The sequence below is a fragment of the Saccharothrix coeruleofusca genome (genome assembly GCF_017876325.1).
Classification (GTDB): Bacteria; Actinomycetota; Actinomycetes; order Mycobacteriales; family Pseudonocardiaceae; genus Actinosynnema; species Actinosynnema coeruleofuscum.
This window is the reverse complement of record NZ_JAGINV010000001.1, coordinates 6,430,996-6,485,814: the sequence shown is the minus strand read 5'-3', so window position 1 is coordinate 6,485,814 and position 54,819 is coordinate 6,430,996. Positions and strand designations below refer to the sequence as shown.

Genomic DNA, 54,819 nt, shown 5'->3' with positions numbered 1-54,819 from the left:
GACGTCACAGCGGAGCTGAGCACGAACACCGTCCGCATCGCCCTGGCCGTGGACGCGCGGACCGATCGCGACGCCCTCGACCGCGCCCTCGTGATCACCCGTTCGGCACTCCGCAAGCCCTCCGATCAGGAGGCGTCAAACGGCGGGCTCGTCGTCCTCGACGGCTTCGACGCGCGCGTTCGACCTGCGGAAGCCCTCGGCTCCCGCTGATCGGTCAGCCCGCCTGCACAGGCCAGAGCGCGGCGATCAGCCCCGGCACCGCCGCGTACACCGGGGCGGCCAAGACAGCGATGACCGCCGCCAGCGGAGCCGAGACCAGCAAGTGGGACATTCGGCGGGTGAGCGCGGCGAGTGCCACGAGGGTGAGCACGAGTCCGATCACGAGCACTTCGCGGCTGGTCGAGCCGAACCCCCACAGCAGCGCCGTGATCCCACCGAGCAGGCCGGCCGCGAGCCCGGTCCACACGCCCGCCCAGCGGTGGTGCTGCCCGGCCATGCCCGTCGCGAAGGCCCCGGCCACGCCGACCGCGCCGTGCGCGATGGCCACGAGCGTGACCTGCGGGAGGTAGAGGAGGTAGCTGCGCCCCAGCGCGAGCAGCACCGCGAAGAACGTCCCGCCAACCCCGGTGGCCACCCCGCAGACGATTGCCACGGCGACGCGCGGCGACCGGCTGAACCGCCCGATGAGCAGAGCGGCGAACACCGTCCACAACCCGCTCACCGCGGCGAGCACCGCGACGTGCTTGAGGATCAGCGCCAACGGCACCTGTCCGAGCGCGAGCCCCACCCCGCCGAGCAGCCCACGGCTGAAGTCCCCCCACCGCTTCACAACCACCCCCGGTCCTACCTGTGGCGGAGACGTGCCGGAGTTGATCGAGTTCCGGTCGCAGGGCCTGTCAACAGCAGGATCGCCACCACGTCACGCTTGTCCACAACCCGATGATCCCTGTGACGGCCTTCTGTCGGTGCCCCGTCGCTTGAGTCATGGCCGGTGAGCGCGCCACAGATCGGTGAACGATCAGTCGGTCTCGGTCCAGCTCAAGCCGTCGGGTCGGTCCCCGCGACTGGCCAGCAGTCCCCAAAGGGCCTCGCGGACGAGGGTCAGCGGTACCTCGGCATCCACCGGGAACTCGGCGGCCGTGCCGAAGTAGCCGAAGGAGACGCCCTCCGGGTTCGCCCGCTCGCCTCGGAGGTAGTACGTACCTCCTTCACCGCTGTACCGCACGGCACCGAGGCCGGTCCGCGTGCTGACACCGATGAGCAGCTCATGGCCAGGAAGCTCGTCGCTGTTCTCTTTGACGGCGTAAGCCGTGGCGGCGCTGTACGCCGGGCCGAGCGTCGCCAGCTCGTCAACGAAGGCGTCGACGTCTTCGCGCGTGCGGAGGTGCTTCGGCTCCTGGTCGTGCCGGTAAGCCACATCGAGCACGTACCCCACTGCCTACCGCTCCTTCCCGGTGTAGGTCTTCACGCCACCCGGCCAGTGGACCGTCAGGCTTTGCCCTGGCCGAAGCACCCTCGGCACGATGCGGACACAGGACAACGGGCCGACATCACACGGCCGGTTGTTCACGGCCAACGTAGCGTCAGCCCCCGGCGGCCTCTCGAACCTGAACAGCGACTTGAACCTCGACGTGGTCGGCCACGGTGAGGGTTCCACGCGCGGGAGCAAGGCCGAGACGACGCAGCCCTTCCACGGTTCGCTCGCGCAGTTCACCTCAGCCGCTCGTAACCGGCCCGCGCACCTGGCCGGTGTGGTCAACCCAGTAGCCCGAGGTCTTGCCGCCGGGATCGTCGCGCACGGGCAGCGCCGCGAGCAGCTCGTCCACACGCTTGGGCGTTGGGACAGCCGCAGGCGGCTTGGGCGTTGCGAGCTGCCTCGCGCCATCTGGTGCTTCCCGCGACGTGGTCTGTAGCGCGTGCTGCCCTTCAAGCCGGTTGGCCAGTGCTGTGGCGGACTGCCGGATGCGGGTCAGCTTCTGCTGAAGCTTACCGATGCCGTCGGCTACCTCCTGGAATCGCGCAACGACCTGGCGGAACTCGTCGTCACCACTGCCTGCGGCGGCAAGCTCGATCAGCGCTTTCGCGTCCTCGATCAGGCCGGTCGCGTCAGCCAGCGGCGTGAACGGGAGCTCTTTGACCACTTGGCGCAGCGCTGCCACGACTTCGCCGATACCGGCCAACCCCGCCCCCGTCGCCAAGTCGACCCTGATCCTGGCACGGCTTAGCGATCGTCAGCCGGGAATTCCACCTATCAGGTGATGGAATCGAACCACCTCCACAGCTTGGAAGCTCGATTCGTCAGTGCCTTGGTCGGCGCGAGCCGATGAGATCGGCGGGGTCGAACGTGACGGTCCCACCACCGGGGACGTCGACGGTGCCAGGGGCACCGGCTTGGAGCGTCACGACCTCCACGTACACACCCTGGTCCAACCGGTAGCAGTAGATGACCGGCCCGCCTTCGCGGCCGACCTCCACTCGCCAGAAGGCAGGCACCCCGGCCGCGGCGAAAGCGGCGGGCTTCTCCAACCGATCGCGCCGAGCCGTGGACGGGCTGACCACCTCGACCGCGAGTGCGACCAGCTCGACCTCGATGGTGGTGGTCTCCACCAACTCCGTGCACACCACCACATCGGGGATGTAGCCCAGCCCAGGTGCGACACGCACGCCGACCGCCGTCACGGCTTCCATGCCGCCGTCGGCGACCGCGTCATCGAGCAACCGGCACAGGCGGTCCGCGACGCGCTGGTGCGCGACAGCAGGGGCAGCGCTCACCACGAACCGCCCGTCGACCAGTTCGACGCGGTGGCCTTCGGCAGGCTCAAGGCGCTCCCAATCCTCCAACGTGTAGCCGTCCAAGCGGCGTGCACTGGTCATGGCGTGCCTCCGAGGCGCTGCTGTGGCGAGCACACCCTCAGGCGCGCGAGGAAGATCCGTTGACCTGTGTCCGGGGAGCGTACCGAGCAGGCCCCCGCTCGCGCGGGGAGGGCGCGTCCCGGTCGTGCCGGACATCAGGAGCGGATCACCCCCGCTCGCGCGGGGAGTACACGGACAACCATATGACAGGTAGCGGGCGTGAGTCGCCCCGTACACGTGGGGCCGGTGCGTCGCCGGGGGCGGTTCGGGCTCGAACACGACGAAGGTCCTGGTCGGTGTGACCAGGGCCTTCGCGCTACGAGCGGGTGACGGGAATCGAACCCGCCTCCACAGCTTGGGAACCCGTTCGGCCTGTGCTGGTAGATGCCCTGACCAGGGTCGGGAAGCCGTCGCGGGCAGCCACTGCTGACCGGTGTTGACCTGGGCTTATCGCACGTGTGTTGCACGCCTGGTCGTTGATGGTCCTTGCGCAGGATCTTGCCTGCACCACCGCATCAAGCCTCTGACCTGCGGTTCGCCTGCCTTCACGCCTGGAACGTCGCATCCTGTTCCGTGCAGGTTCCGTGCTGCGACCTGTCCTCTTCGTCTTGAATTACCGGCGGGAAGGTCATCGGCGGTCTCTGTCGAGGTGGGAAGGCCAGTGGCGGTCATGCACGGCTGGTCCGGGTTGCGGCAGTTGCTGTGCTTCGCTGCTGTACTCCAGCTCTCTGACCGAGCGCCGAGTGATTGCCGTATGACCGTCGCCTCGGTCAGGGCCGTTGGCAAGCGCCACGGCGAGAGGTTCCACGCCTCACGACCCTGCTCTGCAGCTCGCGGTGACGCCAGAGCGGGTACGCGTGTGCTTGTCGATGATCCTCACAAGTCGGGCCGGGTCGGATCACCAGGCGCTGTTTCCGCACTATTCGTGCTTGACCGAGGGGATCGGTATCGGTTCGCGTCAGCCCTGGGGGTGTCGTTGGAACGGGGGACGTGTTAGGGCCGATAGTGATGCCATGGCCTCGCGTCAGGTAAAGATCAACGCGGTGGTGGTCGTGCTGGTGGGTGCGGCTGTCGGCGTGGTCACCAACTATGCCTCCGACGAGATCCCCGAGTGGTTCAAGGACCAGACGCGGGTCTGGCTGGTCTTCGGTGTGCTGGTGCTGCTCGCTGTGGTCGTTCAACTCGTGGCATCCCGCGAAAGACCCGAGCGGTCAATGGCGATCGGAAGGGGCAACGGGCGGACCGAGGTGTGGAATGTCCCAGGTCGTAATCCGAACTTCACCGGCCGTGACAGTGACCTGCGGGAGTTGCGGCGGTTGCTCAGGGCGCGGTCGCGGGTGGCGGTGCATGCGGTGCGCGGGATGGGTGGTGTCGGCAAGACGCAGTTGGTGTTGGAGTACTGCCACCGCCACGGCACGCGCTTGGAGGTGGTGTGGTGGATCGCGGCCGAGGAACCGACGCTGATCCCGGAGCAGTTGCGCGGTCTGGGGCGTGCGCTGGACCTGGAGCTTCCCCAGGATGCCAACGACGCGGCACAGGTGGTGGTGTCGCACCTGCGGGGTCTGCGGCGGTGGCTGCTGGTGTTCGACAACGCGGAATCGGTTGCGGACCTGCACCCGTTCCTGCCTTCGGGTGCGGGGCGGGTGCTGGTCACGACGCGGCGTGCGGGGTTCGACACCATCGGCGGGGTGCTCGATCTGGACACGATGCCCCGCCGGGAGTCCCTGGCGCTGCTGGCCAGGCGCGCGCCGGGGTTGACCGGGGCACAGGCCGACGAGTTGGCTGACCTGCTGGGCGACCTGCCGCTGGGGTTGGAGCAGGCGGCCGCGTATCTGGCGAAGTCCCGGATGCCCGCGCACGAGTACCTGCACCTGCTGCGGACTACCCCGGACGGCTTGGCGGACAAGGGAGAGGACGGCCAACGCCGCACACCCGACCGGTCTCTGAACACCCTGTGGACCCTCAGCCTCCGGCGACTCGACCAGTACCACCCCGCGGCGGCGCAGCTGCTGGCGGTATGCGCCTACCTGGCCCCCGACGCCATCCCGTTGGACCTGTTCACCGCCAACAGCACCGCCCTGCCCGATCCCCTCAACGCCGAGGCCGCCACTCCTGAGGGGCTCAGCCACGTCATCGGCGTCCTCACCGACTACTCGCTGGTCAAACGGGACCATCAGACCATCACGGTCCATCGCTTGGTCCAACTTGCCGTACGACGGCACACCACCGCGACCAGCTCCAAAGGCGAGCATGAACAACATTCGCTGGCCTGGGTGATCACATTGCTGCACGCGGACTTGCCAGGGGATGTATATCGGAACCCTCAAGCGTGGCCACGGTGGAGACGCCTGCTGCCCCACGTGCTGGCAGCGTTGAACCACCATCCCGAAATCCCTGGCCCCGCCCCTGCCTCGGCCTCATGGCTATTGGATCGAACCGGTACCTACCTCCAATCAACAGGCCAGTTCAGCCAGGCGCGGCCGCTGTTGGAACGTGCCCTGGCCATCGGCGAAGCCGCTCACGGCCCCGACCACCCGGCCGTGGCCACCCGCCTGAGCAACCTCGCCTTGGTGCTGCGAGACCTCGGCCGCCCGGCCGAGGCGCGGCCGCTGTTGGAACGTGCCCTGGCCATCGACGAAGCCGTCCACGGCCCCGACCACCCCGATGTCGCCACCAGCTTGGGCAACCTCGCCTTGGTGCTGCGAGACCTCGGCCGCCCGGCCGAGGCGCGGCCGCTGTTGGAACGTGCCCTGGCCATCGACGAAGCCGTCCACGGCCCCGACCACCCGGCCGTGGCCACCCGCCTGAGCAACCTCGCCTTGGTGCTGCGAGACCTCGGCCGCCCGGCCGAGGCGCGGCCGCTGCTGGAACGTGCCCTGGCCATCGACGAAGCCGTCCACGGCCCCGACCACCCCGATGTCGCCACCAGCCTGAGCAACCTCGCCACGGTGCTGCGAAACCTCGGCCGCCCGGCCGAGGCGCGGCCGCTGCTGGAACGTGCCCTGGCCATCGACGAAGCCGTCCACGGCCCCGACCACCCGGCCGTCGCCACCAGCCTGAGCAACCTCGCCACGGTGCTGCGAAACCTCGGCCGCCCGGCCGAGGCGCGGCCGCTGCTGGAACGTGCCCTGGCCATCGACGAAGCCGTCCACGGCCCCGACCACCCCGATGTCGCCACCAGCCTGAGCAACCTCGCCACGGTGCTGCAAGACCTCGGCCGCCCGGCCGAGGCGCGGCCGCTGCTGGAACGTGCCCTGGCCATCGGCGAAGCCGTCCATGGCCCCGACCACCCGGCCGTGGCCATCCGCCTGGGCAACCTCGCCTTGGTGCTGCGAGACCTTGGCCGCTCGGCCGAGGCGCGGCCGCTGCTGGAACGTGCCCTGGCCATCGGCGAAGCCGTCCATGGCCCCGACCACCCCGATGTGGCCATCCGCCTGGGCAACCTCGCCTTGGTGCTGCGAGACCTCGGCCGCCCGGCCGAGGCACAACCACTGCTGGAACGCGCGGAGAAAATCCGTTCCTCTCGATAGGTCGATGCCTCAGCCGACCGATTCAACGCGTTCACCGTTAGCCGTGATGATTACACGGTGGCAAGCCTGTGGGCTGGTCGACGCCGCCGAGGCGGCGAGCTGTCCACAGGCGCGGCAGCCGAGCGCCATGACCCGCCCGATCAAGCGGACCACCCCGGCGCTCGCCCCAAGCCGAGCAACCGGTACGGCTGCCCGACTCGAAGTTGAGCGATTCCGCGGCCCCCGCAGGGGGCCGCCTTGATGAAGAAAAGAAACTCTGAACACGCCAGCAGGTCGTCTGGTGCATGCCAAGCCGGTGCCCGTTGCGCTAAGTGGAGGTGGATGCCGTAGGAGTAGGGCATGGTGACTGCGGTGGTGTTCGACGTGGGCGAGACGTTGCTGGACGACTCGCGTGAATGGGGTGCGTGGGCTGACTGGATTGGCGTGCCCCGTCATACCTTCTCGACCGTGCTTGGGGCTGTCACGGCGGCGGGGCGGGACAACGCTGAGACATTCCAGTACTTCCGGCTGGGGTTCGACGTGGCCCATGAGCGCCGGTTGCGTGAAGAGGCCGGGCTGGGCGAGCGCAGCGAGGACGGCGACCTGTACTCAGACGTACGGACCGGCTTGGCGCGGCTGCGCGAGCTGGGCTTGTGGGTGGGCATCGCGGGCAACCAGACCGCTCGTGCGGCGGAACTGCTGCGAGGGTTGGAGCTGCCGGTGGACGGGGTTGCCACGTCGGGTGAGTGGTGCGTGGCCAAGCCCGCTCTGGCGTTCTTCGAGCGGGTTGTGAAGATGACGCCTGCGGCTGCCGCTGGTGACGTGCTCTACGTCGGTGATCATCGGGACAACGATGTGGTGGCGGCCAAGGCGTTCGGGTTGCGGACGGCGTTGATCCGGCGCGGACCGTGGGGGCACCTGTGGGCCGATGACCCCTTGGTTCGTCGCGATGCCGACTGGGTGATCGACTCGCTGCACGACCTGCCCGAACTGCTGCCTGCGCTCTAGACGCGTGCGCTCGTCAGTGGCAGCAGTGCGCCTGAGAGGTCCAGGAAGTCACGGACTGCGGGCGAGTCGTGGTGGTCCCGCAGACGGGTGCGGAGGTCTCCGACCGCCTCTGTCGAACGTGAGGACTTGACCGTGGCCGCGAGCTTGGCGGCGGCCATGCCCGCCGAGGCCGCAGTCTCCAGGTCGTGGTTGTCCAGAGCGGCACGGGAGAGCGCGGCTTGCGCCATGGAGCCCCGGCGGGCGCGGTTCTGGCGCTCGGATTCCGTGATGGACACGCGGGCGAAGTGCGCGGCTTCCTCAGGGCGTTGCAGGTCGCGGAAGACGTGGGCGTACTCGCCGTTGAGGTAGGCCGAGTCGATGAAGCGCGCCCACTCGGGTTCATTGCCGTGGTCGACGCCGGCGAAGGCGGTTTCGGAGAGGTGCACGCTGCGGGTTGCGGCCTTGGCGTCACCCGTGGCCGCTTCGGCGCGGGCCTGGAGCGCCCAGAGGTCGGCCAGGCAGGCGTCGGAGTGACCTCGGGCGAGTCCGGCCCGACCGGCCTTGGCGAGCTGGACGGCGTGGTCGGGGTGGCCGGTGAGGGTGGCCTGGTCGGACAGGCCCGCCAGGACGTGGGCACCGAGTTCGGTGCTGCCTGCGGCCTGGGCCAAGCGCAGGGCCTGGAGGAGGTAGCGCTGGGCCAAGGCGTGTTCGCCGTTGTCGAAAGCCATCCAACCCAACAGGTAGAGCTGTTCGGCGGCTGCCTCGTAGAGGGCGCGGCCGGTGTCGTTGGTCGGGTCGTTGGACTTCAGCAGTGGGACGACCTGGGACGTCAGGTAGGCGGAGAGCTGCTGGCGGGCGTGTCCGCCGCCGCGCATGACGTCCAACTCCTGGAAGACGCCAAAGGTCCGGCGGATCGCCTCGACCTGCTGGCTGTTGATCTTTCCCCTGGCGGTCCCTGCCTCGTCGAGCGTCGCCACCAGCCAGTCACGGCTCGGTGCGACGGATGCGGCGACGCTGAACAGCGCGTTCGCCAGGAAGGTCCTGCGCTCCATGTCGTGCCTCCCGAGTTCGGCCACTGCCTCCACCGTAGAGGGCGGCGATGGGGGTACAGGGGGCCGAGGTTGCCCGTGATTGTGCTTGTGCCGCTTGGGTTTTCACGTCTTGAGGTTGGATGACTCGGCGGAGCGGGTCCACGCCCAGCTCGGCACGACCTTGGTGGCGCTGCGCGAGTCGGACGCGGAGCACGGCTAGGCGCAGGGGATGCCCGAGCACGACGAAGGCCCTGGTCGGTGTGACCAGGGCCTTCGCGCTACGAGCGGGTGACGGGAATCGAACCCGCCTCTCTACAGCTTGGGAACCCGTACGGCACACCCTGGCTGGTGTTCTGGCAGCACGAGGCGGCCGTCACGGGTGTCTGTCACTAACCCGTACTGACCAGGGCTTATCGTATGCGGATTGCACGCCGGGGTGTCGACGAAGATCTTTGCGCAGGATCTGACGGGAGCATCGCAGCAAGTCTCTGACCTGTGGTTCGCCTGCAGTCCCGCCTGGAACACCGCGTCCTGTTCCGTGCAGCGGCCTGACCTCTTCGTCTCGAACTACTGGCAGGGCGTTCGATCTTGGTATTGGCGATGTCAGACGGTTGATGTCGACTGTTCGCGGTCACCTCGGTGGGGCTTGCTTCGCTTTGCCCTACAGCAGCCCCGTGACCAGGTCTTATAGTCAGGAGTCGTTGAGGCGATACCGACCACGCCCATCTCGCACGAGGTCGGCGTAGCGCGTTGCATGATGAGCAGGCGCGTTAGCGCACATCCGTGACACCACGTGAGTCCGGATGGTGCTCTCCGCGTACCGGCTGCCTGCGCGGCGGAGCAGCCGAACAACATCGTCCGGCGTGAACGTCCCATCCGCACTTGCTGCTGAGAGTCGGCATGCAGCGTCCAGCACCTCACCCCGGCAGGACCTCTCAGCCACAGCATGAGAATACGCCGTTCTGCTCAATCGTCCGAGACCAAGCTGTGGCAACCACCTGGGCGAAGTGCGGTCATTGCGGGTTCATCCCCTGCTGGGTTGCCGCGGAGTGTAGCCATACGGTTACCGCATCGACCGGGGATCAGTGGCCGTGCCGATGCCGCTAACGGGTATTGGTATGGGATCGATCTTCCGCGTGCGTGAATCTAGTCGAGCAAGTTCGGGTGCATGCGGAGGTGGGGTCGATGGGGTTGCACGTGCTTCTCCAATCGGAGGAGGACGCGGAGGTGTTCGCCGACCGGTGTCAGGAGCCGACCCGGTTGGCGCCGCTGGACTTCGACGCCCTCACCGCCACGCTCGACACCTCGCCCGAAGAGGGCGCCAAGGCCACCGGTCGTCACGTGCTCAGTGAGCAGTGGCTGTCCGAGTAACCCGACAGGGCAAGGACATGCAAGGAATGAAGCGTGATCAGCACCTGTGAGGTCGACATCTCGACCTACGTCTGGTCCTCACCCGGAAGGCGGCGAAGCGGGTCCACGCCCAGCTCGGCACGACCTTGGCGGCGCTGCGCGAGTCGGACGCGGAGCACGGCTAGGCGCAGGGGACGCCCGAGCACGACGAAGGCCCTGGTCGAGGTGACCAGGGCCTTCGCGCTACGAGCGGGTGACGGGAATCGAACCCGCCTCTACAGCTTGGGAAGCTGTCGTTCTACCAATGAACTACACCCGCGTGGTACTGCGGCACCGATCATACACACACCCTGTCAACCGTGGGACTGGGAGACCCGCCTACCCTGTCCTCCGTGCTTCTCAGTGACCGCGACCTGCGCAAGGAAGTCGACTCCCAGCGCCTGGTGCTGGAGCCGTTCGACGACGCCATGGTGCAGCCGTCGAGCATCGACGTGCGCCTCGACCGGTTCTTCCGGGTGTTCAACAACACCCGCTACACCCACATCGACCCGTCGATCCAGCAGGACGACCTGACCTCGCTGGTCGAGCCGGTGGACGACGAGCCGTTCGTGCTGCACCCCGGTGAGTTCGTGCTGGGGTCGACGTTCGAGTCGGTGAGCCTGCCCGACGACCTGGCGGGGCGGCTGGAGGGCAAGTCGTCGCTGGGGCGGCTGGGGTTGCTGACGCACTCGACGGCGGGGTTCATCGACCCCGGTTTCACCGGGCACATCACGTTGGAGCTGTCCAACGTGGCGAACCTGCCGATCATGCTGTGGCCGGGGATGAAGATCGGGCAGCTGTGCCTGTTCCGGCTCAGCAGCTCGGCGGAGTTCCCCTACGGCTCGCGCGAGGCGGGCAGCCGGTACCAGGGGCAGCGGGGGCCGACGCCGTCACGGGCGCACCTCAACTTCCACCGGACTGATACCCGTCGCTGAGCAGCCTGCCGTAGCGGGCCAGGACGCGCTGGCGCAGCGCGGGGTCGGTGCGCGGCACGGGTTCGAGGAACACCTCGTCCAGGTCGGGGAAGCGCTGCCGCAGCTCTTCGTCGATCCGCACGCACGCCAGCTCCAGGTCGGCGGCTCCCAGGGCGTCGTCGAAGTCCAGCCTGGCGCACAGCAGGACGCGGTCGGTGCCCACGGCCATGGTCAGCAGGTCCACCACCTGGTCGACTTCGGGCACCTCGCGCAGGTAGGCCCACACCGCACGCACCAGGACGGGGTCGGCTTGCCTGCCGATGAGCAGGTTGCGGTTGGTGGTGGCCAGCACGTAGGCGACGAACGCGAGCAGCACGCCGATGGCGATGGACGCCAGGCCGTCCCATAGCGACGAGCCGGTGAGGTGGTGCAGGCTGATGCCCGCGAACGCCAGGAGCAGGCCCAGCAGGGCGGCTGAGTCCTCCAGGAACACCGTTTTCACGGTCGGGTCGTCGGAGATCCGCAGGAACTCCCGTGCGGAGCGCTTCTCCGCGGCGGACTGGCGGCGGACCTGGCGCACGGCCTGGGCCCAGGAGACCGATTCCAGGGCGAAGGCGATGGCCAGCACGACGTAGCCGACGACGGGGCTGCTCTGCTCCTCGGGTTCGCCGAAGACCGTGCGGAAACCCTCGTAGAGGGCGAACACCGCGCCGGAGACGAAGATGGACATGGCGGCCAGCAGGGACCAGAAGTAGCGCTCCTTGCCGTGCCCGAACGGGTGTTTGCGGTCGGCGGGGCGCTCGGAGCGGCGCAGCGCGGTCAGCAGCAGGCCCTCGGTGAACGTGTCGGCCACCGAGTGCGCGGCTTCGGACATCATGGCCGCCGATCCCGTGATGACCCCGGCGATGGCCTTCATGATCGCGATGGCCAGGTTCACCGCGAGGGCGAGCAGGACGGTGAGGGTGCTCTCCCCGCCCTTGGCCTTCGGAGACGTCATGGAAGAACGGTAGGCGGTCACGGGCCGTCCCGCTCGTTGCCGAAACGTTGCACGAACCGGTGGGAACCGGCGCAACCCCCGAGCCGTGCGGGCGTCTTTACCGGTGTCTGAACGACTTCACCGCAGCTTTTCCTGGGGGATTTGCCATGCGTTGCTCGCGCCGTTTTTCCGGGTTCGTCGCCGTCACCGCCGCAGTGCTCGCGCCGCTGGTCATGACCAGTGCCGCAGTCGCCCAGGAAGACCAGCCGAAGGCGTTGAAGAAGATTTCTGGAATGGTCTGGCAGGACCAGAACGCGAATGGCCGGATCGACGCGGGTGAGCCTGGGATCGCGGGGCACGAAATGGTTCTGGTCGGGCCGAGCGGCAGGCAGACCCGGCTGAGCGGCGCCGATGGCCGCTACTCCTTCGACAACCTGCCCGACGGCATCTACCACCTGCGCTCCACCGACCGCTCGGCGTTCGGGCAGGACAGGGCGCCGAGCCCCTCCTACATGCCCTCGGGTGAGCTGACCTCGCCCATCGAGTTGAGCGACCAGGCCGACCCGAGCGGGCTGAGCTTCGACAGCGGCTTCCTCGCCGCGGCCGCCAAGGCGCCGACCAGCCAGGTCGCCTCGGTGAGCACGCCTGCCGCCACCGGGACGAGCACGTCCGCGCCCGCCGTGGCGTCCGCGTCGACCAGCGCGCCCGCGACGACCACGGCGACCACGACCGCCGCGCCGGTGGCGCAGCAGGACCAGTCGTCTTTCGGGACCGGGGCGCTGGTGGGCCTGTTGGCGCTGGTCGGGGTCGTGCTCGCCGGTGCCGCCGCGGCGGTGTGGCGGGTGCGCCTCGGCAAGTGACGGGGATCATGAAACGCTGAAGGGTGATCGTGCGACTACGAAATGTCGCACGATCATTTTTTCGGGGGGACTACAAGTGAAGAACGTGCTCCGCCGCGTCGCCGGGCTGACCGCCGTGCTGGTGGTCGTGGGCTCCGGCACCGCGGTCGCGCAGGACGGTGCCACGATCGAGGGGCTGGTCTGGTTCGACCGCAACGGCAACGGGCGGGTCGACGAGGGCGAGCCGCCGCTGGCCAACGGGCGCGGCGTGCGCGTCTTCCAGGGCAAGCAGTTCATCGGCGAGTACGGCACCGACGCCAACGGCCGGTACCGCGCCACGGGGCTGCCGGCCAGCGGGCTGACCATCTTCAGCCACAACACCGACGTCTACGCCGCCACCACGGAGTCCGCGCTCTACGACAAGGGCGCGGGCGCGTACGACTTCGGCGTCAGGGGCGGCACGGTCACCGGGCTGGCCTACGTGGACGCCAACCGCGACGGCGTGAAGCAGGACGGCGAGCGCCCGCTCCAGGCCCCGCACCGGCTGGGCGACCGGACCGCGACGACCACCGACGGCGGCTACCGCGTGGAGGACGTGCCGGAGGGTGAGCACGCCTTCCAGGCCGCCGACCTGCGTCGGCTGTCGCTGGTGGATTCGCCCGAGCTGGACTGGAGCACCGGCGCCGGGAAGGTCTTCGTGGGCAAGGGCGGGGAAGTGCGGCTGGACACCCGCTACTTCGAGCCGAGGGGCGACTTCGCGGTGGGTCCGCTGGTGGTGACGCCCGCCAAGGACGTCTACGCCCTGAACGACGAGGTGGAGGTCGTCGTCACGCTGACGAACAAGGGCGATGCTCCGGACAGCACGTCCTTCGTGATGGCCTCGCTGGCCGCGCGGTTGGTGTCCGCCAGTGACCAGGTGACGATCACCTACCCCGAGTTGGGTGGCGAGTTCGAGTTGAAGCAGCGGCTGGCGCCGGGCGCGAGCGTCGACGTCCGCCTGCGGTACGCGCTCGACCAGGCGGACATCGAGTCCTTCCACGTCATCGTCAGGCTGGGGGCGTTCGGCGATGTGAACTTCGCGGACAACGTCTCGGTCCGGCCGATCTCGGTCCGGGTCCCGTCGAGCACCGCTCCGAGCACCACCACGACGGCGGCCCCGACCAGCACCACCGGCCCGAGCACCACGGCCGCGCCCACGACCAGCACGACCCCGGCGGCCGTGGCGGGTGGCGGGCGCAACAGCACGGGGCTGGCGCGGACCGGCGCGGCCCCGCTGCCGTTCCTGGTCATCGGCGGCCTGCTGCTCGGCGGCGGGGTGCTGACCTACCTGGCGGCGCGCAGGCGTCGCGCCTGACCCGTTCGGCCGATCGCCGCCGCTAGTCTGCGGCATGGGCATTGTGGTGCACGTGCTGCTGACGGCGGTGGCGCTCTGGGTGTCGACGCTGATCCCCGGCATCGACCTGGGCCAGGGCTCGGCGGCGGCCACGGCGGGCACGCTGGTCGGTGTGGCGCTGCTGTTCGGCCTGGTCAACGCGCTGGTCAAGCCGGTGGTGAAGTTCTTCGGCTGCCTGTTCTACCTGGTCACGCTCGGGTTGATCGGCCTGGTGGTCAACGGGCTGCTGTTCTGGCTGACCGGCTGGCTGGCGGGTGAGCTGGGCCTGCCGTTCACGGTGGACGGCTTCTGGCCCGCCTTCTTCGGCGCGATCGTCGTCGCGCTGGTCAGCTGGCTGCTGAACCTGGTCTGGGACCGGGTCACCGAGGACGCCTGACGACGCCCGACGACGCGAGAACGCCCCCGGTCCGAGTGGACCGGGGGCGTTCTCAGGTGCGTCGGCTCAGGTCGTGGCCTTGTCCTGGTCGGGCAGCGGGGTGCCGGAGGGCACCTCGTCGGTGGGCACGTCCTGCCGCTCCTTGCCGCGCTTGACGGCGGTGAGCAGCAGCTGCGCCACGTCCACCACCTCGACGTGCGATCCGGCCTGACCCTCGTTCTGCCGCGCGGTCACGCCGTCGGTGAGCATCACCCGGCAGAACGGGCAGCCGGTGGCGATCTTCGACGGTGCGGTGCCCAGCGCCTCGTCCACGCGGTCGATGTTGATCCGCTTGCCGATGCGCTCCTCCATCCACATGCGCGCGCCGCCCGCGCCGCAGCACATGGAGCGCTCGGAGTTGCGCGGCATCTCGCGCAGCGTCGCGCCGGACGCGCCGACCAGCTCGCGCGGGGCCTCGTAGACCTTGTTGTGCCTGCCCAGGTAGCACGGGTCGTGGTAGGTGACGTCCTCGGTGACCTCGGCGACCGGGACCAGCCGCCGCTCGCGCACCAGGCGGTTGAGCAGCTGCGTGTGGTGCACGACCTCGTACTGGCCGCCCACCTGCGGGTACTCGTTGGCCAGGGTGTTGAAGCAGTGCGCGCAGGTCACCACGATCTTGCGCTTGCCCGGCTCGCGGCCCTCGAAGACGGCGTTGAGCACCTCGACGTTCTGCTGGGCCAGCATCTGGAACAGGAACTCGTTGCCCGCGCGCCGCGCCGGGTCGCCGGAGCAGCTCTCCTCCGGGCCGAGCACGGTGTACTTGACGCCCGCGGTGTGCAGCAGCTCGGCCACGGCGCGGGTGGTCTTCTTGGCGCGGTCCTCGAACGCGCCCGCGCAGCCGACCCAGAACAGGTACTCGGCGTCGCCCAGCTCGCCGTCGAACACCGGCACCTCGAAGTCCAGGCCCTCGGTCCAGGCCAGGCGGTCCTTGGCGTTCTGGCCCCAGGGGTTGCCCTTGTTCTCCAGGTTCTTGAACATGCCGCCCAGCTCGGACGGGAAGTTCGACTCGATGAGCACCTGGTAGCGGCGCATGTCGACGATGTGGTCGACGTGCTCGATGTCCACCGGGCACTGCTCGACGCACGCGCCGCAGGTGGTGCACGACCACAGCACCTCGGGGTCGATGACGCCCAGCTCGTCCGCGCCGCCGATCAGCGGGCGCTCGGACTCGGCCATGGCCAGCACGTCGATGGACTCCAGGCGCTTCTTGTAGTCCTCGTACTTGTCCTCGACCAGGCCGACCTCGTCGCCCGCCATGTCGCGGCTGCCGCCCGCCAGCAGGTAGGGGGCCTTGGCGAAGGCGTGGTCGCGCAGCTGGGTGATGACCAGCTTGGGCGAGAGCGGCTTGCCGGTGTTCCACGCCGGGCACTGGGACTGGCAGCGCCCGCACTCGGTGCAGGTGCTGAAGTCCAGCCAGCCCTTCCAGCTGAAGTCCTCGACCTTGCCGACGCCGAACACGTCCTTGTCCGGGTCGGCCTCCTCCAGGTCCAGGACCTGGCCGCCGCTCATCATCGGCTTGAGGGCGCCCAGCGCGACCCGGCCGTCGGGCTCGCGCTTGAAGTAGATGTTGAAGAACGCGCTGAACCGGTGCCAGGCCACGCCCATGGTCAGGTTCTTGGCCACCACGACCAGCCACAGCATCGCCGAGAGCAGCTTGACGACGGCCATGATCGAGACCCAGTCGGGGTTCGACGGCAGGATGGTGCTCAGCGGCGCGGTGACGAAGGAGGACCACAGGGGCGGGTCCTCCAGGCCCGCGGCCTGCTTGAACGCCTTCACGCCGAGGATGCCCAGGCCCTCGATGATGACGACGGCCTCGACGAAGTAGGCGGCGCGGAAGTCCGAGCCCGCGAACCGGGAGATCCGGTCGGCGCGGCGCGGGTGGTTGAGCTGGCGGATGACGGCCAGCGCGACGCCGCCGACGACGGTGCCGATGCCGAGCAGTTCGACCAGCAGCGCCCAGGCCGACCAGGTGCCGATGACCGGCCAGTGGAAGCCGGGGTAGAACACCTCGCCGTAGGCCTCGAACAGCACCAGCGAGCCGATCAGGAAGCCCCACATCACCAGCCAGTGCCAGGGGGCGACCTTGCGGAACTTGGCCATCCGGGTGTGCGCGGCGAACTCCACGATCATCGTGCGCAGCCGGGGCCAGAACGGCCCGTTGCGGGTGCCGTCCGGCTGGCCCAGCCGGATGATGCGCACCATCCGGACGACCCCGGCGACGAACAGACCCCACGCGTACACGCTGACGGCGACGCCTATGGCGCCGAGGGTGAGCTGGAGGGCTCCCATGTGGTCGCGGCCTTTCTCGTCCGTTCTCCTGACCGGGGAGCCTACGCCGGATTACTGACCAGTAACCACTTGACCGTGGCCCATCGCATAACCGGACGGGTCTAATGTTGTTGAACAGGTGTTCCACTTGTCGTGAGGGGTCTCCGTGCTCGTCTACTTGGCGCTGGCCGTGGCGATCGTCGCGGAGGTCACCGCCACCGTGTCGCTCAAGCTCTCCGAGGGCTTCAGCAAGCCGGTTCCGTCGGTGTTCGTGGTGGTCGGCTACCTGGTCGCGTTCGGCGCGCTGAGCAAGGTGCTCCAGCTCGGGATGCCCATCGGCGTGGCGTACGCGATCTGGTGCGCCTTCGGCGTCGCGGCCGTCGCCGCGATCGGCGTGGTGCTGTTCAAGGAGCCGATCAACGCGACGATGGTGGTCGGGCTGCTGATGGTGATCGGCGGCGTGGTCGCGATCGAGCTGGGCAGTGCGCGCTGAGGGGCCCGCTGAGGGGCGCGCGGACGGGCGTGCGGACGGGCGCAGGGCGCGTGGGGACCGGCGCAGGCGCGCGATCCTGGAAGCCGTGCTGCGGGTGGTGGAGCGGGACGGGGTGGCCGGGGTCGGTCACCGCTCCGTCGCGCGGGAGGCGGGCGTGCCCACCACGTCCACGACCTACTACTTCGCCACCCTCGACGACCTGCTGACCGCCGCACTGCTGTGGGCGGCCGACGAGCTGGCCGCCGACTTCCACGCCGCCTGCTGCGCGCCGGGCGCCACCCCTGAGGCGGTGGCCCGGTTCCTCGCCGACGCGCTGGGCCCGCGCCGGGGCCGCACGGTGGCCGAGTACGAGCTGTACCTGCTCGCCGCCCGCCGCCCCGAGCTGCGGCCCGCCGCGCGCCGCTGGATCGACCTGTTCACCGCCGCGTCGTCGGCGCCGGACCCGGTGGCCTTCCGGGCGTTCCTGGCCGCCGTGGACGGGCTGCTGATCCAGGGGCTGATCGCCGATGTCCCCCCGACGGAGCAGCAGTTGACGCCGGTCGTGTCCGTTCTGATGCCCCCTTGATGACCTTCGGGCGGGATGATGGGCGGATGAGGTTCGCCGGGCGGGAGTCGTGGCAGGTGTCCCACGGGAGCAGCTTCACGATGGACACCGCGCTGTTCGTGCGCGACACCCTGGCGCTGTCCGTGGAGACCGTCCCCGAGCTGCCCGGACTGGACCCGCCGGTGCCGGTGTTCGTCCCGCCCGGCGTGGACCGCGCGGGCGCCGCAGAGGAGTGGCTGGGCTGGTGGGCCGACGTGCTCGACCACGCCCGCGGCGACCGGTCCGACGTGCCCTCGCCCGCCGACCCGGCCGCCCGCTCGCTGGCGGTGCGGCCCGCGCTGCGCGGCGCGGTGGAGGCGCTGATGACCCCCGCGAGCCAGTACTGGACCCGCACCTCCGGGACCGGGCACCCCACCGCGCTGCCGGTCGGCGAGGTGGTGCGCGGGGTGGAGAGCAGGCTGGGCAGGCAGGCCAGGCCGTTCCGCCTGGTGATCACCGTGGTGGGGGTGCAGGGGCTGGTCTGGGAGCGGATGACCGACTCGCACGTGATCGCCTCCCGGCGCTTCCTGGACGACCCGGCGCGGTGCGCGCCCGCGCTGCGGGCGGTCGTCGAGTCGCTGGCCTGAGCACCCCGCCAGGGGTAGGGAGAACCCCCGGTCGCACTCGGGGGTCCGCCCCGGTGTGCCGGGGCGCGCGCGGCCCTAGCTTGGTTCCAACAACCTGTGAGCCGAGGGGGCAGTGGTGAAGCGGATCGCGATGTCAGCCGTCGCCGCGGTGGCCGTGGCGGTGTCGCTCACGTCCTGCGTGCGGATGGTGCAGAACGAGGCGCGTGACGACTACACGGTCGAGGACCGGATCGGCACCGTGCGGGTGCAGAACGGCGCGGGCGACGTGAACGTGCGACACGCCGAGGGGGTCTCGGCGATCGAGGTGCACCGCCTGCTGCAGTACCCCAAGGGCGGTGACAAGCCCGGCGCGACCCACCGCGTGGAGGGCGACACGCTGGTGCTGGACGGGTGCGGCAGCAACTGCTCCGCCGACTACGAGGTGGTCCTGCCCGACCGGGAGGCCAGGGTGGTCGGCGACAACGGCTCCGGTGACGTGCGGGTGGAGGGCGTGGCGGCGGTCGAGCTGACCACCGGCTCGGGCAACACCACGCTGCGGACCGTGACGGGTGCCGTGCGGCTGGAGAACGCCTCGGGTGACGTGGAGGTCTCCGACGTGGGCGGCGACTTCACCGGGCGGATGGGCTCGGGCCGGACCCGGCTGTCCGGGATGCGCGGCGCGGTGGTGCTGGAGAACGACTCCGGCGACACCGAGGTCGCCATGGCCGAGGCGCGCCCGGTGCGCGCCGAGGGGGGCAGCGGCAACCTGACCGTGCGGGTGCCTCAGGGCACCTACCGGGTGGAGGCCGACGCGGGCAGCGGCGACGAGCACATCGGCGTCACCAGCGACCCGAACGCGACCGTCGAGCTGGTGCTGCGCACCAGGAGCGGGGACCTGACCGTCCAGTCGGCCGCCTGATCGAAGCGGCCTGAGCAAGGGGGAGTCGAACCGCCCGTCCGCGTCTCGCGGGCGGGCGGTTCGGCGTCGCGGGGGTGTCCCGGATCACCACCCGGCGGGAACACCGCCGGGTGGTGGCGCGTTGGTAGGGGCAGGAAGGTTGAGCCGGGTGGACTCAAGTCCGGTTCGACTGGCAAACTTGAGCCAGTGCCGCTCAACGCGGGGCTCTCACAAACGCACTACCAGGAGGAATCCAATGGCGCGAGCGGTCGGCATCGACCTGGGGACGACCAACTCCGTCGTCGCGGTCCTGGAGGGTGGCGAGCCGACGGTGATCGCCAACTCCGAGGGCTCGCGGACGACCCCCTCCATCGTGGCCTTCGCCAAGAACGGCGAGGTGCTCACCGGGCAGCCCGCCAAGAACCAGGCGGTGACCAACGTCGACCGCACCATCCGGTCGGTCAAGCGGCACATCGGCACCGACTGGACCACCGAGATCGACGGCAAGAAGTACACCCCGCAGGAGATCAGCGCGCGCGTGCTGATGAAGCTCAAGCGCGACGCCGAGGCCTACCTGGGCGAGGAGATCACCGACGCGGTGATCACCGTCCCCGCGTACTTCGAGGACGCGCAGCGCCAGGCCACCAAGGAGGCCGGTCAGATCGCGGGCCTCAACGTGCTGCGCATCGTCAACGAGCCCACCTCCGCCGCGCTGGCCTACGGCCTGGACAAGGGCGAGAAGGAGCAGACCATCCTGGTCTTCGACCTCGGTGGCGGCACCTTCGACGTCTCCCTGCTGGAGCTGGGTGACGGCGTGGTCGAGGTCCGCGCGACCTCCGGCGACAACCACCTCGGCGGCGACGACTGGGACCAGCGCATCGTCGACTGGCTGGTCGAGCGGTTCAAGCAGAGCAACGGCATCGACCTGACCAAGGACAAGATGGCGCTGCAGCGCATCCGCGAGGCCGCCGAGAAGGCCAAGATCGAGCTGTCCAGCTCCTCGCAGGCCACCATCAACCTGCCCTACATCACCGTGGACGCGGACAAGAACCCGCTGTTCCTGGACGAGACGCTGTCCCGCGCCGAGTTCCAGCGCATCACCAACGACCTGCTGGAGCGCACCCGCGCGCCGTTCAACAACGTCATCAAGGACGCGGGCATCAGCGTCGGCGACATCGACCACGTGGTGCTGGTGGGCGGCTCCACCCGCATGCCCGCCGTGGCCGAGCTGGTCAAGGAGCTGACCGGCGGCCGCGAGCCGAACAAGGGCGTGAACCCGGACGAGGTCGTCGCGGTGGGCGCGGCCCTGCAGGCCGGTGTGCTCAAGGGCGAGGTCAAGGACGTCCTGCTGCTCGACGTGACCCCGCTGTCGCTGGGCATCGAGACCAAGGGCGGGGTGATGACCAAGCTCATCGAGCGCAACACCACGATCCCGACCAAGCGCTCGGAGATCTTCACCACCGCCGACGACAACCAGCCGTCCGTGCAGATCCAGGTCTTCCAGGGTGAGCGCGAGTTCGCCCGCGACAACAAGAAGCTCGGCATGTTCGAGCTGACCGGCCTGCCCCCGGCCCCGCGCGGCGTCCCGCAGATCGAGGTCACCTTCGACATCGACGCCAACGGCATCGTGCACGTCTCCGCCAAGGACATGGGCACCGGCAAGGAGCAGTCGATGACGATCACCGGCGGCTCGGCGCTGCCCAAGGACGACATCGAGCGGATGATCAAGGACGCCGAGGCGCACGCCGAGGAGGACAAGCGCCGCCGCGAGGAGGCCGAGGTCCGCAACCAGGCCGAGACGCTGGTCTACCAGACGGAGAAGGTCGTCAAGGAGAACGACGACAAGATCCCGGCCGAGGTCAAGGACAAGGTCAAGGCCGCCATCGAGGAGACCACCGAGGCGCTCAAGGGCACCGACATCGCCAAGGTCCGCGCCGCGGTGGAGAAGCTGGCCGCCGAGTCGCAGGCCATCGGCCAGTCGCTGTACGCCAACACCGGCGCGCCGACCGCGGACGCCGCGGGCTCCGCGGACGCGGGCCAGGGCGCCGCGGGCGCCAAGGCCGACGACGTGGTGGACGCCGAGATCGTCGACGAGGACGAGAAGAAGTGACCCAGCACGAGGAGCAGCCGCACGTGGTCGTGCACGACCGGCGGCGCATCGACCCGGAGACGGGCGAGGTCCGCGAGGCCAAGCCCGCCGAGGCGGCCGAGGCCGAGCAGGACGCGGCCCAGGAGACGACCCGGGACACGACTCAGGACGCGGCTCCGACCGGGGGCGGCAGGCACGCCGCCCCCGAGCCGGAGGGCGGCGAGCCCGAGGCCGCGCCCGCCGAGCCGGACCCGGCCGCCGAGCTCAAGGCGCAGCTCGACGAGCGCACCGCCGACCTGCAGCGGTTGACCGCGGAGTACGCCAACTACCGCAAGCGCGTCGAGCGCGACCGGGAGCTGGTGGTCAGCAACGCCAAGGCGCAGGTGGCAGGCGAGCTGCTGGGCGTGCTCGACGACCTGGAGCGGGCGGGCGCGCACGGCGACCTGACCGGCGCGTTCAAGGCGGTGGCCGACAAGCTGGTCAACACCCTGCACGGGGTCGGCCTTGAGCCCTTCGGCCACGACGGCGAGGAGTTCGACCCGGCGGTCCACGAGGCGGTGCAGCACAGCACCTCGCCCGACGTCAGCGGCCCGACGGTGACCGCGGTGCTGCGCCGCGGCTACCGGTTCGGCGAGCGCGTGCTGCGGCCCGCGCTGGTGGCCGTGACCGATCACGAGCCCGCGGCCGAGCCGCCGCAGGACGTGGATGAGCAGCAGGACTGATCGGATCAGCACCGAGGGGAGGGATGTCCGGCCGTGAGCGCGAGGGACTGGATCGAGAAGGACTTCTACCGCGAGCTGGGCGTCTCCTCCGACGCCTCGGCCGAGGAGATCAAGAAGGCGTACCGGAAGCTGGCGCGGGAGCTGCACCCCGACGCCAACCCCGGTGACACCAAGGCCGAGGCGCGGTTCAAGGCGGTCTCCGAGGCCTACGGCGTGCTCTCCGACGCCGCCAAGCGCAAGCAGTACGACGAGGCCCGCCGCCTGTTCGCGGGCGGCGGGGGCTTCCCCGGCGGCTTCGGCGGTGGCGGCGGCTTCGACGTGGGCGACCTGTTCGGCCGCGCCGGGGCGCAGCCCGGCGGCATGGGCGGCGGGCTGGGCGACCTGCTCGGCGGGCTGTTCAACCGGCGCGGCGGCGGGGCGGCCTCGGCCACCCGGCCGCGGCGCGGCGAGGACGTCGAGACCGACGTGCGCATCGACTTCACCGAGGCGGTGCGCGGGGCCACCGTGCCCATGCGGCTGTCCAGCCCGGCGGCCTGCGGCACCTGCGGCGGGTCCGGGGCGCGTCCGGGCACCACGCCCCGGACGTGCGCCAACTGCGGCGGCGCGGGCCTGGTCACGCGCAGCCAGGGGGCGTTCGCGTTCTCCGAGCCGTGCCAGGACTGCCGGGGCACCGGCCGCGTGGTGGACGACCCGTGCCCGGAGTGCGGCGGCGACGGCGTGAGCACCAGGACGCGCACGCTGACCATCCGCATCCCGGCCGGGGTGGACGACGGCCAGCGCATCCGGCTGGCGGGCCAGGGCGAGCCGGGCCGCAACGGCGGGCCGACCGGCGACCTGTACGTCCGGGTGCACGTCAACCCGCACCCGGTGTTCGGGCGCGCGGGCAACGACCTGACCGTCACCGTGCCGGTGACCTTCCCCGAGCTGGCGCTGGGCACCACGTTGACGGTGCCCACGCTGGAGGGCAAGGTGACCGTGAAGGTCCCCGCCGGGACCGCGAGCGGGCGGGTGATGCGCGCCAAGGGCAAGGGCATCGCCCGGCGGGACGGGCAGGTCGGCGACCTGCTCATCACGCTCCAGGTGGCCGTGCCGAACAACATGGACGCCAAGGCCCGCGAAGCGCTGGAGAACTACGCGCTGGCCACGGCCGGGCACGACCCCCGGCCGGACCTCAACGCGCTGCTGGAGGAGAAGGGCAGGTCATGAGTTTCCCGTTCCCGCCCGGCACCGACGAGGACACGCCGTTCTTCGTGATCTCCGTGGCGGCCCAGCTGTCCGGTCTGCACGCGCAGACCCTGCGCAGCTACGACCGCCTCGGGCTGGTCTCGCCCGGCCGCACGCCCGGCGGCGGCAGGCGGTACTCCATGCGGGACATCGTGCTGCTGCGCGAGGTGCAGCGGCTGTCCCAGGAGGACGGGGTCAACCTCGCGGGCATCAAGCGGATCATCGAGCTGGAGAACGAGGTCGGGGCGCTGCGCGCCAAGGTGGCCGAGCTGACCGAGCAGCTGGCGTCGGCGATGGCCGCCGCCGAGCACGCGGCGGCCTCGGTGCACGCCTCCTACCGGCGTGAGCTGGTGCCGGTGCGGCACGAGACCGCGCTGGTGGTCTGGAAGCCCCAGCAGAAGCGCTGACGAGCGCTCTTCGCCCGCCGCGACCCCTCTTGGGGGTCGCGGCGGGCGTTCGCGCTCAGTCCAGGGTGAACGGGTCGTACTTGATCCGGTCCAGCGGCGTGCCCGCCACCAGCATCCGGGACACCGTGGCGCGGATCATCGACGGCGAGCCGCAGACCAGCACGTCCCGGTCCTCCCAGGTGCCGTAGCGGGTCACCACGTCGGCCAGGGTGCCCTGCTCCACGCCGCGCAGGCCGTGGGCGGACTCCAGCACCGGGACCACGGTCAGCCACGGGTTGGTGGCGGCGACCCGCTGGAGGTTCTCCAGGTCGTAGAGATCGTCCCTGGTGCGCCCGCCCATGAACAGGTGCACCCTGGGGTTCTCGCCCCACTGGGCCAGTTCGTCGATGATGGCGTGCATGGGGGCCACGCCGGTGCCGCCCGCGACCATCAGGATGTCGTTGCCGCGCCTGCGGTCCACGCCGAGGCGGCCCATCGGGGGGCCGATCCGCCACACGTCGCCGCGCTGGGTGTGGCCGACGATCGAGCGGCTGACCCAGCCGCCCTCCACGGATCTGATGTGGAACTCGATGATGCCGTCCTCGCGCGGCGCGTTCGCGGGCGAGTAGTAGCGCCACAGGCGGGCGCGCTGCGGGGTCTCGACGCTGACGTACTGGCCCGCGCGGTAGTCCACCGGGTGGTCGGGCTGCAGCCGCACCACGGCCAGGTCCCAGCTGACCCGCTGGTGGTCGATCACGGTGGCGCGCCAGTAGGCGGGGCCCTCGTCGGCGTGCGCGGCCTCCTGCATGGAGCGGGCCATGATCGTGTACGCCTCGGCCCAGGCCATCTCGACCTGGGGGGTCCACACCGGGCCCGCGTACTTCTTCACCGCGGCGAGCAGCGCCGTGCCGACCGACTCGTAGTGCGCGGAGACCACGCCGAACTTGCGGTGGTCGCGGCCGAGCTGGCGCAGGAACGGGATCAGGTCGTCGGGCCGGTCCACCATCTGCACGACGTGCACGAGGGCGCGCAGCAGCCTGCTGCGCTGCACCTCCATGTTGACCGGGAACATCTCACGGGTCGCCGGGGCGAGGCTGAAGAGCATCCCGTAGAAGAACTTGGCGACTTCCTCCTGGCGCGGCTCGACCACCGCGAAGCTCTCCCGGATCATCCGCACCATGGCGGTGACCCCCGGGGGCGGCTCGCGGTGCGGCGGCGTCGGGAGTGGGCTCAACACAGCGTTCGCAGTCATGGTCCGGGCGCAGTCTCCACGTTCGTAGCGGCGCCAGCAAGGCGCTACGTCCTCGTCAAGCTTCCTCCCCGACGCGGGGGACACTAACCCGTCGGATCGGTTATTGACTCCTTGATGCCACCTTCGAGTGCAGTCTGACTTCGGTGCGTGACGCTACGTTGCGGCCAACGAGCGAACCTGCGTCATCGGTTGTACCGTGATCGCCGCTTGCGCACCACTGCCAGCCGTGTGGACCCGTCCTCGCCCTCGGCTCACCCCTCTGGCGGTAGGGGGGACCCCGCTCCCCCGACTTGTGGACAACGACCTGCGGATTGTGGACAACTCACATTACCGTGTGGACAAACCGCTGGTACATGTGGGTGACGCAGGTCAACGGCCCATTCCGCAGCGCTGCGACCCGCCCGGAAACCGCTGTCCTCGGCGTCGGCGGGCACCACTCGTCCGGACCCGTTCGGCCGCCTCCCGCACCCCCGCCCGGTCCTCCGCGAGCGCGGTGGACAGCGTGTTCCGACAGGTCCCGCATGGCCCAGATCACACCGCTTGCAGTAGGTTGAGTGGAACGGACTCAACTTTTCTGACGTTGATCCGGGTGTGGGCCGGTGCGGGACGCCGGTCCGCGCAGGCGACGCCGACCGAGGTGAGGAATGGACGCTTTCAACCCGACCACGAAGACGCAGCAGGCGGTCTCCGCCGCGGTGCAGGCGGCGACCATCGCGGGCAACCCGGACGTGGGGCCCGCGCACCTGCTGGGCGCCCTGCTCGCCCAGGGCGACGGCCTGACCGCGCCCCTGCTGTCGGCCGTGGGCGCCGACCCGGACCAGGTGCGCAAGGAGCTGGACCAGATCACCCGCGCCCTGCCCGCCGCCACCGGCTCGTCGGTGTCCGCCCCCCAGTTCTCCCGCGAGGCCGTGCGCGTGCTCACCCGCGCGCAGGAGCTGGCCACCGAGATGGGCGACGAGTACGTCTCCACCGAGCACCTGCTGGTCGGCCTGGCCCAGCACGGCGGGCAGGTCGCCGACCTGCTGCGCCGCCAGGGCGCCGCGCCCGAGGCGCTGCGCGAGGCGTTCGGCAAGGTCCGCGGCTCCGCGCGGGTCACCAGCCCCGACCCGGAGGGCACCTACAAGGCGCTGGAGAAGTACGGCGTCGACCTGACCGCCCGCGCCCGCAAGGGCGAGCTGGACCCGGTGATCGGCCGCGACGCGGAGATCCGCCGCGTGGTCCAGGTGCTGTCCCGCCGCACCAAGAACAACCCGGTGCTCATCGGCGAGCCCGGCGTCGGCAAGACCGCCATCGTCGAGGGGCTGGCGCAGCGCGTCGTCGCGGGTGACGTGCCCGAGTCGCTGCGCGGCAAGCGCGTCGTGGCGCTGGACCTGGGCGCGATGGTCGCGGGCGCCAAGTACCGGGGCGAGTTCGAGGAGCGGCTCAAGGCCGTGCTCAAGGAGATCACCGACTCCGCGGGCCAGGTCATCACCTTCATCGACGAGCTGCACACCATCGTCGGCGCGGGCGCGACCGGCGAGTCCGCCATGGACGCGGGCAACATGATCAAGCCCATGCTGGCCCGCGGCGAGCTGCGCATGGTCGGCGCCACCACGCTGGACGAGTACCGCGAGCACGTGGAGAAGGACCCGGCGCTGGAGCGCCGCTTCCAGCAGGTGCTGGTCGGCGAGCCCTCGGTGGAGGACACCATCGGCATCCTGCGCGGCCTCAAGGAGCGCTACGAGGTGCACCACGGCGTGCGGATCACCGACGCCGCGCTGGTCGCCTCGGCCACCCTGTCCGACCGCTACATCACCGCCCGCTTCCTGCCCGACAAGGCCATCGACCTGGTCGACGAGGCCGCCTCCCGGCTGCGCATGGAGATCGACTCGCGGCCGGTGGAGATCGACGAGGTGGAGCGCGCCGTGCGCCGCCTGGAGATCGAGGAGATGGCGCTGGCCAAGGAGGAGGACGCGGCCTCCCGCGAGCGGCTGGCCGCGCTGCGCGCCGAGCTGGCCGAGCGGCGCGAGTCGCTGGCCGCGCTGACCGCCCGCTGGCAGAACGAGAAGGGCTCCATCGAGAAGGTCCGCGACCTCAAGGAGCAGCTGGAGCAGCTGCGCGGCGAGTCGGAGCGGGCCGAGCGCGACGGCGACCTGGGCCGGGCCGCGGAGCTGCGCTACGGCCGCATCCCGGCGCTGGAGAAGGAGCTGGAGGCGGCCACCCGCACCACCCAGGAGGCCGCCGTGATGCTCAAGGAGGAAGTCGGCCCCGACGACGTCGCGGACGTGGTCAGCGCATGGACCGGCATCCCGGCGGGCAGGCTGCTGGAGGGCGAGACGGCCAAGCTGCTGCGCATGGAGGACGAGCTGGCCAAGCGCGTGGTCGGCCAGGCCGAGGCGGTGCGCGTGGTCTCCGACGCGGTGCGCCGCACCCGCGCGGGCGTGGCCGACCCGGACCGGCCCACCGGCTCGTTCCTGTTCCTGGGCCCGACCGGCGTGGGCAAGACCGAGCTGGCCAAGGCGCTGGCGGAGTTCCTGTTCGACGACGAGCGGGCGATGATCCGCATCGACATGAGCGAGTACTCCGAGAAGCACTCGGTGGCCCGCCTGGTCGGCGCTCCCCCCGGCTACGTCGGCTACGACCAGGGCGGCCAGCTGACCGAGTCGGTGCGCCGCCGCCCGTACTCGGTGGTGCTGCTGGACGAGGTCGAGAAGGCCCACCCGGACGTGTTCGACGTGCTGCTGCAGGTGCTCGACGACGGCAGGCTCACCGACGGTCAGGGCCGCACGGTCGACTTCCGCAACACCATCCTGGTGCTGACCTCCAACCTCGGCTCGCAGATCATCGCCGACGCGACCCTGGACGACCGGCAGCGCCACGACGCGGTCATGTCGGTGGTGCGCGCCCACTTCAAGCCGGAGTTCCTCAACCGGCTCGACGACGTGGTGGTCTTCCACGCGCTGGCCACCGAGGAGCTGACCTCGATCGTGGACATCCAGGTCGGCAAGCTCGGCCGCAGGCTGGCCCAGCGCAGGCTGACCCTGGAGGTCACCCCGGCGGCCCGCGACTGGCTGGCGCTCAACGGGTTCGACCCGGTCTACGGCGCCCGCCCGCTGCGCCGCCTGGTGCAGTCCGCGATCGGCGACCAGCTGGCCAAGGAGCTGCTGGCGGGCGAGGTCCGCGACGGTGACGCGGTGCGCGTCGACGTGCTCGACGACGCCTCCGGGCTGATCGTCGGGCGCGGCTGAGCGCCCCGCGAACGCCCCCGCGCCGTCACCCGGTGCGGGGGCGTTCGCATCATCGCTGCCGGAACGGGTAGCTCATCGTCATGAGGATCATCTTCGACACGAGCTTCCGAGGTAACGGCTTGGGCTGTTCGCGCGAACCGCGAGTGCCGTGATCTTCGTTCTGGCCGCCGAGGCCGCTACCCTCGCACCCGTGGGCATACCGGCGTGGGTCTGGTTCACCGTGGCGGCGGTGGCGGGAGTGGCGGGCTTCGCCCTGCTCGCGACCGACCGGGCGCAGCGAACCGCGCGGAACCGCGAGCGGCGCAGGTGGGCGGCGCTGCGCGGGTGGCAGTTCGAGGAGACCGACCACGTGCTGCCCACCCGCTGGGAGAGCGGCGCGATCGCCTACTACGGCACCGGCGTGGCCAAGGACGTGGTGGCGGGCTCGACCTTCACCGCCGACGGCCGCCGCCAGGTCTACGTGCTCGACCACGAGAACGGCGGCAAGGTCACCTCGGTGCTGGTGGCCGTGCGGTGCAGGCGCCCGCTGCCGGTGGTGGTCGAGCTGTGGCTGTCCACCGTGCCGTTCCAGCGCCACCAGATGCCCGACCTGCTCGGCCCGGTCGGCTCGCGCTACGCCTTCGTCGGCGAGCTGCCCGCCGCCCGCAAGCTGATCACCCCGGACCTGGTCGACGCCGCCGAGGAGATCGGCGCGGACGTCACCGTGGTGTGGCTGGAGAACGACTGGGTGCTGGCCGCCGCGCCGCCCGGCGCGAGCCCGGCCCGGCTGGAGCGGCTGCTGCGCGACCTGGGCGAGCTGGCCGACGTGGTCGACCCGTTCGAGGCCGACCCTGAGCTGGAGGCGTCCGGGACCGACGGCGGCGGCGCCGAGGTCTACCGCCCGCAGTTCGGGCGCAAGTCGTGACCCCGCCGACCGCGCTGGTCACCGGCGCCACCGCGGGCCTGGGCGCGGCGTTCGCCCGCAGGCTGGCCGCCGAGGGGCACGACCTGGTGCTGGTGGCCCGCGATGAGGCCCGGCTCAACACCATGGCCACCGCCCTGGGCTCCCGGCACGGCGTGGCGGTCGAGGTGCTGCCCGCCGACCTGTCCTCGGCGGCCGAGCGCGCCAAGGTCGAGGCGCTGCTGGCCGAGCGGCCGGTGGACCTGCTGGTCAACAACGCGGGCTTCGCCAACTCCGGCGAGTTCGCCGAGCTCGACCCGGACCGGCTGCAGGCCCAGCTGGACGTGAACGTGACCAGCGTGCTGCGGCTGACCCGCGCCGCGCTGCCCGGCATGGTGGCGCGCGGTTCCGGCGCGGTGGTCAACGTCTCCAGCGTCGCGGGCTTCCTGCCCGGTCGCGGCTCGACCTACAGCGCCGACAAGGCGTGGGTCACCGCGTTCTCCGAGGGCATGGCCGCCGCCGTGGCGGGCACCGGGGTGCGCGTGCTGGCGCTGTGCCCCGGCTACGTGCGCACCGAGTTCCACCAGCGCGCGGGCATCGACATGAGCGGCACGCCGGGCTACGCCTGGCTGGACGCCGACCGGGTGGTCCACGACTGCCTGGCCGACCTGCGCGCGGGCAAGCAGCTGTCGGTGCCCAGCGCCCTCTACAAGGCCATCGTCGTGGTGTCCCGGCTGCTGCCGCGCGGCCTGCTCCGGTACGCCGCCTCGCGGGCGGGCGGTCGCGGCCGCACCTGAACCGCGTGCCGGGGTGGTGCGGCGGCGCGGGTGTGACAGTCTTGGCAGCCGTGCGAACTGAAGTGGTTCTGGACGCCGGTGCCAAGTCCGAACTGGCCCGGTTGGTGAGCGAGCTGGCCGTGGTGCACGGCAAGGTGACGTTGTCCTCCGGGGCCGAGGCCGACTACTACATCGACCTGCGCAGGGCGACCCTGCACCACGCCGCCGCGCCCCTGATCGGCAAGCTGCTGCGGCAGCTCACCGCCGACTGGGACTACGTCGCGGCGGGCGGGCTGACCCTGGGCGCGGACCCGGTGGCGTGCGCCATGATGCACGCCGCCGCCGCGTCCGGGGAGGTGCTCGACGCGTTCGTGGTGCGCAAGGCCGCCAAGCAGCACGGGATGCAGCGGCGCATCGAGGGCATCGAGGTCGCGGGCCAGCGCGTGCTGGCCGTGGAGGACACCTCCACCACCGGCGGCAGCGTGCTGACCGCGGTCGAGGCGCTGCGCGAGGCGGGCGCCGAGGTGGTCGGCGTGGCCACCGTGGTCGACCGCGACACCGGCGCCCGCGAGGCCATCGAGGCGCAGGGCCTGCCCTACCGGTACCTGCTCGACCTCGCCGACCTCGGCCTGGCCTGACGTGACCGCCCTCGTCCTGCTCATCGTGATCGTGGCGATCCTCGGGACCGGGGTCGCCGTGGGGTTGGCGCGGCGCAAGCGCAACCCGTTCACCGACCAGCGGTTCGTGAACCAGTGGGAACAGCGGATGCGCGCCCTGGAGGCGTCCCTGGGCTGGCGGTTCGTCGCCGAGGACCAGGGCTTCCAGGAGCGCGTGCCGCAGATCGGCCGGATGCTGGAAGCCGACCGCAGCCGGGTCAAGTTCCAGCTGGTCGGGCAGTGGCGCGGCGTGCCCGTGCTCGCCGTGGAGGTGGTGCTGCGCACCGACAACGTGGTCTCGCACGAGTACCGGACGTACTCGGTGGTGGTGGTGCCGCGCCCGATGCCGGGGCCGTGGGTGCTGATCAGCCCGCGCGACGACAGCGTGTGGGGGCTGTTCGAGCAGTTCGTCACCACCGGCGACCCGGCCTTCGACAGCCGGTACGAGGTGCGCCGCAAGAACCCGGCGTTCGCCACCGCGCTGCTGTCGTCCGGGTTGGCCCAGGCCCTGCTGCACGACCCGCGCGCGGTGGGCGTGGCGCTGGCCTTCGACGAGCACAACCTCGCCGTGGCCGTGCCGGGACCGCTGCTGCAGGCGCCCCTGGGCCACATGGCCGACCTGGTGCTCGACGTAGCGTCACGGGTGCCCTGGCAGGCTCTGCCACGTGGCTGAATAATCGGGTGCCCGACGGGGAAACCGGCCTACTGTGGGGGTAGGGAGGTCGGGGATGGTCGCGCGCGCGTTCGCCGAGCTGGTGATGGTGCTCCACTTCGCGGTGCTGCTCTTCCTCGTGGTCGGGGGGTTCCTGGCGTGGCGGTGGCCCAAGGTCATCTGGGCGCACGCGGCGATGGCGGCGTGGGCGGTGCTGGTGGTGGTGTTCCCGCTGGCCTGCCCGCTGACCGCGGTCGAGGACTTCTTCCGGGTGCGGGCCGGGCAGGAGGAGCTGGCAGGCGGGTTCATCGACACCTACGTCGACGGGGTGCTGTACCCGGAGTCGGCGGCGCGCGCCGTGCAGCTGGTGGTGGCGCTGCTGGTGCTGGTCTCGTGGACCGGCTACTACCTGCGCCGCCGGGCCGGGCACGCGGCTTCCGCGGCGGCGTGCCGCTGAGTTCGACTGCGTCCGATCAGGGGACAAACTCACCGGATCGAGAAAGTGACCTCCACCCTGTACGCGGGGCGTCGGAGGAGGTCGGGGTGAGCGGAATCCGCTTGCGGCAGCACGCGAACCCCCTGGCGGGGCTCCGCAGTCCTCTCCGGAGGTGGCGCGCCGCCCTTCCGCCGTCCCTGGCCATGCGGCGCGAACGGGTTTGGCACGCGGATCTGTACTCCCGACTCCTCGCCCAGTACTGCGACATCCTCGTAGCGGTGCACGGTCAGCGGTGGCATGTCGAGCGCTGGTCGCAGAGGGTGCACATCGGCGGCAACGGTGACGTGTGCAAGAGGATGGTCTTCACCGTCGTGGCGGACAGCGACCGCCTGGACTTCGTCAGCTTCTTCGAGCGGGTGGACTGGGACTGGCCGCTGAAGTGGCGGAACCGGGTGAGCGTGGAGGTGCGCACCTCCACGAACGGCGGATCAGGCGGTGTGCGGCTGGACACCACCCACCAGTGGACCGAGCGCCTGGTCAAGACGTTCGTCCACTTCGACCGGGCCATGCGGCGCGGCGAGAAGATCACTCTCACGGCTGAGGTGTGCTGGCCCGCCATGTGCCTGCCCTTCGTGCGGGGCCGCGGCCCCGACGTCTTCCTGGTGTCCTTCACCGATGTGACGTCCCTGGTCGAGCACGTGGTGGTGCTGCCGAAGGGGTGGCAGGTGAACTACGAGGAACTGGGGCTCACGGAAGGCGAGGACAGCTACGCGATCGCCACGTCCTTGAACCGTGATGGTCGGGTGGAAGCCGCGCTGACCGCCCGTGACGTGCCGGGGCACCGCAAGATCGGCCTCAAGTTGGACCGGCGCCCGGTCGCCGCTGGGTAGGCTCGCCGCGTGAGCGGGCATGTGGTCCTGGAGGGCTTCCACGTCGTGAAGCACGCGCTCCGGTTCGGGGCGACGATCCACCGCGTGCTCGTGCTCGACCTGGCGGCCACCCTGGCCCTGGCCGCCAGCCACGCCCCCGACCTGCTCGACGAGTTCACCGCCCGAGCCGAGGTGGTCACCCCGGCCGAGTTCAGCGCCGTGGTGGGGCGGACCCACCCGACGGGCGTGGCCGCGCTCGCCGACCGCTCCGCCGAGCGCGCCCCGGTGACCACCTCCGGCCGCCCGGCCCCGCTGGTCCTTCTGGACAACCCGAAGAACCTGGGAAATCTCGGCGCCGTGATCCGCGTGGCCGCCGGGCTCGGCGCGAGCGGGGTGGTGTCGCTGGGCGACGTGGACCCCTGGCACCCCAACGTCCTGCGCGGCAGCGCGGGCCTGCACTTCGCCCTGCCGGTGGGCAGGCTCGCGGACCTGGACGGGCTGGCGGGCCCGGTCCTGGCGTTCGACGCGGGCGGCGAGGACCTGCGGGACGCGGTGATCCCCGACGACGCGGTGCTCGCCTTCGGCTCGGAGCGGCACGGCCTGTCCGACGCCGTGCGGGCCGTGGCCGACCGCGTGCTCTCGATCCCCATGCGGGACAAGGTCTCCAGCTACAACCTGACCACCAGCGCGGCCATGGCCCTGTACCACTGGGACCTGCGCCGCCGGGATTCTTGACCGGTCAAGAAGGCACCCTGTACCCGTGACGCGCGCCAAGATCCTCGCCGCCCGCGCCGGTGCCGCCGAACGCGCGGTGCGCTCCCGCCACCTGCGCGGCGTCTGGGGCCTGCCCGGCACCGCGCTGGGCGCGGCCCGCTGGCCGGTGGACTGGCGGGGCCGGGTGCACCTGCGGTTCGGCTACTGGTGGCAGGCGCACCTGCTCGACTGCCTGGTGGACGCCCAGCTGCGCGCGCCCGACGAGGGCAGGCAGCGGCTGCTGCGCCGGTTGGTGCGGGGCATCCGGGTCCGGAACCTGACCGGCTGGACCAACGAGTACTACGACGACATGGCGTGGCTGGGCTTGGCGCTGCACCGCGCCGCCGGGGTGGGGGTGGGGCGGCCCGCCGCGGTGGCCACCATCGCCGACCGGCTGCGCGGCGCGTGGACCGACGACGCGGGCGGCGGCATCTGGTGGAAGCGGCACGACGACTTCAAGAACGTGCCCGCCAACGGCCCCGCCGCCATCCTGCTCGCCCGGCTCGCGGCGCACGGGGGCGACGCGGCCGACCTCGACCGCGCCCGGTCCACTGTGGACTGGATCGAGGAGCACCTGCTCGACCCGGACACCGGGTTGCTGTGGGACGGCCTGCACGTGGGGCCGGACGGTTCGATCCGCGAGGTGGAGAAGAACCTCTACACCTACTGCCAGGGCGTGGTCCTGGGCGCGTGCGTGGAGATCGCCCGGGCCGGTGGCGGGGCGGTGTGGTCGGACCGGGCCGCGCGGATCATCACCGCGGTGGACGCGCACCTGGCCGTGGACGGGGTGCTGCGCGGCCACGGCGGCGGTGACGGCGGGCTGTTCAGCGGCATCCTGGCCCGCTACCTCGCGCAGGCCGCGCTGCGCCTGGACCGGCCGGAGGCGGCGCGGGCGGCGGAGCTGGTGCTCTCCTCCGCGCACGCGGCGTGGGCGAACCGGACCGCCGTGGTGGCCGGGCCGCTGTTCGGCCCGGACTGGGCCGAGCCCGCCGCGCGACCGGACGCGACCGCCCCGGAGGGCGACCTGTCCGTCCAGCTGGGCGCGTGGATGGCCCTGGAGGCCGCGGCGCTGCTGGAGCGCGGTCCGGCCCGCTGACCCCCGTGCGGCAGGATTCCCCGGTGCCGTACCACACCATCACCCCGCAGGACCTCGTCGACGGGCTCGTGCGCTGGGTCCGCGCCGAGCACCCGGTGATCTCCGTCGTCTCGACGCGGACCGGCGGCTGGCAGGGCTGGGCCGCCGCCCAGTTCACCTACTGGCTGGGCGCGTCGCTCGGCGACCCCGCCGACCTCGACGTCGAGTCCGGCGTCACCGCCACCGCGGTGGGCGGCACCGCCGTGTTCGACAACCCGGCGCGGACCGCCGACCTGGTGTTCAACGCGCTCAGCGCGCCCGCCGACGGGGTGCCGCCGGTCATCGTCGCCGCGCTGCGCTGCCAGCGGGTGAGGCAGACCCAGAGCCGCTTCCGCGCCTGCCTCACCCAGGACCTGACCAAGCTCGGCGGCATCAGCGACGAGCTGCGCCGCCGCTACCGCGACCGGGGCGTGGTCGGCCTGTCGCTGGGCGTCTGCTTCGCCACCACGCCCGCGCCCGAGGGCCACCACGTCGTGGCGGCGGGCGACGAGCTGGCGGTGCAGTGGCGGTCCACCCCGTGACCGGGGGTCAGACCCGTGCGGTGAACTTCACCTCGACCAGCTGCTCGGGGAAGGCCAGCCGGGTGGTGCCGAGCATCGTGCTGGCCACCAGCGGGTCCGGTCGGCCGTAGGCCTCCTTGCGGACCGGCCCGGCCACGGCGAACAGGGCGTCGCAGTCGAGGGTGTAGATGACCTCCTCGACGACGTCGTCCAGCGACGCGCCGAAGCGCTCCAGCAGCTTCGCCGCGTTGGCGTAGGTCTGCCGCAGCTGCGCGCCCATGTTGCCGAAGTCGGTGACCGTCCCGTCGCTGTCGACCGGGGCGGGCGCGACCAGTTCCTCGCCGTCGTGCGACAGCTGACCGGAGAGGTAGATGGTGTCACCGTGCTTGACCGCCTGGACGTAGCCGTACTCGTCCTCCCACGAAACCCCGTGCTTCTCGCTGCGCCGCTCCACCTTGCTCATTTCGCTCCGCTCACTACAACATGTCCGTTGACCTGGAAAAACGGTATTGACGCGGGGTGCGGAGCACCAGCGGGTGCGGTGCCAACAACGGAAAGGATCGTGCCAGTGCAGTCGGGCAGAGTGGCCGCCGTCCTCGCGGTGCCGGGGACCATCGCGCTGGACTTCGGCATCCTCGTGTACCTGCTCAACGCCCACCCCGGTTACGAGGTGCTGGTGTGCGGGGACCGGGGTTCGGCCGACGCGGCGGCGTTGGTGGACATCCGGCCGACGCACTCCCTCGCCGAGGCGGACCGCGCGGACGTCGTCCTGGTCCCGAGCTACGAGGACCCGCGCCTGCCCCTCCCGGAGGAGTACCTGGAGGTGCTGCGCCGCGCGGACCAGCGGGGCGCCCGGATCGTCGCCGCCTGCACGGCCGCGTTCGCGCTCGCCGCCGCCGGGGTGCTGGACGGCAGGACGGCGACGACGCACTGGCGCTACACCGACCGGCTGCGGCTGGAGCACCCGAGGGTGGACGTGGTGGAGAACCGGCTGTTCGTCGAGGACGGGCCGGTGCTGACCTCCGCCGGGGCGGGTGGGCTGATCGACGCCTGCCTGCACGTGATCCGCTCCGACTTCGGCGCGACGGCCGCCGACGAGGTGGCGAAGGAGGTGGTGTCCCTGCCGCGCGGCGCGGCCGAGCCGCAGTACGTCGACCTGCCCACCCCGCCCCGGACCAGCCTGCGCGCGACCCGCGAGTGGGTGGTGGACAACCTCGCGTCGCCGATCACGGTGCAGCGGATGGCGGACCGCAGCCTGCTGCCGCGCCGCACCTTCATCCGCCACTTCGAGCGCGAGACGGGCATGTCGCCGATGCACTGGGTCGTCTCGCAGCGGGTCCTCAGCGCGCGCAGGCTCCTGGAGAGCTCCGACTGGTCGGTCGAGCGGATCGCGGGCGCGACCGGCTTCGGCACCGCGGCGAACTTCCGCGCCACCTTCCGCCGGGCGGTGGGCACGACCCCCACCGCCTACCGCAAGTCCCACGCCCGCCTCCCCGAACCGAGCGCCCGGACACCGCGAACCGAGCGTTCGCGCACCGCGGGTCGAGCGTTCGGGAAAGCCGGGTAGTGGTTAACGGCGCTCTGGGGGGTGGCTGGTAGTACTTGCAGGCGTGGGGTGGCAGCCGCAGGAGTGGCGGTGCTTGAGCTCGGGGGCCAGCCGGATGGTCTCCGGGGGACGCTCGGGGTCGGCGATCCGGGACAGCAGCAGGCGCACGGCGGTGCGCCCGATCTCCTCCACCGGCTGGGACATGGTGGTCAGCGGCGGGTCGACCAGGTCCGCCCACTCCACCTCGCCGTAGGTCACCAGCGCCAGGTCGGCGCCGATCCGCACGCCGCGCGCGCGGGCCTGGTGCAGCACGTCGATGAGCACCTGGTGGTCGCTGACCACGACCCCGGTGATCGACCCGAGCATCGGCTCCAGCGAGGTGCCCACCAGCGACTCGTCCCACTTCAGGCCAGCCCGGCCGAGGCCGAGCCGGTAGCCGAGCACCCGCTCGTCCGTGGTCGCCAGCCCCGGTGTGCCGGTGACCAGGCCGATCCGCCGGTGCCCCAGCTCCGCCAGGTGCGTCACCAGCGCCGAGGTGGCCTGCACGTTCTCCGGGCCCACCTGGTCGATGTCCTGGCCCAGGGTCAACCGGTCCACCAGCGCGGTCGGGATGCCCAGCCGCCGCAGCTCCGGCAGGGCCGCGCTGCCCGAGGTCGGCGTCAGCAGCACCCCGTCCACCCGCCGCGAGCGCAGCATCCGCACCGCGGCCTGCTCGGAGTCGGCGCTGTCCCGCGTGTCGATCAGCACCAGCGTGTACCCGGCCGAGGTGGCCTCGTTCTCGATCGCGGCGATCAGCTCGGCGAAGTAGGGGTGCGAGACCAGCGACACGGCCAGGCCCAGCGACTTGGTGCCCCCGGTCACCAGGGAGCGCGCGATGGCGTCACCGGTGTAGCCGGTCTCCTCGATGGCCTTGAGCACCCGCTCCTTGGTGCTCTCGGCGACGGGGCGGGTCTCGTTGAGCACGTGTGAGACGGTGGTGATGGAGACCCCGGCGAGACCGGCTACCTCTCGCATGGTGACCATTGGGCTCGTCCCCGTTCCGGACTGCGCAAGCGATTGCGTCGGACACTACCCGCTGGGAGGCGCCGACCGTGGCAGCCGTGCTCTGTGTCGGCCTGACGACCGTCGACGTCGTCCAGCAGGTGATCGAGTTCCCCGTTCCGGGGCAGAAGATGCAATCGCTGGACGCGCACCTGGCGCCGGGCGGTCCGGCGGCCACCGCGGCGACCGCCGTGGCCGCGCTCGGGCACCGCGCGGCGCTGCTGACCGCCGTTGGCGGTGACCCGTTCGGGGTGCTGGCGGGGCGGGGGCTGGCCGAGCGCGGGGTCGAGGTGCACGACGTGGCCCCGCCCGACCACGGGCCCGCGCTGAGCATGGTCGTGGTGCGCGAGCGGGACGGGGAGCGCACGGTGGTCTCCCGCAACGCCGCGGCGTTCACGCCCCCACCGGTGGACGTGGCGCCGCTGGTGGCGGCGGCCGAGGTGGTCCTGCTCGACGGCCACCTCGGGCCGACGGCGGTGGCCGCCGCGCGCGCCGCGCGGGAGCGAGGTGTGCCCGTGGTGCTCGACGCGGGCAGCTGGAAACCCGTGCTGGACGAGCTGCTGCCGCTGGTGGACGTGGCCGCCTGCTCGGCGTCCTTCGAGCTGTCCGAGGAGGAGGTGCACGCCCGCGGCGTGCCGCTGGTCGTCCGCACGCACGGCGCGGACCCGGTCACCTGGTCCACCCCGACCGGGACCGGCTCGCGCGAGGTGGCCCCGGTGCCGGTGCGCGACACCAACGGCGCGGGCGACGTGTGGCACGGCGCGCTGGCCGTGGCGGTGGCCCGCGGCGACCTGGTGCGAAACGGGGTGGCGGACGCGGTTGACTGGGCGAACAGGGTCGCGGCCGTGCGGGTGCGCAACACCGCGGGGACGTGGGTGGAAGAGTTGGCGCGGTGGGCGGACGGATGAGCTTCGAGGAACTGGTGGACCGGGCGCGGGCGCTGGCGGGCCGGGGCGAGCGCGTGCTGCTGGGCATCGCGGGCGCGCCGGGGTCGGGCAAGTCGACGCTGGCGCGGCGGCTGGTCGACGCGCTGGGCGCGGACGCCGCGCTGGTCGGCATGGACGGCTTCCACCTCGCGCAGCGCGAGCTGGAGCGGTTGGGCCGCGCCGAGCGCAAGGGCGCGCCGGACACCTTCGACGTCGAGGGCTACCTGCACCTGCTGATCAGGCTGAAGACCACCGGGCAGGAGGTGGTCTACGCGCCGGAGTTCCGCCGCGAGATCGAGGAGCCGGTCGCCTGCGCGGTGCCGGTGGACCCGGCCGTGCCGCTGGTGGTGACCGAGGGCAACTACCTGCTCGTGCCCGAGGGCCCGTGGGCGCGGGTGCGCCCGCTGCTGGACGAGGCGTGGTTCCTGCTGCCCGACGAGCGGGTGCGGCTGGACCGGCTGGTCGAGCGGCACATGCGCTACGGGCGGTCCGCCGAGCAGGCCAGGCACCGGGCCGCGCACGGCCCCGACGCGGCCAACGCCGCGCTGGTCAACGCCGCCCAGGCCGTCCCCGACCTGGTCATCACCGACCTGGCGTGACGTCCGCGACCTCGTCGGCGGTCTCGTCGACCGGCTTGTGCATCTCCTGCCGGTACCGGTACAGCCCGTAGAGGGTGCCGACCACGAAGAACGCGATGCTCCCGACCACGGCCGCGGTCTGCAGCCACGGCACGGCCGTGAGCAGGCCCGCGGCGTAGTAGCCCGCGAGCACCAGCGTCGGCACCCACGCGAGCGCGCCGATGGCCGTGGCCAGCATGAACCGCCTCGGGTCCATCCCGGCCGCGCCCGCGATCATCGGCGCGAGCGTGCGCACCCACGGGATCCAGCGCGCCAGCACGATCGCCCAGAAGCCGCGGCGGTCGAGGAACTCGCGCGCCCGTTCGAGGTTCTCCTTGTTGAGCACCCGGCCGCCGCGTCTGGCCAGCAGCCGCGTGCCGGTGGACCGGCCGATGTAGTAGCCGATCTGGTTGCCGACGACGGCGACCACCATCGCCGCGCCGGACAGCAGCCACGCGCTCAGCTCGCCGTCGTGCTGCGCGAGCACCACACCGGCCGCGAACAGCAGCGAATCACCTGGGAGGAAGAGTCCGAAGATGAAGGCGCACTCGAAGAAGACGAAGCTGAGCGTGATCAACCAGACGGCTACCGGCCCAGCGTCTTCGAACGAGATGAACCCCATGGCTCCGGACGCAGCGGACAACACCACACAGGCAGAGTACGTGGGGAAGCGAGGTCGACAGGGCGACTCCGGGGCAACACCTCCCCGAAACCGCGGTGTCGGTGCGGAGAGCGAGCGACCGGTGACCTCTTGTCACCCCGGTTAGCGTGGGGACATGGAGTCCCTGCTCGCCGAACTCCGCACGGCCGTCGGGGCCGCCGCCGTGCTGACCGACACCGACGTCACGGCCGCCTACCGGCGGGACATGATGCCCCTGGCCCCTCACGGCACGCCGCTGGCCGTGGTGCTGCCCGGCAGCACCGAGCAGGTCCAGGCCGTGGTGCGGGCGTGCGCGGCGGCGCGGGTGCCGATCGTGCCGCGCGGCGCGGGCAGCGGGCTGTCCGGCGCGGCCAACGCCGTGGACGGCTGTGTGGTCCTGGTCACCACCAAGATGAACGCCATCGTGGAGGTCGACCCGGACAACCGGCTGGCCGTGGTCGAGCCCGGTGTGGTCAACCTCGACCTGCGCGCCGCGGTGGAGAAGCACGGGCTGTTCTACCCGCCCGACCCGTCCAGCTACGACTGGTGCACCATCGGCGGCAACCTGTCCACCAACGCGGGCGGGCTGTGCTGCGTGAAGTACGGCGTGACCACCGACTCCGTGCTCGGCCTCGAGGTGGTGCTGGCCGACGGCGAACTGCTGCGCACCGGCCGCCGCACGGTCAAGGGCGTCGCGGGCTACGACTTGACCAAGCTGTTCGTCGGCAGCGAGGGCACCCTGGGCGTGATCACCAGGGCCACCCTGGCGCTGCGCCCCCTGCCGCAGGCCCCGGCCACGCTGGTGGCCGCGTTCGGCACCACCGGCGCGGCGGGCGCGGCGGTCAGCCGGGTGGTGCGCGAGGGCGTGGTTCCGTCGCTGATGGAGATCATGGACCGCACCGCCATCGCGGCGGTCGAGCGGTACCTCAAGACCGACCTGGCGGCGGGCGCGGCGCTGCTGCTGTGCCAGTCCGACGCGGGCGGCGAGGCGGGGCGGCGCGAGCTGACCGCGATCGAGCAGGTCTGCCGGGACGCCGGGGCCGAGCTGGTCTACGCCACCGAGGACCTGGCCGAGGGCCGCGACCTGCTGGCCGCCCGGCGCGCGGTGCTGCCCGCGCTGGAGCTGTACGGAGCCTGGTTGACCGACGACGTGTGCGTGCCGCGCACCAAGATCGCCGAGCTGATCACCGGCTGCGAGCGGATCAGCGCCGAAGCCCGCCTGCGCCTGGCCGTGGTCGGCCACGCGGGCGACGGCAACATGCACCCCACCGTCGTCTACGACGCCACCTCGGCCGACGAGTTCACCCGCGCCCGCTGGGCGTTCGACCGGATCCTGGAGCTGGGGCTGGAGCTGGGCGGCACGATCACCGGCGAGCACGGCGTCGGCCGGATCAAGCGCGAGTGGCTGGCCCGCGAGATCGGACCGGTGGGCCTGCGGGTCCACCGCGCGATCAAGCAGGCCCTGGACCCGGACAACCTGTTCAACCCCGGCTCCATGTTCACCCCCGCCTGACACCGGCAAGTACTACCCGCCCCACCATGCCGGGCCGCCAACTACTACCCGGCGGGGTCCGCGCCGCGCGGGGTCACCAGGCCGGACTCGTAGGCCAGCACCACGAGCTGGGCCCGGTCGCGGGCGCGCAGCTTGGTCATGGCCCGGTTGACGTGGGTCTTCGCGGTCAGCGGGCTGATCACCATGCGCGCGGCGACCTCGTCGTTGGACAGGCCGCGCGCGACCAGGGCGACGGCCTCGCGCTCGCGGTGGGTCAGCTCCGCCAGCTCGGCGCGGCGGCCGGTGTCCAGCGGCTGCGCGACGAACCGGTCGATCAGCCTGCGGGTGATCGACGGCGCCAGCAGCGCGTCACCGCGCGCGGCGACGCGCACGGCGTGCAGGAAGTCCTCCGGCTCGACGTCCTTGACCAGGAAACCCGCCGCGCCCGCGCGCAGCGCGTGGAAGACGTGCTCGTCCAGGCCGTAGTTGGTCAGGACGACCACGTGCACCGCGGCCAGCGCCGGGTCCGCCGCGATCCGCCGGGTCGCCTCGATGCCGTCGACCAGCGGCATCCGGATGTCGACGAGCGCGATGTCGGGCAGGTGCCGCCGGGCCAGCTCCAGGCCCTCGGCGCCGTTCGCGGCCTCGGCCACCACCTCGATGTCGTCCTCGGCGTCGAGGAGCGCGCGGAACCCGCTGCGGATCAGCGGCTGGTCGTCGACCAGCAGGACGCGGATCACGGCGTCCGGCCCACGGGGAGCTCGGCCTGGACGGTGAAGCCGCCCCCGCCGCGCGGTTCCGCCCGCAGCCGCCCGCCGAGGGCGGTGACCCGCTCGCGCATCCCGAGCAGCCCGACACCGGGCACCGGCGGGCTGTCCGGCGTGGCCCGGCCGTCGTCGTCGACCCGCACGACCAGCGCGTCGGGCCGGTGGTCGATCCGGATCGACGCGCTGGTGGCGGCGGCGTGCCGGGCGATGTTGGTCAACGACTCCTGGACGATCCGGTAGGCGGTCCGGCCCACCGCGGCGGGCACGTCGTCCGGCCGTCCCCCGATGGTCAGCTCCGCGTCCAGGCCGGTGGCCCTGACCCGGCGCACCAGCTCCGGGAGCTGGTCGAGCCCGTGCGACGGGTCCTCGTCGCCCTCGCGCAGCGCCCCCAGGGTGGCCCGCAGCTCCCTGGTCGCCTCGCGGCCCGCCGCCAGGATCGCCAGCAGCGCCTCCGGCACCCGCTCGCCCCGCTTGCGGGCCAGGTGCACGGCGACCTCGGCCTGCACCTTGATCACCGAGATCTGGTGGGTGAGCGAGTCGTGCAGCTCCCGCGCGATGCGCAGCCGCTCCTCCTGGGCACGCCGCCGCGCGGTCTCCTCGCGGGTGCGCTCGGCCTCGTCGGCACGGCGCTCGGCCTGCCGCAGCGCTTCGCCCGCCGCACCGGCGGCGACCAGCCACGCCACCTGCAGGACGTCCCTGGACTGGGTGAACGCCTCGCCCAGGGGCCAGTGGTGGGGCGAGGCCAGCAGCGCCAGCGGAAGGGCGGCCACCATGACCACCGAACCCACCACCGCGACCAGGCGGTGGCCCGCCCGCACCGCGGCGTACACCGCGAACAGGTACGCGACGACGGGCACGTCGAACCCGGCGGCCTGGTACCCCCACCCGCACAGCCCGGTCACCACCAGCACGGCGACCGGGGCCCGGCGGCGCGCGACCAGCGCCAGGCCGCCCGCCGCCAGCAGCACGTGCCCCCACGGGGCGGGCCAGGGCGTGGGGTGCTGCCCGGACAGCCCCGCGATCAGCAGGGCCGCCGCCACGCCGACGGCGATCCCCCAGTCCGCGACAGCGCCCCGACCCCCGCTCATGCGTGCACCCTAGCCAGGCGGTCGGTCGGGCGAATCCCACGCGAAGAGCACTGATCGACTACCGCGAACGCGGTAGCCCCGGATTTCCGCACCGTGCGCGGCAGTGCGGATTGACCGCGTCCGCACGACGACCGGCGGTGGGGCGGGCGGACAGGATCGGCGACATCGACTCCTGGAAGGGGAACCCCATGTCCGCTCACCACCTGCTGGCGGAACCGATCACCGCCGACGTCCAGACCCTGACCGCCGGGCGCGTCTGGTCCTTCGCGGCACTGCTGCTCGCGGTGGCGGGCGTGGTGATCGGGGGCTCCGCGCTGGCCCGCCCCGCCGGTCGGGCGGGCAGGGGGCGGGCGGCCCTCGCGGCGGGGCTGGTCAGCGCGGTCGTCGGCGGGCTCGTGGTGGCCGCCGCCGAGGGCGGTCCGGGCACCGGCTACGGCATCGTCGGTGGCTTCGCGGCACTGGCGGCGGGGCTGGTCGCCGCGGTCCTCGGCGGCCTGGTGCTGGCCCGATCCCGCCGCGCGGACCGGCCGGGGGCTAGTCGGTGACGCGCCGGATGACCTGGGTGGCCTCGGAGTCGTCGGAGATCTGCTCGAACTGCTGGGTGATGTCGTCGGCCTCCTGCTGCAGCAGCGTCTTGCGCTCCCGGCGGGCCTTGATGACCTCGATGATGATCGGCACCACGGAGATGAGCACGATCAGGAGCAGCATCATCTCGATGTTGTCCCGGACGAACTGGATCTGGCCGAGGAAGTAGCCCAGCACGGTCAGGCCCGCGGCCCAGGCGACGCCGCCGATCAGGGAGTACGTGAAGTACTTGCGCGGGTCCATCCGGCCCACGCCCGCCATCGCGGTGATGAACGTGCGCACGATCGGCACGAAGCGGGCCATCACGATGGCGCGCGCGCCGTACTTGTCGAAGAACTCCTCCGTCTTGTCGACGTACTCCTTCTTGAAGATCTTCGAGTCCGGCTTGGCGAACAGCGCCGGTCCGGCGCGGTGCCCGATCCAGTAGCCGACCACGTTGCCCAGCAGGGCGCAGGCGGTCAGCAGCAGGCAGACCAGCCACAGCGGGTAGTCCATGACCCCGCTGGCGACGAACAGCCCCGCGGTGAACAGCAGCGAGTCACCGGGCAGGAAGAACCCGACCAGCAGACCGCACTCCGCGAAGACGATGAAGCAGAGCCCGAACAGCATGTAGGGCCCCAGGCCCTGCAGCAGGTTGACGGGGTCCAGCCAGTCAGGGCCGAGGGCGAGGGTGGAGGCGAGCGCGACCGTCACGCGGCCCACGGTACAGGCTCAACGCAGCGTGATGACCGCGACGACCGTCCCCGAGGCCAGCCCCAGCAGAAGGGCCAGCAGCAGCACCCAGACAGCCCCTATGCGTGGTTCGTCCGGTTTCGGAGCGTGGTCGCCGGGAGCGGCGGGGGCGTCCGCGCCGAGGTCGGGCGCGAGATCGGGTGCGGAGTCGGACGCGGAGCCGGGCACCGGGTCGGGCCTGGGCACGCTGGTGCTGGTGGCCTGCGCGCGGAGGGCGTCGGCCACCAGCCGCTCCTGCTCGTCGGGCAGCCGGTCGGTTGACACCCGGTCAGTCTTTCACCCAGGACCCCTTGCTCATGACCTCTTGGGGACGCAGGTCGGCGTCGAGCACCACGAGGTCGGCGGCCAGGCCCGCGCGCAGCTCGCCGGTCCGGTCGGCCAGCCCCAGCAGCCGCGCGGGCCGGGTCGCCGTGGCGCGCACCGCCTCGACCACGTCCAGCCCGCACGCCACGACCGCGTTGCGGAACGCGGCGTCCATGGTCAGCGTGCTGCCCGCCAGCGCCGCGCCGCCCGCCAGCGTCGGCACGCCGTCGACCACGCGCACCTCCAGCCCGCCCACGTCGTACACGCCGTCACCCGCGCCCGCCGCCGCGATCGCGTCGGTGACCAGCACGGTCCGCTCCGCGCCCGCGTGCCGGGCGGCCAGCCGCACCGTGGTCGGGTGCAGGTGGACCAGGTCGCAGATCAGCTCCACGGTGACCCGGTCGTCGTCGAGCAGCGCGCCGATCGGGCCGGGCTCGCGGTGGTGCAGCGGGCGCATCCCGTTGAACAGGTGGGTGGCCACGCTCGCGCCCGCGTCGACGGCCGGGCGGATCTGGGCCGCGGTGGCGTCGGTGTGGCCGATCGCGGCCAGCACGCCGTTGTCCACCAGCCGCGCGATCGCGTCGACGGAGTGCTCCAGCTCGGGCGCGACGGTCACCATCCGCACGGTCCCGCGACCGGCCTTGAGCAGGGCGTCCACCGCGGAGCGCTCGGGCGGGCGGAGGATGGCCGGGTCGTGCGCGCCGCAGCGGGCCGCGGACAGGAACGGGCCCTCCAGGTGGATGCCCGCGACCACGCCGTCCTCGACCAGCTCGGCCAGCGCGGAGACCTGGTCGGCCAGCTCCGGCACCGGGCGGGAGACCAGGCTGGCCAGCATCGTGGTGGTGCCGTGCTGGAGGTGCGCCGCCGCGGCCTTGCGCACCCGTTCCGGGTCCGCGCTGGTGAACGCCTCACCGCCGCCCCCGTGGCAGTGGATGTCCACGAAGCCGGGCACCACCCAGCCGCCGCCGACGTCGGTGGTCGGCCCCTCCGGCGGGGAGTCGCGCCCCACCGCCGTGATGCGGCCGTCGCGCACCGCCACCCAGCCCCGGTCGAGCACCCCCTCGGGCGTGACCACCCGACCACCGGTCAGCGTCACGTCCACGGGTCCGCCCCACGTGCTCATCTCTCCTCCAGCGTGTCGATGGCCAGCAGCGCCGCGCCGAGGCACCCGGCCTCGTCGCCCAGCGCCGCCAGCCGCAGCTCCGGTCGCCGCTGGAACGTGATCAGCTCGTCCAGGCGGGTGCGCAGCGGGTCGGTCAGCAGCGGTCCGGCCATGGCCAGGCCGCCGCCCAGCACCACCGCCTCGGGCCCCAGCAGTGCCGCCACCTGCAGGATGCCCCGTGCCAGCGCGTCCACCGCCTCGTGCCACACGGTCAGCGCGTCCGGATCACCCGCCCGCACCAGCGCGGCCACCTCGGCGGCTCCCCGGACCTCGTGCCCGGCGCGGGCGGCGTAGCGGCGGGCGATGGCGGCGGAGGAGGCGCGGGCCTCGACGCAGCCGCGCTGGCCGCAGCCGCAGGGCTCGCCGTGGCCGACGTCGACGTGCCCGATCTCGCCGGGGGCGTCGAGCACGCGGCCGTCGTGGACCAGCGCGGCGGCGATGCCGGTGCCGATGGGCATGATCACCGCGCTGCGCAGGCCGCGGGCCGCGCCCGCGCGCAGCTCGGCCAGGCCGCCCGCGCGCACGTCGTGGCCGAAGGCGGTCGGCAGGCCGGTGCGCTCGGCGAGCCGCCGGGCGAACGGGTAGTCCCGCCAGCCCAGGTTGGCGGAGTAGACGCCGGTGCCGCCCGCCTCGTCGACGATGCCGGGCACCACCACGCCGAGCGCGGCGGCCTCGCGGCCGGTGGCGGCGCGCAGCTCGTCGGCGAGGGCGGCGACCTGCTCGACCACGGCTCCGGCGGTCGCGTCGCCGTCCTCGTGGCGCGCGGTGGGGCGGCGGCGCCGCTCGACCGCGCGCACCCCGTCGGGGGTGCCCGCGACCAGGGCGGCCTTGGTGTCGGTGCCGCCGACGTCGACGGCGATCACGTGCTCGGTACGCGCCACGGGGACCGATAGTGCGTCATGGCACCGCTATTGGTCTATACCAAACCACGGAATGGGACGCCCACCTCGTCCCACCCGCGCCCGCGAGCACCACCCGGCCCCCGCCGGTCACCACCCGGCGGGAACGCGGGTCAGCGCGAGGCCATGATCTTCTGCAGTGCGTCCAGCGCCCGGCTCGCCGTGGACTTGACCGTGCCCTTGGAGATGCCGGTGGCCTCGGAGATCTCCGCCTCCGACAGGTCGCCGTAGTAGCGCAGCACCAGCACCTCGCGCTGCCTGGGCGGCAGCTGCGACAGCGCCGCGACCACGGCCTGGTGCTCCGCGGTCAGCATGGCCAGGCTCTCCGCCGAGCGGGCGTTGGCCACGTGCGGCGGGGTGTAGTCGCGGGCGGTCTTGCGCCTGCGCAGGACGCTGCGCGAGCCGTTGACCACGGCGGTGCGCAGGTAGCCCACGGCCGCCTGGGCGTCGCGCAGGTTGGACCAGTTGCGGTGCAGACCGGTGAACGCCTCCTGCACCACGTCCTCGGCCGTGGCGGGCTCGTCGACCAGCAGCAGCGCCAGGCGGATCAGCCGCATCCGGTGCTGCCGGTACAGGTCTTCCAATGTCAGCGGGCCTGTGTGGGCGGGAGCCACCCCATCCCGGATGCGCAGGTTCGTCAGGGTGTCCTGCACGCGTACGACGCCGCCGCTGTTCTGATCCGGACCGACCACGGGAGTGACGTTACCCCGTCAGGGGGTAGCTTCGGCGGCTGTACGGCGACATGGAGGTTCAGATGGCCCGCTTCGCGGTGGAGTTGGTGTATGGGGACGACGAGCAGGCGCGGCTCGCGGTGCGGCCCGCGCACCGCGAGTACCTGGCCTCGCTGACCGAGCGCGGGGTGCTGCTGGCGGCGGGTCCGTGGGCGGACGGCACCGGCGCGCTGCTGGTCTACGAGGTCGCCGACGAGGCCGAGCTGCGGAAGGTGATCGACGCCGACCCGTACACGCCCGCCGCCGTGATCGCCGAGACCCGCGTGCACGAGTGGCAGGCGCTGCTGGGCACCTGGGTCTGACTCCGCCCGCCCGCCTCAGGCTCCGCCCGCCGTTTCCCGGTCGGCGGCGGCGACGGCCTTGGGCGCCTGGCGGGCGACCACCACGGGGGTGAGCGCGCGGAAGAGCTTGAGCGCGCCCACCCAGCCCGGCACGTGGACGGCCTTCTTGCGCCCGGCGATGCCCTTGACCACGGCCTTGCCCACGGCGGACACCGGGTGCTTGCGGCCCGCCGGTCCGGGCAGCCCCCGCCGCAGCGGGCCGAACACCGGGTGCCGGTCGACGCTGTCGACCATGTCCGTGGCGATCCACGAGAAGTAGGCGACGCCGACGTCCACGCCCAGGTGGCGCACCTCGGCGCGCAGGCTGTGGGCGAACGCCTCGCAGCCCGCCTTGGCCGCGGAGTAGGCCGCGTTGCCGGGGATCTGCACGATCGCCGCCAGCGACGAGACGACCAGGCAGTAGCCGCGACTGGCGATCAGGTGCGGCAGGCAGGCGCGCACGGTCCGCCACACGCCCAGCAGGTTCACCTCGACCACCCGCTCGAACGCGGCCGGGTCCACCGAGCGGACGAACCCCGTGGTGGCGATGCCCGCGTTGGCCACCACCACGTCGATGCGGCCGAAGTGCTCGACCGCCCCGTCCACCGCGGCGCGCAGCTGCGCCCAGTCGGTGACGTCGGCTTCCCACGCCTTGCCGCCGCACTGGGCGGCGACCTCGGCCAGCTGGGCGCCCTCCAGGCCGACCAGCGCCACCCGCGCGCCCATGGCGGAGAGCTGGCGGGCCACTTCCGCGCCGATGCCCCTGGCCGCGCCGGTGATCAGCACGACCTTGTCCGCGACGTCCACGGTGACCTCCTCGAACGGGTTCGCGAGGAGGTCACCGTAACTCGACCTACCGACAGTAAGCTACTGGCGGGTTAAACTTCGCTGGCCTTGCCGAGCAGCTCCAGCTCGGCCGCCTCCAAGCGCAGCTCCAGCGCGGGCAGCAGGTCGGCCAGCTGCTCGGGGGTGCGCGCGCTGGCGATCGGCGCGGCCACCGTCGGCTGGTCGGCCAGCCACGCCAGCGCCACCGCCGCCGGGGCGACGCCGCGCGCCTCGGCGACCTCGTCCAGCGCCTCCAGCACGGCCAGGCCGCGCTCGTCCAGGTACTGCGAGGCGCTGGCGGCGCGCACGCTGTCCACCTCGACGCCCGGCCGGTACTTGCCGGTCAGGAAGCCCTTGGCCAGTCCCCAGTACGGCACCGCCGACAGGCCCGCGTCGGCCACCGCGGCGGACAGCTCGCCCTCGTAGGCCGCGCGCTCCATGAGGTTGTACTCCGGCTGGAGCGCGACGAACTTGACCAGTCCCTCGCGCTCGGACGCGGCCAGCGCCTCCTGCAAGCGCGCCGCCGAGTAGTTCGACGCGGCCACGTGGCGCACCTTGCCCGCGCGCACCAGGGCGTCGAAGGCCGCCATGGTCTCCTCGACCGGGGTGCTCGGGTCGTCCTTGTGGGCGTAGTACAGGTCGATGTGGTCCACGCCGAGCCTGCGCAGCGACGCCTCGGCGGCGGTCTGGATCGTCTTGGCCTTGAGGTTGTCCAGGCCGGTCAGCATGCCGACCTTGGTCGCGACGACCACGTCGTCGCGCCGTCCGCGCTTGGCCAGCCAGCGGCCGATCACGGTCTCCGACTCGCCGCCGGAGTGGCCGGGGGCCCAGGCGGAGTAGACGTCGGCGGTGTCCACGAAGTTGCCGCCCGCCGCGGTGTAGGCGTCGAGCACGGCGAAGGACTGCTCTTCACTGGCGTTCCAGCCGAAGACGTTGCCGCCCAGGCTGAGTCGCGAGACATCGAGATCGCTGGTTCCCAACTTCGTCATAAATCGAACGTAGTACCACTCGGGTGAACCGCGCCGGATGGACCGACGAGGACTAAAACCCCCGTGGGAGAAGTTGTCCCGGAGAACTAGCTGATTCGTAAGGAGTCGAAATGACGGTGGAGCTGGGCAGGTTCGGCGTGTGGACCATGGCGGGGAGCTGGCCGACCGGGGCGGAGGCCGCCGAGCTGGAGTCGCTGGGGTTCGGCGCGCTGTGGCTGGGCGGCTCGCCCGACGGCAGCGTGCTGGGCACCGTCGAAGCCCTGCTCGGCGCGACCGAGCGGATCACCGTGGCCACCGGCATCCTCAACGTCTGGTCCACGCCCGCCCAGGAGGTCAACGAGCGCTACCGCGACCTGGCCTGGACCGACCGGTTCCTGGTCGGCATCGGCGCGGGCCACCGCGAGATCGTCGGCGAGGTCTACCAGAGCCCGTACCAGAAGCTGGTGCACTACCTCGACGAGCTGGACGTGCCCAGGGACCGGCTGGCGCTGGCCGCGCTCGGGCCCAGGGTGCTCCAGCTGGCCGCCGCGCGCACCAGCGTCGCGCACCCGTACCTGGTCACCCCCGAGCACACCGCGCTGGCGCGGGAGACCGTGGGCGCGGGCGTGCTGCTGGCCCCCGAGCAGCACGTGGTGCTGGAGAGCTCGCCGGGCGAGGCCCGCGCGCTGGCCAGGCAGGCCCTGGAGTTCTACCTGGGGCTGACCAACTACACCAACAACTGGCTGCGCAGCGGGTTCACCGAGGACGACCTGGCCGATGGCGGGAGCGACCGGCTGGTGGACGCCCTGGTCGCCTGGGGGACCCCTGAACGGGTGGCTTCTCGGCTGCGCGAGCACCACGACGCGGGCGCGGACCACGTGGCCGTCCAGGTGATCGGGCCGGACCGCGAGCGCGCCTACCGGGAGCTGGCCGCGGCGCTGGCCTGAGCGGGGCGGGGCGTCGCCCACGACGGCCGTGGGCGACGCCCCCACCCGGTCAGGCGCTGACCTCCACGCCCTTCCAGAAAGCTATGCGCCCCTTGATGTTCGAGGCCGCTTCCTTGGGCTCCGCGTAGTACCACGCGGCGTCGGTGTTCTCCTCGCCGTTGACGTGCAGGGAGTAGTAGTTCGCGGTGCCCTTCCACGGGCACACCGACGTGGTGTCGGAGGGCCGCAAGTACTGGGACCTCACCGATTCGAGTGGGAAGTAGTGGTTCCCCTCGACGATCTCCGTCTCGTCGCTCTCGGCGATGATCTCGCCGTTCCATCGTGCGATCGCCATGACCCCACTATGCCGGTGATCAAGTTCCGGTGCCGGGGTTGGTCGTAGGATGCAGCGGACACGGCGTTCCGGGCACCTGAGGAGGACCTACCGATGCCCATCGCAACCCCCGAGGTCTACGCCGAGATGCTTGACCGGGCCAAGGCGAACGAGTTCGCCTACCCCGCGATCAACGTCACCTCGTCCGAGACGCTCAACGCGGCGCTGCGCGGTTTCGCGGAGGCCGAGAGCGACGGGATCATCCAGGTCTCGACCGGTGGTGCCGAGTTCGCCTCGGGCACCAAGGTCAAGGACATGGTGACCGGCGCGGTCGCGCTGGCCGAGTTCGCGCACGTGGTCGCCGAGAAGTACCCGGTGAACATCGCGCTGCACACCGACCACTGCCCCAAGGACAAGCTCGACGGCTACGTCCGGCCGCTGGTGGCGATCAGCCAGGAGCGGGTGGACCGCGGCCAGAACCCGCTGTTCCAGTCCCACATGTGGGACGGCTCCGCGGTGCCGCTGGACGAGAACCTCAAGATCGCCTCCGAGCTGCTCGACCTCACCGCCAAGGCGCGGATCATCCTGGAGATCGAGGTCGGCGTGGTCGGCGGCGAGGAGGACGGCGTCGCCAACGAGATCAACGACAAGCTCTACACCACGCCCGAGGACTACCTGAAGACGGTGGACGCGCTGGGCGCCGGGGAGAAGGGCCGCTACCTGGTGGCCGCCACCTTCGGCAACGTGCACGGCGTCTACAAGCCGGGCAACGTCAAGCTGCGCCCGGAGATCCTCAAGCAGGGCCAGGACGTGGTGGCCGAGAAGCTGGGCCTCCCGGCAGGCTCCAAGCCGTTCGACCTGGTCTTCCACGGCGGCTCCGGCTCGCTGCTGGAGGAGATCCACGAGGCGGTGTCGTACGGCGTGATCAAGATGAACATCGACACCGACACGCAGTACGCCTTCACCCGCCCCGTCGTGGGCCACATGTTCAGCAACTACGACGGTGTGCTGAAGGTGGACGGCGAGGTCGGCAACAAGAAGGCCTACGACCCGCGCAGCTACCTCAAGGCCGCCGAGCAGGGCATGGCCGCCCGCGTCGCCCAGGCGTGCGAGCACCTGAAGTCCTCCGGCCGCATGATCGCCGGGTAGTAGGAACAGGCACCGAAAAGACCACCGGGTGGTACTTGCCGACGCTCCAGGGCGTCGGCAAGTACCACCCGGTGGCGTTTCGCGGGCAGGTTTCTACTACCGGGTGCCACTGACGGGCGACGGCGCGAGAGCGGGGAGGAGCGCCGTGCCGCGGCGGCGCAGGGCCACGTCGGCGGCCGTCCACAGCACGGCCAGCGCCAGGAAGGTGGCGCCCGCCGAGGCGTAGGAGATCGGCGGGGCGGACAGCCACTCCTGCTGCGCCCAGATCCCGCCGTAGCCAAGGCCGGTCACCGCGGCCGAGCCCAGCACGGCGGCCACCGGCGCGGGCACCCGGCCCAGCAGCGCCACGTCCACCGCCACGCCGGTCAGCAGCAGGAACAGCGGCACCGCGGACAGCGGGAAGTCCACGCCCGCCAGCAGCGGCCAGATCAGGCAGCGGTAGGCCACGTAGCCCCCGGCGATCGCGGTGGCCGCCCACCGCCTGCCGATCATCCGCCGGGCCGCGACGAGCACCAGCGCCGCGGTGACCAGCCCCCACACCGGGTAGACCCAGTCCTGGATGGGCAGCGCGAACCGCACCACCGCCTCGCGGTCCACCGGCCTGCCGATCTGGTCGGCGGCGAACTGGAGCAGGATCGGCTCGGCGTACGGGTCGCCGCGGTCCCACGAGGCGATCTCCAGCACCCCGTACTCCTGGTGCTGGTTGGGGAACCAGGTGTTCTCCAGGAAGAAGAACCACAGCGCGGCCAGGCCGGGCACCCGCCACCGGTCGGCGACCGGGTAGTGCTGCCGCCAGCCGAGGATCGCGCCCGCCAGCATGATCGCGGTGCCCAGGTAGAGCAGCGCGTGCGAGCCGCTCCACGAGGTGATGTCCAGGCCGTTGACCCGGTGGTTGATCAGGTCGATCGGCAGGGCGACCAGGAAGATCCCGGTGCCCCACTGCATCAGCCGCAGCGCGCGGCGGTCGGCGCCGTAGCCGGTGTAGGTGTGGAACAGGGTCAGCGCCACGACCAGGACCGTGCCCACCGTGTTGATCATGTGCGGTGGCGCCAGCTCGTCGCGCAGCCACTTGAAGTGCCAGGCCACGTCCCAGGACGAGCCGATCAGCTTCAGCAGCAGGCCGAGCAGCCACAGCCGGTACAGCGCCGCGGCCAGCGGCGGCGGCGTCTCCCGCCCCGCCTCGCCGCGCTCCCAGTACTGGTCGCGGAACCGCCTGATGTGCATGGCCCCCGTTTTCACCCGCTCATGATGCGTCCCGTTTGGGGGAACCGGAAGGGTGCCCGACCCTGGGATGCGTCGGAAAGTCCCCTAGGGGAACGCCCTGAGCTGCTATTTCGAGATTCACCCAGGCGAACGGGTGATGTTCATTGCTCCGGGTGGTCCAAGAAGGCAGGGTGCGTCGCTGAGAGTTCGCTGAGAACACGGCTGGAGGTCGTCGCGTGGTGGGCAGCAGGCTGGTGGCCGGGATCGTGGTGACGGCGATGGTGCTGGCGCTGGTCGCAGCGGTCGCGCGGATGTTCCTAAGCTGATCGCATGAGCTTGAACGACAACCTGCTCGGCCCCGACCCGACGCTGCTGCCCGACCGCCCCGAGGCGCAGGCCGCCGCCGACGCGGGCACCGACCCGGCCAAGATCGTCCGCGCCTACCCGGACTTCAGCGAGGCGTGGGCGCTGCTGGCCGAACGCGCGCTGCAGTCGGGCGACCCGGTCGCGGGCTACGCCTACGCGCGCACCGGCTACCACCGGGGGCTGGACCAGCTGCGCAGGGCGGGCTGGAAGGGCTTCGGCCCGGTGCCCTGGTCGCACCGCCCCAACCAGGGCTTCCTGCGCGCGCTGGCCGCGCTGGCCCGCGCCGCCGACGAGATCGGCGAGACCGACGAGCACGAGCGCTGCAGGAAGTTCCTGGCCGACAGCGACCCGGCCGCGCCCGCCGCGCTCGGCCTGGCCTGACCGGGTGGGCGCGGTCCGCGACGAGCTGGCCCGCAGGCTGAAGCGGTGGCGCAGCACCGCGCTGCCCATCGTCCAGGCCGCCCTGGGGGCGGGCCTGGCGTGGCTGGTGGCCACCGACCTGGTCGGCCACGCTCGTCCGTTCTTCGCCCCCATCGCCGCCGTCGTCTGCCTCGGCGTCTCGCTGGGGCAGCGGCTGCGGCGCGTGGTGGAGCTGGTGGTCGGAGTGGTGGTCGGCATCGGCGTCGGCGACCTGCTGATCTCCCGGATCGGCTCGGGGCCGTGGCAGATCGCCCTGGTGGTGGCGCTGGCCATGTCGGCGGCGGTGCTGCTGGACAGCGGCGCGGTGATCGCGCTGCAGTCCGCGTCCTCGGCGGTGCTGGTGGCCACGCTGCTGCCGCCCGGCGGGGGCGGCGAGCTGGACCGCATGGTCGACGCGCTGGTCGGCGGGCTGGTGGGGCTGGTGGTCACCGCGCTGCTGCCCGCCAACCCGCTGACCGTGGCGCAGCGGCAGGCCAAGGTGGTGCTGGGCGAGCTGACCACCGCGCTGCGCGGGGTGGCCACCGCGATCGCCGAGAACGACAGCGTGCAGGCGGCGGGCGTGCTGGCCCGGCTGCGCGACAGCCAGGAAGCGATCGACGAGTTCCGCTCCGCGCTGCAGACCGGCGGGGAGATCGCCGCCATCGCGCCGATCCGGTGGCGGCGGCGCGACGAGCTCAAGCGCTACGCGACCACCGCCGTGCCGGTGGACTTCGCCCTGCGCAACACCCGCGTGCTGACCCGGCGGGCGTTGACCGCGCTGCACGACGGCGAGCGGATGCCCGACGCCCTGCCCGAGCTGCTGCGCAGCTACGCCGACGCGGTGGACGTGCTGCGCACCGAGCTGGGCCGGGGGCAGGAGCCCCGGCAGGCGCGGGCGGCGATCCGGGACGCGGCGGCCGCCGCCACCCCGCAGCGGCTGGGCGGCGACGGGTTCTCCACCAGGGTGGTGCTGGCGCAGGTCCGGTCGGTGGCGGTGGACCTGCTCCAGGCCACCGGGCTGACCCGCGCGGAGGCGGCGCAGGCGCTGCCCCCGGTCAACCGCAAGGCGTCCTGATCACCCCTCCGGGCGGTTGAGCACGCCGAGCAGCAGCGCGTGCACCGGCTC

The 54,819-nt window shown here is 71.9% G+C and carries 60 protein-coding genes, 1 tRNA gene and 1 pseudogene (2 of these 62 cut by a window edge); 36 read left to right on the top strand and 26 right to left on the bottom strand.

Features of this window, described 5'->3' with window-relative positions:
- Positions 1–210 carry the 3' portion of a hypothetical protein gene (locus JOF41_RS29775; RefSeq protein WP_209623373.1) on the top strand. Its footprint begins 120 nt before the window's first position, so the window shows 210 of its 330 coding nt (coding positions 121–330); its start codon lies off the left edge, out of view; the stop codon is at positions 208–210.
- Positions 211–214: 4 nt separating this feature from the next.
- Here the strand turns inward: JOF41_RS29775 and JOF41_RS29770 are convergent, their stop codons facing one another.
- The 5 genes from JOF41_RS29770 to JOF41_RS29750 all read right to left on the bottom strand — a co-directional run bounded on the left by JOF41_RS29770 (position 215) and on the right by JOF41_RS29750 (position 2,874).
- Complete coding sequence (locus tag JOF41_RS29770) at positions 215–835, bottom strand: hypothetical protein (RefSeq protein ID WP_209623372.1); 621 nt, start codon at positions 833–835, stop codon at positions 215–217.
- A gap of 183 nt (positions 836–1,018) precedes the next feature.
- Positions 1,019–1,435 (bottom strand): Imm1 family immunity protein, encoded by a 417-nt coding sequence (locus JOF41_RS29765; protein WP_209623371.1) that lies wholly within the window; start codon positions 1,433–1,435, stop codon positions 1,019–1,021.
- A gap of 3 nt (positions 1,436–1,438) precedes the next feature.
- Entirely contained in the window at positions 1,439–1,657 is a 219-nt protein-coding gene (locus JOF41_RS38705; protein ID WP_372448535.1) for a DddA-like double-stranded DNA deaminase toxin, read from the bottom strand.
- Positions 1,658–1,715: 58 nt separating this feature from the next.
- Positions 1,716–2,159 carry a hypothetical protein gene (locus JOF41_RS29755; RefSeq protein WP_209623369.1) on the bottom strand — a complete coding sequence of 148 codons (444 nt, stop codon included), beginning with the start codon at positions 2,157–2,159 and terminating at the stop codon, positions 1,716–1,718.
- A 139-nt stretch (positions 2,160–2,298) separates the two neighbouring features.
- A complete protein-coding gene (locus JOF41_RS29750) occupies positions 2,299–2,874 on the bottom strand; it encodes a Uma2 family endonuclease (protein ID WP_209623368.1) in 576 nt (191 codons plus the stop codon).
- Positions 2,875–3,866: 992 nt separating this feature from the next.
- Here JOF41_RS29750 and fxsT point away from each other — a divergent pair.
- Both fxsT and JOF41_RS29740 read left to right on the top strand, forming a co-directional pair.
- Entirely contained in the window at positions 3,867–6,383 is a 2,517-nt protein-coding gene (gene fxsT, locus JOF41_RS29745; RefSeq protein WP_209623367.1) for an FxSxx-COOH system tetratricopeptide repeat protein, read from the top strand.
- A 339-nt stretch (positions 6,384–6,722) separates the two neighbouring features.
- On the top strand, positions 6,723–7,370 hold the full coding sequence (locus tag JOF41_RS29740) for an HAD family hydrolase (RefSeq protein WP_209623366.1): 648 nt from the start codon (positions 6,723–6,725) through the stop codon (positions 7,368–7,370).
- On the opposite strand, the pseudogene JOF41_RS29735 reads toward JOF41_RS29740, so the two are convergent.
- Positions 7,367–8,461 (bottom strand): annotated as a pseudogene (locus JOF41_RS29735) (NsdA family TPR-like regulatory protein); the annotation flags it as partial. The gene JOF41_RS29740 and the pseudogene JOF41_RS29735 overlap by 4 nt on opposite strands.
- Before the next feature lie 610 nt (positions 8,462–9,071).
- Entirely contained in the window at positions 9,072–9,296 is a 225-nt protein-coding gene (locus tag JOF41_RS38765; protein WP_443705761.1) for a DUF7669 domain-containing protein, read from the bottom strand.
- Between the two features lie 269 nt (positions 9,297–9,565).
- Here JOF41_RS38765 and JOF41_RS29730 point away from each other — a divergent pair, with 269 nt between their 5' ends.
- A complete protein-coding gene (locus JOF41_RS29730; protein ID WP_209623364.1) occupies positions 9,566–9,751 on the top strand; it encodes a hypothetical protein in 186 nt (61 codons plus the stop codon).
- A 227-nt stretch (positions 9,752–9,978) separates the two neighbouring features.
- On the opposite strand, the gene JOF41_RS29725 is transcribed toward JOF41_RS29730, so the two are convergent.
- Positions 9,979–10,049, bottom strand: a tRNA-Gly gene (locus JOF41_RS29725).
- A gap of 73 nt (positions 10,050–10,122) precedes the next feature.
- On the opposite strand from JOF41_RS29725, the gene dcd reads away from it, so the two are divergent.
- Complete coding sequence (gene dcd, locus JOF41_RS29720; RefSeq protein ID WP_189226924.1) at positions 10,123–10,704, top strand: dCTP deaminase; 582 nt, start codon at positions 10,123–10,125, stop codon at positions 10,702–10,704.
- Here the strand turns inward: dcd and JOF41_RS29715 are convergent.
- On the bottom strand, positions 10,673–11,680 hold the full coding sequence (locus JOF41_RS29715; RefSeq protein ID WP_189226925.1) for a cation diffusion facilitator family transporter: 1,008 nt from the start codon (positions 11,678–11,680) through the stop codon (positions 10,673–10,675). The two genes, dcd and JOF41_RS29715, sit on opposite strands and share 32 nt — an antisense overlap.
- Positions 11,681–11,892: 212 nt before the next feature.
- Here JOF41_RS29715 and JOF41_RS29710 point away from each other — a divergent pair, with 212 nt between their 5' ends.
- The 3 genes from JOF41_RS29710 to JOF41_RS29700 all read left to right on the top strand — a co-directional run bounded on the left by JOF41_RS29710 (position 11,893) and on the right by JOF41_RS29700 (position 14,267).
- Positions 11,893–12,519 (top strand): SdrD B-like domain-containing protein, encoded by a 627-nt coding sequence (locus tag JOF41_RS29710; RefSeq protein WP_209623363.1) that lies wholly within the window; start codon positions 11,893–11,895, stop codon positions 12,517–12,519.
- A gap of 76 nt (positions 12,520–12,595) precedes the next feature.
- Entirely contained in the window at positions 12,596–13,852 is a 1,257-nt protein-coding gene (locus JOF41_RS29705) for a hypothetical protein (RefSeq protein ID WP_209623362.1), read from the top strand.
- 34 nt (positions 13,853–13,886) lie between these two features.
- Positions 13,887–14,267 carry a phage holin family protein gene (locus JOF41_RS29700; protein ID WP_189226928.1) on the top strand — a complete coding sequence of 127 codons (381 nt, stop codon included), beginning with the start codon at positions 13,887–13,889 and terminating at the stop codon, positions 14,265–14,267.
- Between the two features lie 66 nt (positions 14,268–14,333).
- On the opposite strand, the gene JOF41_RS29695 is transcribed toward JOF41_RS29700, so the two are convergent.
- Complete coding sequence (locus JOF41_RS29695; protein ID WP_189226929.1) at positions 14,334–16,598, bottom strand: (Fe-S)-binding protein; 2,265 nt, start codon at positions 16,596–16,598, stop codon at positions 14,334–14,336.
- A 145-nt stretch (positions 16,599–16,743) separates the two neighbouring features.
- Here JOF41_RS29695 and JOF41_RS29690 point away from each other — a divergent pair, with 145 nt between their 5' ends.
- From JOF41_RS29690 to JOF41_RS29655, 8 genes are all read left to right on the top strand, one after another.
- On the top strand, positions 16,744–17,070 hold the full coding sequence (locus tag JOF41_RS29690) for a DMT family transporter (RefSeq protein ID WP_189227063.1): 327 nt from the start codon (positions 16,744–16,746) through the stop codon (positions 17,068–17,070).
- Complete coding sequence (locus JOF41_RS29685; RefSeq protein WP_209623361.1) at positions 17,060–17,635, top strand: TetR/AcrR family transcriptional regulator; 576 nt, start codon at positions 17,060–17,062, stop codon at positions 17,633–17,635. The genes JOF41_RS29690 and JOF41_RS29685 overlap by 11 nt, the downstream gene beginning before the upstream one ends.
- 26 nt (positions 17,636–17,661) lie before the next feature.
- Positions 17,662–18,240 (top strand): hypothetical protein, encoded by a 579-nt coding sequence (locus tag JOF41_RS29680; protein ID WP_189226931.1) that lies wholly within the window; start codon positions 17,662–17,664, stop codon positions 18,238–18,240.
- Between the two features lie 115 nt (positions 18,241–18,355).
- A complete protein-coding gene (locus tag JOF41_RS29675) occupies positions 18,356–19,138 on the top strand; it encodes a DUF4097 family beta strand repeat-containing protein (protein WP_189226932.1) in 783 nt (260 codons plus the stop codon).
- Positions 19,139–19,373: 235 nt separating this feature from the next.
- Positions 19,374–21,227: a molecular chaperone DnaK gene (dnaK, locus tag JOF41_RS29670; protein WP_189226933.1), complete on the top strand. Its 1,854-nt coding sequence runs from the start codon at positions 19,374–19,376 to the stop codon at positions 21,225–21,227.
- A complete protein-coding gene (gene grpE, locus JOF41_RS29665; RefSeq protein ID WP_209623360.1) occupies positions 21,224–21,928 on the top strand; it encodes a nucleotide exchange factor GrpE in 705 nt (234 codons plus the stop codon). Before dnaK ends, grpE begins: the two co-directional genes overlap by 4 nt.
- Positions 21,929–21,961: 33 nt before the next feature.
- Complete coding sequence (gene dnaJ, locus JOF41_RS29660; protein WP_189226935.1) at positions 21,962–23,134, top strand: molecular chaperone DnaJ; 1,173 nt, start codon at positions 21,962–21,964, stop codon at positions 23,132–23,134.
- On the top strand, positions 23,131–23,559 hold the full coding sequence (locus tag JOF41_RS29655; RefSeq protein WP_189226936.1) for a heat shock protein transcriptional repressor HspR: 429 nt from the start codon (positions 23,131–23,133) through the stop codon (positions 23,557–23,559). Before dnaJ ends, JOF41_RS29655 begins: the two co-directional genes overlap by 4 nt.
- A gap of 55 nt (positions 23,560–23,614) precedes the next feature.
- Here JOF41_RS29655 and JOF41_RS29650 read toward each other — a convergent pair whose 3' ends face one another.
- Complete coding sequence (locus JOF41_RS29650; RefSeq protein ID WP_229796275.1) at positions 23,615–24,718, bottom strand: FAD-binding oxidoreductase; 1,104 nt, start codon at positions 24,716–24,718, stop codon at positions 23,615–23,617.
- 716 nt (positions 24,719–25,434) lie between these two features.
- On the opposite strand from JOF41_RS29650, the gene clpB reads away from it, so the two are divergent.
- The 10 genes from clpB (at position 25,435) to JOF41_RS29600 (ending at position 34,695) form a co-directional block, all read left to right on the top strand.
- On the top strand, positions 25,435–28,017 hold the full coding sequence (gene clpB, locus JOF41_RS29645; RefSeq protein ID WP_209623359.1) for an ATP-dependent chaperone ClpB: 2,583 nt from the start codon (positions 25,435–25,437) through the stop codon (positions 28,015–28,017).
- 190 nt (positions 28,018–28,207) lie between these two features.
- Positions 28,208–28,921, top strand: a complete 714-nt coding sequence (locus JOF41_RS29640) for a TtfA family protein (RefSeq protein ID WP_209623358.1) — start codon at positions 28,208–28,210, stop codon at positions 28,919–28,921.
- Entirely contained in the window at positions 28,918–29,694 is a 777-nt protein-coding gene (locus JOF41_RS29635; protein ID WP_209623357.1) for an SDR family NAD(P)-dependent oxidoreductase, read from the top strand. The genes JOF41_RS29640 and JOF41_RS29635 overlap by 4 nt, the downstream gene beginning before the upstream one ends.
- A 62-nt stretch (positions 29,695–29,756) precedes the next feature.
- Positions 29,757–30,311: an orotate phosphoribosyltransferase gene (pyrE, locus tag JOF41_RS29630; protein WP_189227064.1), complete on the top strand. Its 555-nt coding sequence runs from the start codon at positions 29,757–29,759 to the stop codon at positions 30,309–30,311.
- Between the two features lies 1 nt (position 30,312).
- On the top strand, positions 30,313–31,002 hold the full coding sequence (locus tag JOF41_RS29625) for a hypothetical protein (protein WP_189226940.1): 690 nt from the start codon (positions 30,313–30,315) through the stop codon (positions 31,000–31,002).
- A gap of 55 nt (positions 31,003–31,057) precedes the next feature.
- The gene (locus tag JOF41_RS29620; RefSeq protein WP_189226941.1) at positions 31,058–31,438 is read left to right on the top strand and encodes a DUF2784 domain-containing protein; all 381 of its coding nucleotides are present in this window, start codon (positions 31,058–31,060) and stop codon (positions 31,436–31,438) included.
- A 257-nt stretch (positions 31,439–31,695) separates the two neighbouring features.
- Positions 31,696–32,307: a hypothetical protein gene (locus tag JOF41_RS29615; RefSeq protein ID WP_189226942.1), complete on the top strand. Its 612-nt coding sequence runs from the start codon at positions 31,696–31,698 to the stop codon at positions 32,305–32,307.
- A 9-nt stretch (positions 32,308–32,316) separates the two neighbouring features.
- Complete coding sequence (locus tag JOF41_RS29610; RefSeq protein WP_209623356.1) at positions 32,317–33,021, top strand: TrmH family RNA methyltransferase; 705 nt, start codon at positions 32,317–32,319, stop codon at positions 33,019–33,021.
- 25 nt (positions 33,022–33,046) lie between these two features.
- Positions 33,047–34,135 carry a glycoside hydrolase family 76 protein gene (locus tag JOF41_RS29605; RefSeq protein ID WP_209623355.1) on the top strand — a complete coding sequence of 363 codons (1,089 nt, stop codon included), beginning with the start codon at positions 33,047–33,049 and terminating at the stop codon, positions 34,133–34,135.
- A gap of 23 nt (positions 34,136–34,158) precedes the next feature.
- Positions 34,159–34,695 carry a hypothetical protein gene (locus tag JOF41_RS29600; protein ID WP_209623354.1) on the top strand — a complete coding sequence of 179 codons (537 nt, stop codon included), beginning with the start codon at positions 34,159–34,161 and terminating at the stop codon, positions 34,693–34,695.
- A 7-nt stretch (positions 34,696–34,702) separates the two neighbouring features.
- On the opposite strand, the gene JOF41_RS29595 is transcribed toward JOF41_RS29600, so the two are convergent.
- Positions 34,703–35,137 carry a RidA family protein gene (locus JOF41_RS29595; protein ID WP_189226946.1) on the bottom strand — a complete coding sequence of 145 codons (435 nt, stop codon included), beginning with the start codon at positions 35,135–35,137 and terminating at the stop codon, positions 34,703–34,705.
- Between the two features lie 105 nt (positions 35,138–35,242).
- On the opposite strand from JOF41_RS29595, the gene JOF41_RS29590 reads away from it, so the two are divergent.
- The gene (locus JOF41_RS29590) at positions 35,243–36,241 is read left to right on the top strand and encodes a GlxA family transcriptional regulator (RefSeq protein WP_209623352.1); all 999 of its coding nucleotides are present in this window, start codon (positions 35,243–35,245) and stop codon (positions 36,239–36,241) included.
- A gap of 3 nt (positions 36,242–36,244) precedes the next feature.
- Here JOF41_RS29590 and JOF41_RS29585 read toward each other — a convergent pair whose 3' ends face one another.
- On the bottom strand, positions 36,245–37,243 hold the full coding sequence (locus JOF41_RS29585) for a LacI family DNA-binding transcriptional regulator (RefSeq protein ID WP_209623350.1): 999 nt from the start codon (positions 37,241–37,243) through the stop codon (positions 36,245–36,247).
- Positions 37,244–37,311: 68 nt separating this feature from the next.
- On the opposite strand from JOF41_RS29585, the gene JOF41_RS29580 reads away from it, so the two are divergent.
- A complete protein-coding gene (locus tag JOF41_RS29580) occupies positions 37,312–38,169 on the top strand; it encodes a carbohydrate kinase family protein (RefSeq protein WP_307867566.1) in 858 nt (285 codons plus the stop codon).
- Positions 38,166–38,786 carry a nucleoside/nucleotide kinase family protein gene (locus JOF41_RS29575; protein ID WP_189226949.1) on the top strand — a complete coding sequence of 207 codons (621 nt, stop codon included), beginning with the start codon at positions 38,166–38,168 and terminating at the stop codon, positions 38,784–38,786. Before JOF41_RS29580 ends, JOF41_RS29575 begins: the two co-directional genes overlap by 4 nt.
- Here JOF41_RS29575 and JOF41_RS29570 read toward each other — a convergent pair.
- Entirely contained in the window at positions 38,770–39,426 is a 657-nt protein-coding gene (locus JOF41_RS29570; RefSeq protein WP_209624522.1) for a DedA family protein, read from the bottom strand. The two genes, JOF41_RS29575 and JOF41_RS29570, sit on opposite strands and share 17 nt — an antisense overlap.
- A 154-nt stretch (positions 39,427–39,580) precedes the next feature.
- Between JOF41_RS29570 and JOF41_RS29565 the strand changes: the two genes are divergently transcribed.
- Positions 39,581–40,957 carry an FAD-binding oxidoreductase gene (locus JOF41_RS29565; RefSeq protein ID WP_189226950.1) on the top strand — a complete coding sequence of 459 codons (1,377 nt, stop codon included), beginning with the start codon at positions 39,581–39,583 and terminating at the stop codon, positions 40,955–40,957.
- Between the two features lie 44 nt (positions 40,958–41,001).
- Here JOF41_RS29565 and JOF41_RS29560 read toward each other — a convergent pair whose 3' ends face one another.
- Positions 41,002–41,676, bottom strand: coding sequence for a response regulator (locus JOF41_RS29560; protein ID WP_189226951.1), 675 nt, complete (start codon positions 41,674–41,676; stop codon positions 41,002–41,004).
- Complete coding sequence (locus JOF41_RS29555; protein WP_209623348.1) at positions 41,673–42,791, bottom strand: sensor histidine kinase; 1,119 nt, start codon at positions 42,789–42,791, stop codon at positions 41,673–41,675. Before JOF41_RS29555 ends, JOF41_RS29560 begins: the two co-directional genes overlap by 4 nt.
- 188 nt (positions 42,792–42,979) lie before the next feature.
- Between JOF41_RS29555 and JOF41_RS29550 the strand changes: the two genes are divergently transcribed.
- Positions 42,980–43,336, top strand: a complete 357-nt coding sequence (locus JOF41_RS29550; RefSeq protein ID WP_209623347.1) for a DUF6223 family protein — start codon at positions 42,980–42,982, stop codon at positions 43,334–43,336.
- Here JOF41_RS29550 and JOF41_RS29545 read toward each other — a convergent pair.
- From JOF41_RS29545 to JOF41_RS29525, 5 genes are all read right to left on the bottom strand, one after another.
- A complete protein-coding gene (locus JOF41_RS29545) occupies positions 43,326–44,078 on the bottom strand; it encodes a DedA family protein (RefSeq protein ID WP_189226954.1) in 753 nt (250 codons plus the stop codon). The genes JOF41_RS29550 and JOF41_RS29545 overlap by 11 nt on opposite strands.
- 9 nt (positions 44,079–44,087) lie before the next feature.
- A complete protein-coding gene (locus JOF41_RS29540) occupies positions 44,088–44,372 on the bottom strand; it encodes a hypothetical protein (RefSeq protein ID WP_307867565.1) in 285 nt (94 codons plus the stop codon).
- Positions 44,373–44,376: 4 nt separating this feature from the next.
- Entirely contained in the window at positions 44,377–45,534 is a 1,158-nt protein-coding gene (nagA, locus tag JOF41_RS29535) for an N-acetylglucosamine-6-phosphate deacetylase (RefSeq protein WP_209623340.1), read from the bottom strand.
- Entirely contained in the window at positions 45,531–46,454 is a 924-nt protein-coding gene (locus JOF41_RS29530; RefSeq protein ID WP_307867564.1) for an ROK family protein, read from the bottom strand. Before JOF41_RS29530 ends, nagA begins: the two co-directional genes overlap by 4 nt.
- 131 nt (positions 46,455–46,585) lie before the next feature.
- Positions 46,586–47,164, bottom strand: coding sequence for a SigE family RNA polymerase sigma factor (locus JOF41_RS29525; RefSeq protein WP_189226956.1), 579 nt, complete (start codon positions 47,162–47,164; stop codon positions 46,586–46,588).
- A gap of 62 nt (positions 47,165–47,226) precedes the next feature.
- Here JOF41_RS29525 and JOF41_RS29520 point away from each other — a divergent pair, with 62 nt between their 5' ends.
- Positions 47,227–47,505 carry a YciI family protein gene (locus JOF41_RS29520; RefSeq protein WP_189226957.1) on the top strand — a complete coding sequence of 93 codons (279 nt, stop codon included), beginning with the start codon at positions 47,227–47,229 and terminating at the stop codon, positions 47,503–47,505.
- Positions 47,506–47,520: 15 nt separating this feature from the next.
- Here the strand turns inward: JOF41_RS29520 and JOF41_RS29515 are convergent, their stop codons facing one another.
- Positions 47,521–48,330, bottom strand: a complete 810-nt coding sequence (locus tag JOF41_RS29515) for an SDR family oxidoreductase (RefSeq protein ID WP_209623338.1) — start codon at positions 48,328–48,330, stop codon at positions 47,521–47,523.
- 71 nt (positions 48,331–48,401) lie between these two features.
- The gene (locus tag JOF41_RS29510) at positions 48,402–49,337 is read right to left on the bottom strand and encodes an aldo/keto reductase (RefSeq protein WP_189226959.1); all 936 of its coding nucleotides are present in this window, start codon (positions 49,335–49,337) and stop codon (positions 48,402–48,404) included.
- Positions 49,338–49,447: 110 nt separating this feature from the next.
- Between JOF41_RS29510 and JOF41_RS29505 the strand changes: the two genes are divergently transcribed.
- On the top strand, positions 49,448–50,263 hold the full coding sequence (locus JOF41_RS29505) for an LLM class F420-dependent oxidoreductase (RefSeq protein WP_209623336.1): 816 nt from the start codon (positions 49,448–49,450) through the stop codon (positions 50,261–50,263).
- Positions 50,264–50,312: 49 nt separating this feature from the next.
- Here JOF41_RS29505 and JOF41_RS29500 read toward each other — a convergent pair whose 3' ends face one another.
- On the bottom strand, positions 50,313–50,597 hold the full coding sequence (locus tag JOF41_RS29500; protein ID WP_209623334.1) for a DUF427 domain-containing protein: 285 nt from the start codon (positions 50,595–50,597) through the stop codon (positions 50,313–50,315).
- A 93-nt stretch (positions 50,598–50,690) separates the two neighbouring features.
- Between JOF41_RS29500 and fbaA the strand changes: the two genes are divergently transcribed.
- Positions 50,691–51,725 (top strand): class II fructose-bisphosphate aldolase, encoded by a 1,035-nt coding sequence (gene fbaA / locus JOF41_RS29495; protein WP_189226962.1) that lies wholly within the window; start codon positions 50,691–50,693, stop codon positions 51,723–51,725.
- Between the two features lie 96 nt (positions 51,726–51,821).
- Here the strand turns inward: fbaA and JOF41_RS29490 are convergent, their stop codons facing one another.
- A complete protein-coding gene (locus JOF41_RS29490; protein ID WP_189226963.1) occupies positions 51,822–52,964 on the bottom strand; it encodes a hypothetical protein in 1,143 nt (380 codons plus the stop codon).
- A gap of 294 nt (positions 52,965–53,258) precedes the next feature.
- On the opposite strand from JOF41_RS29490, the gene JOF41_RS29485 reads away from it, so the two are divergent.
- Positions 53,259–53,675: a DUF3151 domain-containing protein gene (locus JOF41_RS29485; protein WP_209623332.1), complete on the top strand. Its 417-nt coding sequence runs from the start codon at positions 53,259–53,261 to the stop codon at positions 53,673–53,675.
- A 4-nt stretch (positions 53,676–53,679) separates the two neighbouring features.
- Positions 53,680–54,768 (top strand): FUSC family protein, encoded by a 1,089-nt coding sequence (locus tag JOF41_RS29480; protein WP_209623330.1) that lies wholly within the window; start codon positions 53,680–53,682, stop codon positions 54,766–54,768.
- On the opposite strand, the gene JOF41_RS29475 is transcribed toward JOF41_RS29480, so the two are convergent.
- A protein-coding gene (locus tag JOF41_RS29475) for a hypothetical protein (RefSeq protein ID WP_189226966.1) crosses the window boundary here: on the bottom strand, positions 54,769–54,819 show its end. The gene runs 201 nt beyond the window's last position; the window shows 51 of its 252 coding nt (coding positions 202–252); the start codon falls outside the window, past its right edge; it ends in the stop codon at positions 54,769–54,771.

Bases quoted from the DNA above. Each gene is read 5' to 3' on its own strand.
- JOF41_RS29750 (WP_209623368.1), bottom strand. From the start codon at position 2,874: ATGACCAGTGCACGCCGCTTGGACGGCTACACGTTGGAGGATTGGGAG.
- fxsT (WP_209623367.1), top strand. From the start codon at position 3,867: ATGGCCTCGCGTCAGGTAAAGATCAACGCGGTGGTGGTCGTGCTGGTG.
- JOF41_RS29740 (WP_209623366.1), top strand. From the start codon at position 6,723: ATGGTGACTGCGGTGGTGTTCGACGTGGGCGAGACGTTGCTGGACGAC.
- JOF41_RS29730 (WP_209623364.1), top strand. From the start codon at position 9,566: ATGGGGTTGCACGTGCTTCTCCAATCGGAGGAGGACGCGGAGGTGTTC.
- JOF41_RS29715 (WP_189226925.1), bottom strand. From the start codon at position 11,680: ATGACGTCTCCGAAGGCCAAGGGCGGGGAGAGCACCCTCACCGTCCTG.
- JOF41_RS29710 (WP_209623363.1), top strand. From the start codon at position 11,893: ATGACCAGTGCCGCAGTCGCCCAGGAAGACCAGCCGAAGGCGTTGAAG.
- JOF41_RS29700 (WP_189226928.1), top strand. From the start codon at position 13,887: ATGGGCATTGTGGTGCACGTGCTGCTGACGGCGGTGGCGCTCTGGGTG.
- JOF41_RS29695 (WP_189226929.1), bottom strand. From the start codon at position 16,598: ATGGGAGCCCTCCAGCTCACCCTCGGCGCCATAGGCGTCGCCGTCAGC.
- JOF41_RS29680 (WP_189226931.1), top strand. From the start codon at position 17,662: ATGAGGTTCGCCGGGCGGGAGTCGTGGCAGGTGTCCCACGGGAGCAGC.
- dnaK (WP_189226933.1), top strand. From the start codon at position 19,374: ATGGCGCGAGCGGTCGGCATCGACCTGGGGACGACCAACTCCGTCGTC.
- JOF41_RS29655 (WP_189226936.1), top strand. From the start codon at position 23,131: ATGAGTTTCCCGTTCCCGCCCGGCACCGACGAGGACACGCCGTTCTTC.
- JOF41_RS29650 (WP_229796275.1), bottom strand. From the start codon at position 24,718: ATGGTGCGGATGATCCGGGAGAGCTTCGCGGTGGTCGAGCCGCGCCAG.
- clpB (WP_209623359.1), top strand. From the start codon at position 25,435: ATGGACGCTTTCAACCCGACCACGAAGACGCAGCAGGCGGTCTCCGCC.
- JOF41_RS29620 (WP_189226941.1), top strand. From the start codon at position 31,058: ATGGTCGCGCGCGCGTTCGCCGAGCTGGTGATGGTGCTCCACTTCGCG.
- JOF41_RS29595 (WP_189226946.1), bottom strand. From the start codon at position 35,137: ATGAGCAAGGTGGAGCGGCGCAGCGAGAAGCACGGGGTTTCGTGGGAG.
- JOF41_RS29585 (WP_209623350.1), bottom strand. From the start codon at position 37,243: ATGGTCACCATGCGAGAGGTAGCCGGTCTCGCCGGGGTCTCCATCACC.
- JOF41_RS29575 (WP_189226949.1), top strand. From the start codon at position 38,166: ATGAGCTTCGAGGAACTGGTGGACCGGGCGCGGGCGCTGGCGGGCCGG.
- JOF41_RS29570 (WP_209624522.1), bottom strand. From the start codon at position 39,426: ATGGGGTTCATCTCGTTCGAAGACGCTGGGCCGGTAGCCGTCTGGTTG.
- JOF41_RS29565 (WP_189226950.1), top strand. From the start codon at position 39,581: ATGGAGTCCCTGCTCGCCGAACTCCGCACGGCCGTCGGGGCCGCCGCC.
- JOF41_RS29555 (WP_209623348.1), bottom strand. From the start codon at position 42,791: ATGAGCGGGGGTCGGGGCGCTGTCGCGGACTGGGGGATCGCCGTCGGC.
- JOF41_RS29550 (WP_209623347.1), top strand. From the start codon at position 42,980: ATGTCCGCTCACCACCTGCTGGCGGAACCGATCACCGCCGACGTCCAG.
- nagA (WP_209623340.1), bottom strand. From the start codon at position 45,534: ATGAGCACGTGGGGCGGACCCGTGGACGTGACGCTGACCGGTGGTCGG.
- JOF41_RS29520 (WP_189226957.1), top strand. From the start codon at position 47,227: ATGGCCCGCTTCGCGGTGGAGTTGGTGTATGGGGACGACGAGCAGGCG.
- JOF41_RS29510 (WP_189226959.1), bottom strand. From the start codon at position 49,337: ATGACGAAGTTGGGAACCAGCGATCTCGATGTCTCGCGACTCAGCCTG.
- JOF41_RS29505 (WP_209623336.1), top strand. From the start codon at position 49,448: ATGACGGTGGAGCTGGGCAGGTTCGGCGTGTGGACCATGGCGGGGAGC.
- JOF41_RS29500 (WP_209623334.1), bottom strand. From the start codon at position 50,597: ATGGCGATCGCACGATGGAACGGCGAGATCATCGCCGAGAGCGACGAG.
- fbaA (WP_189226962.1), top strand. From the start codon at position 50,691: ATGCCCATCGCAACCCCCGAGGTCTACGCCGAGATGCTTGACCGGGCC.
- JOF41_RS29485 (WP_209623332.1), top strand. From the start codon at position 53,259: ATGAGCTTGAACGACAACCTGCTCGGCCCCGACCCGACGCTGCTGCCC.